This window comes from Stenotrophomonas sp. YJH_SMC_25 (assembly GCF_059369595.1).
On sequence record NZ_JCAFSV010000003.1, the window covers coordinates 111,275 to 165,738 of the forward strand.

Here is a 54,464-nt window from a genome sequence, read left to right on the forward strand (position 1 = left end):
GAAGGTGCCGACCATCGGCGAGCGCAGCACGTGGCCTTCCGGCAGTGCAGGGCCCGGCTTGGCGGTACCGCCGGTGGAGGCTTCGGTTGGCGACTGCATCGGCATTGCCTGCGGTGCCGGGGCGGCCGGAGCGGCGTACACCGGGGCGGCGACCGGGGCGGCATAGCCGGCCACCGGGGCACGCGACAGGCGCACCGACTCTTCGCCTTCCTTGATTTCGATTTCAGCCAGGTTCGACTCTTCCAGCAGGTCGATCAGCTTCTTGATTTTGCGCAGATCCATGAGGGCCTCTTTGGTTTCTATCTAGGTGAGGAGAGCGCCGTGGGCGCCCGGGTCGACAATCAGGTGGCGGATACCCGCAGCAGCGCCGCGTCCATCGCGTAGCGGTAGCTGTCGGCACCGAAGCCGCACACCACGCCCACCGCCTTGTCACTGAAGTAGCTGTGCTGGCGGAACGGTTCGCGGGTATGCGGGTTGGACAGGTGGATCTCGATGAACGGCACCGCCACCGCGGCCAGCGCATCGCGCAGGGCAACCGAGGTGTGGGTGAAGGCGGCGGGGTTGATCAGGATGAAAGCGGTTCCGTCGTCGCGCGCGGCCTGCACGCGGTCCACCAGCACATGCTCGGCGTTGGACTGCAGGCTCTCCACCGCGTGCCCGGCGGCCGATGCCTGGCTGGCCAGGGCCTGGTCGATGTCGGCCAGCGTGGTGTGGCCGTAGACCTCCGGCTCGCGTGTGCCGAGCAGGTTGAGGTTGGGGCCGTGCAGGACCAGCAGCTTCGCCATGGGATCCGGAAGACGGGAAAGGGCGGCAGTCTGGCGGAACCGGCGGATGCTGTCCAGTTCGGCGAAGTTTGCAGCGTTTCAATCGAACGTTTGAAATCTGCCGGAGCGCTTGTGGCCGTATGGCGGGCGCTGGATCAAGGCGCGCTGAATGGCTCGCAGGCCGGGGATGCATGCACGTAGGCCGACGATGGCGGCAGGCATGGGCAGGGCTGATGCTGTCATGGGTGGTGCTGCAGTAGATCCACGCCACGCGCGGATGAGGCCACCATTCAATAGATCCACGCGATGCGTGGATGGAGGACGTTCGGTACGCAGCACGCTAAGCACCCACCGAGGGGCAGCCCAAGGTGCGCCGCACGCCTACTGCCCCCCGCCACGCCCCCGCTCACGTCTCCAGCGGCACCGTCGGCACCACGTTCGGGAACACCTCTTCCAGCGGTTCCCGTTCTCCAGGCTTCGGTGCCGGCCAGTTGTAGGCATTCACCGGCTGCGCGCGGTTTACCCACAACGCGTAATACAGGTGGTCGGCGCGGCCATCACCGGTATTGGGGTGGATCAGGATGGTCAGGCCCAGGCTGTTGAGCTGCAGCCAGGGCACCAGCACCGGCAGCAGGTCGTTGGTGAAGCCGAAGTAGAACGACGGGGTGACGTGCGGCCCGCGTGGTTCCAGGTTCCAGTTGCCCAGCTCCACCGGGAAGCGCTCGGCCGCCCAGCGCCGCAGCAGCGCAGCCTTCTCGAAGCTGTCCTCGTCGAAGTAGATGTGCGCGTGATAGCTCTTGATGTCGGTGTAGGCGCGTGGGGTCACGGGCAGGGTGGCCTCGCCGGGACGCACGCTGGCCGGGCGCGGGGTCGGTTCGCTGGCCGTGGCCTGGCCCCAGGGGCTGCGCCCTTCCGGTGCTGGCGGCACGATGGCACGGAAGCCGGGGCGGCCAGGCTCGGTGGTGTTCACCGCGTCGTTGCCGCGCGGTGCTGCGGCGGTGGTCGAGGCACTGGCCAGGCCGCCAGCGGCCAGACCCGCCGAAGCGATCAGGCGGCGCCGTGCCGGCGAAAGCAGGTCGGCCCAGTGGGCGTCATCATCGCCGGCGTCGGTGAGGGTCTGCGGGTCCGGGTGCATGAAGGGCTCCGTGGCGGCATCGTGTGGGCAGGCAAGCACGCTCGGGCACCCGCATCCACAGCGTCCAATAAGCAGGGGGCATCACCTCATGCAGGTGCGCCCCGTTGTCGTTGAGCGTGGCCGCTGGGCGGGCTAGGGTGCAGGTCTGCCGCCCCGGAGCCCTTCCATGATCTCGCCCGATGCCGACACACAGCAAAAGCGCGCGTTCTTCCGCCAGCTGCACGCGCAGGGTTGCTTCGTGCTGCCCAACCCGTGGGATGTGGGCAGTGCCCGCTACCTGCAGCGGCAGGGCTTCCAGGCACTGGCCACCACCAGCGCCGGCTGCGCCTGGAGCGAAGGGCGGCCGGACGGAGCGGTTTCGCTGCAGGCCACGCTGGCGCATCTGCGCGTGATGGTGGCAGCGACTCCATTGCCGTTGAATGCCGACTTCGGTGATGGCTTCGGCGCCACGCCGCAGGCGGTGCAGGAGGCGGTGGCCGCGGCGATCGACACCGGCATTGCAGCATTGTCGATCGAGGATGCCAGCGGCGTGGCCGATGCACCGCTGCGTCCGATCGACCAGGCGGTCGAGCGCCTGCGCGCTGCCCGTGCAGCCATCGACCGCGCGGGTGGCGACGTGCTGCTGGTCGGCCGCGCCGAGAACTTCTTCGTTGGCGTGCCGGATCTGCAGGACACCCTGCAGCGCCTGCGTGCCTACGCAGAGGCCGGTGCCGACGTGCTGTATGCACCTGGCATCAGCACGCGCGAGCAGATCAGCGCGGTGGTCGCCGCTGCCGGGTCGAAGCCGGTGAACCTGCTGGTCGGTGGACCGACGTCGCTGAGCCTGCAGGACATCGCCGCGCTCGGCATTCGCCGGGTGAGTCTGGGCGGCGCACTCGCCCGTGCCGCGTGGGGCGGGCTGATGCAGGCGACCCAGCCGATCGTGCAGGACGGACGCTTCGATGGCCTGCAGCAGGCGGCCTCCGGGGCTGCCTTGAACGCGCTGTTCCGCTAGATCCACGCCGTGCAAGGCGGGAGGGGCCGGCGACTACAGCGCCTCGATCTCCCGCTTGGGTAAGGTCACGTCGGGTTCCAGCGCTGGCAGCAGTTGGCGAAGCAGGTTTGGATTGCCCTGCAGCCCGGTGCCATCCAGATACGTCCAGCCGGAACCACCAACGCGGCGCACGGCCACCATGAACGTGGTGCTGCGCATTGGGGTTTCACGCACCCGTATCAGGGATTGGCGTGGCACGAAGCAGACTTCTTCCTCTCCGGCAGCATAGGTCCGGGTCGGCACACCTACATCTTCGCTGATGATCACTACACCGGCGTTGTGCTGCTTCTTCAACGCATCACGGGTGATCGCCTGGAAGGCGTCATCGCCGCCGGCCAGTCGCTTGAGGCTGGGATGGGTACGTTCGATGAGGAAGTCCGCATCGCCGCGGGCGTATGCAGCCATCATGGCGCGCACATCTTCGCGCAGAGCCTTCGCATCACTGGGACTGAGTTCACCTGCGAAGGCGGATGGCAGCAACAGCAACAGCAACAGCGACAGCAGCATCAGCATCGTCAGGGGCAGGCGTCGATCCATGTTCGGGTGTCTCACAGGGCACCGCCGCACTATACGGTGGATGCGAAAACAGCGTCCCATCGATGGCGCTGGTATCCCGAAAATCACTACTTACTATTGGTAGGTATTGATTTCTGGAGACCCCCCATGCACAGCCTCATTGTCATCGCCCACCCTGAACCCGGTTCGCTGACCCATGCGATGGCGCATCGCATCGGCGATGCCATCAATGCTGCCGACGCCCGCAACACCGTGGCCTACGCCGATCTGATGGCCGAAGGCTTCGATCCGCGCTTCAACGCCCAGGACCAAGCCTTGTTCCGCAGCACCGGCGCGGTACCGGCCGACATCGCCGCCGAGCACGCACGGCTGGAGGCCACCGATACGCTGGTGCTGGTGTTCCCGTTGTACTGGTGGTCGTTCCCGGCACTGCTGAAGGGCTGGATCGACCGTGTCTTCACCAACGAATGGGCCTACGCACAGGACGCGCAGGGCAAGCTGGTGAAGAAGCTGCAGCGCCTGAACGTGCATCTGGTGGGGCTGGGCGGTGCCGACGCAGCGATGGTCGAACGACGCGGCTACGATGCGGCGATGAAGACGCAGATCGACATGGGCATCTTCGACTACTGTGGCGCACGCGTGCTGACGTCCGACCTGCTGCTGGATGCCGATACCGGTGCGGCTGGAGCGCATCTGCAGACCGCGCTGGCGATCGGCCGTAAAATAGGCACTCCGATGCGCTGATCGCCGTGTTCCGCCGATGCCCGCCAACGCCGCTCCCACGCGCCGCCGATTGACCCGCGAGCAACGCGCCCGCCAGTTGCTGGACGTGGCCTGGGCGCTGGTCGGTGAAGAAGGCACCGACGCGTTGACGCTGGGACGGCTGGCCGAGGCGGCGGGCGTGACCAAGCCGGTGGCCTACGATCACTTCGTGACCCGCAACGGCCTGCTGGCCGCGCTCTACGATGACTATGACGGGCGGCAGACGGTGGTCTTCCACGAGCGTATCGGCCGCGCCCGCGCGCAGCTGGCCGACCGTGCGGCGGCTATCGCCTCCGGCTACATCGACTGCATCCTCAGCCAGGGCAGTGAAGTGCAGGGCATCCTTGCCGCGCTGGTGGGCGCGCCGGAACTGCACGAGGTGCGACGGCGTTACCAGCAGGACTTCATCGACAACTGCGACGCATGGCTGGGTCCGTTTGCCGCCGATGGCACGGTGCCACTTGCTGGGCGCTGGGCGATTCTCGGTGCGGCTGAAGCCCTGTCCGAAGCCGTGGCGGCAGGTGCGCTGGACAAGACCAACGCCGAGGCCGAGCTGCAGCGGCTGATCGTGGCGACGGTCAAGCGGCGCTGAGCGGCTTCGGGCGTCAGGCCCCGGCGGTGCTGCTGGCCAGCGTGGCGAATCCTGCCGCCAGCTGATCGCGCACCCGTGCGTCGCGCGCGTCGCGGCTTTCAGAACCCAATACCACGGTGATCAGGCGTACCGGCTGATCCCGCCCGGGCACTGCCCGGCATGCGGTGGCGGCCAGGCAGAAGCCTGCTGCCTGGGTGTAGCCGGTCTTTAATCCATCCACGCCGTCATCGCCAAGCAGCGCATTCTGGTTGTTGCGGCTGAAGCTGCCATGCACGAACGCGCGCTGCGCGGTGATTGCCAGTATCTGCGGATGGTCATTCAGTAGGCAGGCGGCCAGCACCGCCATGTCGCGCGCGCTGGACGCATGGTGCGGCGTGGTGATGCCGGAGACGCTGGCGAACCAGCTGCTGCGCAGGCCGAGCTGGCGTGCGTGCCGGTTCATGCGCTCCAGGAACGCAGGCTGCGATCCGTCCAGGTGGCGCGCGATGGCCAGCGCCGCGTCATTGCCGGAGACGATCATCAACCCTTCCAGCAGGCGCGCGAGCGTGACCGTTTCGCCGGGCACCAGGCCCATGCGCGTTTCATCGTCGGCGACCGCATGCACGTCGCCGGCGGCGATGGTGACTTCGGCGCCCCACGAGCGACCGCGCTCCTCGACACATTCGTAAGCCGCGTAGGCGGTCATCAGCTTGGTCAGCGAGGCCGGCTGCCTGGCGATATCCGCGTTGTGCTGGTGAATCACCGCGAAAGTTGCCGCATCGAGGGTGATGGACGACAGCGGTGCACGCGCAGGAGCAGGAGACGGCATGGAAGCGACGATGGCAGTGGGGACCCAGGAGGATAGTGTGCGGCGACTGCACGAATCTGAAATATTGAAACGATATAACGTATCGTCATTGTGGGCCGCCGATGGCCCGACGGGACATCCGATGACTGCACGCATTCCACGCCGCTGGCTTCATTCTTCGTTGCTGCTCGCGCTGGCCGCACTTGGCGGCTGCCAGCCCAACCTGCGCGCCGAGGCTGTTTCCAGCGCCGAAGCCGGTCCGCTCAATGTGATCGTGATGATCAACGACGGTGCCGGCTGGGGTACCTGGGACGCCGCCGCCTACTGGCAGTACGGCAGCCGTGAAGGCGCACCCTATGCGGATTTCCCACTGCGCCTGGCGGTGACCACCTTTCCGTTGAACGCGAGCAGCCAGCCGACCGGTGACAACGCGCAGACGCTTGGCTACGACCCGGGCAAGGCCTGGGATGACGCGCCGGTTCCTGCGCAGGACCTGCCCTTTGCGGGCTACCAGTACCTGGCCGCGGTGGCTACCGACAGTGCGGCGGCGGGCACTGCGCTGTCCTCGGGGATCAAGACCTACAACAACGCCATCAACTTCAACAACGATGGCCAGCCGGTCGAGTTCAATACGCTGCGCGCCAAGCGCCTGGGCATGGCCACCGGCGTGGTCACCTCGGTGCCGTTCGCGCATGCCACGCCGGCCGCGTTCGCGGCGCAGAACGAATCGCGCAGCAACTATCACGCCATCGCACACCAGATGCTGGCGCAGGGCCACATGGACCTGGTGATGGGCACGGGTGGCCCGGGCTACAGCGTCGACGGCCGCGCCTGCCATGAAGGTACGGACGCCGCGAAGGCGGAGGGCTGTGCGAATCCATGGGAGTGGGTGTCGCAGCAGGATTGGCAGCAGCTGGAAGCGGGCAGCACCATCGGCGGCAATCCAGCGGGACCGTGGCGCCTGATCCGCAGCAAGGAAGCGTTCGCCGCACTGGCGCAGGGACGGTTGCCGGCCGACCGGCCGCTGATCGGTGTACCGCGCGTGGCCAACACACTGCAGCAGGCGCGCCAGCTGCAGGTGCTGGGCAAGGATGCAGGCACGCCTTCGGGAGTGAGGAAGATCGACAGCGTGCCCGATCTGGCGACCATGACGCGTGGCGCACTGCAGTTCCTGCAGCAGCGCTCGTCCAAGGGGCTGTACCTGATGGTGGAAGGCGGCGCCACCGACTGGGCCGCACATACCAGTGCGTGCGGCACCGAATGGCATTACGGCCAGTGCAGCGATCAGCCGCAGTATGGCCGGCTGATCGAAGAGACCGTGGAATTCAATGACGCGGTGGCGGCGGTGGTCGACTGGATCGAGCGCAACGGTGGCTGGGAGCGCAACCTGTTGATCGTCACCACCGACCACGACAACAGCATGCCGATGGGCCCGGATGCACAGGACGTGGCTTTCGCGCCGGTACGCAACAACGGTCGCGGCCGCATGCCCGGAATCAGCTTCCGCCCCACCGGCAACCACTCCAACGCGCTGGTGCCGCTGTGGGCCAGGGGCGCCGGCGCGGAGCTGCTGGGCAAGCGCGTGCGGGGCGTCGATGCCGGCTACCGTCAGCACGTGCGCTGGAACGACGGCAGCTACATCGACAATACCGACGTGGCTGCCGCAGTGCAGGAAGCGCTGCAGCGTCCACGGTAACGCCCGGTTGCACGCGGGCTGTTGTCGAGGCAGCCTGCGTACATGCAGTCGGATATCCGCATCGACGGTCGTGTCTTCGCCTACGTCTTCCCCTGTGCGTGGGAAGACTACGCGAAGATTGGTTTCTCACGTGATCCGCTTGGGCGCATCAGCGCATTGCACCGGCGTTGGTTCGAGTTCTTCGATCTCGACGCCGGTGCGCTGGTGGAAGCGGAAAGCGAGCGCGATGCGCGGGATCTGGAGCTGCAGCTGCGTTCGCCGTTCAAGGCGCACCGCGCTCCGGCGCCGATGACGGTCCAGGACAAGGCTGGAGGCCGCACCGAATGGGTACGTGGTGCCAACCACGCTTTGTCGCTTGCGGTTGCCGGCCTGGGCGAACAGGGCTATCGCTGTTATCCACTGAAGGGATGGCTGCGAGCCGCGCTTCGCCTGCGCATGGACCGGCTGCACGACTGGGCGGCGGTGCAGCTTCCCGAAGAGGAAGGCCTGCGGATCCCCGGTGGCCCCGGCGAGGGCGCGCTGCGTGACACCCTCGACGGTTGTCGGGCATTGGACATCGATCCGATCCCATGGCTGCCTGAACACGTCCAACGCTGGTATGCAGGTTGAGGAGCGTTCAACGGGCTCGCGGCGGCTGAACCGGCGCGGCCGGTTGCCGCGCGCACTGCGGGGCAGGTCTGGATGGGCTGGCCAGCTGGCGTGCCAGCTCGGCGCTGGCCACGTGGCCCTGCAGGAACAACAAGCCGCCGAAGATGTTCATGAGCGTGCCTCCACTTGAGTGGATTGCACGATACGGGCAGCATGGACGGGCAAAAAGCGACATTTCCGCAAGCATGACTTGAGAGAATTTCAAGCCTTATGTCCCGCCCTCCGCTCCATGCCCTCCAGGGCTTCGTGGCTGCCGCCCGGCTTGGCAACCTGTCGCGCGCGGCGGCGTCGATGAACCTGACCGTCAGCGCGCTCAGCCACCAGATGCGGCAGCTGGAAGAACGGCTCGGGCAGCCGCTGCTGATCCGCCAGCCGCGTGGTATCACCCTTACCCTTGAGGGGCAGCGCCTGCTCGAGCAGGTGGGGCCGCATCTGGATGCGATAAACGAAGCCTTCCAGCCCTATGCCGCGCGTGCCGAGCACGTGCTGACGATCAGTGCGGTGCCATCGATGGCATCGGCCTGGCTGGTGCCGCGCCTGGGTCACTTCGTGGCTGAGCATCCGCAGATCGAGATCAACCTGCAGTCGAGTGAGCGCCTGATTGATTTCGAGCGGCAGCGCCAGTTCGACGCCGCGCTGCGGCTGGGCAGCGGGCAATGGCCGGGCCTGGTGGTGGAACCGCTGTTCGACGAGTGGCTGGTGCCGATGGCGAGCCCCGCGCTGATCGAGCGCATGGGGGGCATCGACCGTGTACCGCTGACCCAGTGGCCGCTGCTCGGTGATCCCGACGGCGCGTGGGGCGCCTGGTTCGCGTTGAGCGGGCAGAGCCCGCCATCGCGCTTCGTGGCGGTGCTGGATGATTCGGAGGCGCACCATCGCGCCGCACTGGATGGCGTAGGCGTGGCCCTTGGCCGGGTGACCCGGGCACGCCTGCTGCTGGAATCCGGCCAGCTGGTCGCGCTGTCCAGCCAGCGCCTGAAGACGGCGTGGCCGCATTGGCTGGTGTACCCGCAGCGCTCGGCCAGCCATCGCGGCTTCCTCGCGTTCCGCGACTGGCTGCATGCGCAGGCCGCCGAGCATGTGCAGCACATGGCGGACGCGCATCTGTAACGCCGCGCGGTGCTCGATCTCGACTCTGCAGTCACTGCACCAGGGTGACCGCCTGCCCGGCACGCGCGAACGCTTCCTCCAGCAACGGGCCCGCCTTGATCGCTTCCACTTCCTCAAACAGCGCCCGCAGTGCATCGGCGGGGCGTGAGGCCGGTGCCGCCACTGCCTGCTGGATCGCGGTGAAGCGATCGGCCAGCACCCGATGGCCGGGATGTGCCTTCGCCCAGGCCGCCAGCGGCTGGCGTACACCGGCGGCGGCATCCAGGCCGTGCTGGTCGAACAGGGCGATGGCCGCTGCCGAGGTGTCCGCCCGCTCGATCGTGGCATGGCGCAGTTCCCGGCTCAGGAACAGGTCATAGGCCGCGCCACGCCCCACCGCGATGCGCAGTCCGTCGCGGTCGAGGTCGGCCACTTGCTGCGCCGGGCTGTCTTCGCGCACCAGGTAAGTGCCTTCGATCTCCACATACGGAGCGCTGAAGGCGATGCGGTCGGCACGCGCCGGATCGATCGCCAGGAAGGCCAGATCCCAGCCGTCTTCGCCCGCTGCGGCGACCACCGAGGCTGCGGCATCGTGGCAGGTGAAGCGTGCCTGCACCCCCATCCGTTGCGCCAACGCGGTAGCCAGTTCCAGCGAGGGGCCGCGCGGTGAGCGCGCATCGCCCTGTGCCAGCACCGGGTTGCCCAGGTTGATCGCCACGCGCAGGAAACCGTGCGGTGCCAGCGTACGTCGGTGGTCGGCCAGGGACATGCAGGACTCCACGGGGCAGGGGAGACCCAGCATGCCAACAACGGTGTCCGCGTGGCGTGGACTCAGCCGCGCGCGGCGAAGGTGCCGTGGAAGCCCAGTGGCACCGCATACGGCAGCCACGCCTGGGCCAGCGGACCGTCATCCACACGGCGCGCATCCAGCACGGCCAGACCGCTGCGCTGGTTCACCGGATCGAGCAGGGTGCCGATCAGCCAGCCGTCATCGGCGTTGCGGCTGCCCGGGCGCGGTACGAACACATGCTCTTCGGCCATGATGTCCGCCCCGTAGTTCCAGAGCTGGCGGCGCCCGTGCTCGATCTCGAACGCGGCCGCCGCGTTGAAGTACGGCGCAGTGGCCGTGCCGTCGATGGTCGGCGCATACAGCCGTGCGCCACGTGTGTTCGCCGAGCGCGGGTCGAACAACGGGAACTCCACCGCGCTGATGCCCAACGTCTGCCAGCGGGCCTGTCCACGACGCAGGTCCAGATGCAGCTCGACCAGGCTGGCGCCACTGTTGGCCGCGTGTGCGCCATCACCGGCCATCGCTTCCTTCATCGGCGAGCGCGCCTCATTGATGTCGTCGTGGCGCACTGCGCGCAGCACGATGCCGCCATCGCGGGTGAACGCGTCGCCGAAGTGGTAGATCGCCGCGAACGGGGCCTCGAACCATTGCGCCTTGTCCGGCGCATCCTTGGCGACCACCGCGATGCGCACCGGACGCTGCGGTGCGAACTGCATGCGCTCGAAGAAGCTGCCACCTGCGCCGGTGAAATCGAACGGCATCATCACGAACACCAGGTGCTGGTCGGTCATCGCGAAGGCATGCAGGTAGCCATGCTCGGGTGTTTCGATCACATTGGCGCTGCGCAGCTGGCCGTCCGCACCGATGTGCCAGACCAGCAGGCCATGGCCCCCCATCAGGCTGATCGAGCCGAAGTTCCAGAGGCTGCCGTCGTGGTCGGTCAGCGGGTGCGCCGAGAACGGCAGCGCCGCCAGGTCCGGACGCCAGGTGACAGGGCCAAGCGTCTGCAGCGAATCCGGGTCCACTTCGAACGCCGAACCGGATTCGCACAGGGCGAACAGGTGGCCATTGATCATCGTCACCGAGGTGTTGGCCACGTTGGCATCATCGTTGTTGCGTACCGCCAGCGCACCGGGAACGCTGGTGCCGGCGGCCGGATACTGGAAGCGGCCGGCCTTCTGTTCACGGGTGAATTTCGGCGTGGCGACCATGCGCCCGTGATGGGTCAGGCTGCCATCACCATTGAAGCGCCAGCCATGCACCATGCCGTCGCCGTCGAACCAGTGGTCGTAGCGGAAGCCATCGCGCTCGGTCCACGCCGGACCGTTGCGGTACAGCGTGCCAGCCAGGCCTGACGGCAGCTTTCCCTGCAACTGCACGGTGGCCGGGCCGAGGCTTTCGCTGCCGACGCTGCGCCAGCCGAGCAGCCACGGGTGTTCCTGCATGCCCTGCGCGAACCGCGCCGGGTCGCCGGCGAAGGCGGGAGCGCTGCGCAGCGCGGTGGTGCCCAGGGCCAGACAGGCACTGCTGCTGAGCAGGGTACGAAGGAAGCGGCGACGGTCCATGGTGGCCTCGGGTCTGGATGCAGGAATCAGCGCAGGGTGATGTCGATGGCGGTGCCGGCGGCCGGTACGTCGACGCGCGCCTCGTCGAAGGTCGGCTTGCGCATCACCTGCGGGTTGTTGCTGAAGCCGTAGCCCTCCACCGGCATGCCGACCAGGTTGGTGTCGAGCTTGCCGTTGTCGTTCTCGTCGTGGGTGAGCAGCACGGCATAGCTGCCGGCCGGAACACCCTTGAACGTGAAGTGGGCGCTGTCGCCGCTGGGCGCCGCCTGCTGGGCCTGCACGGGCCTGGCCTTGCCGTCCCAGGCGGCGGCGCTGTCGACCAGCGCAACGCGCAGGGTGCCGGTCTGCACACGGACGTCGTGCACGGTCACGGCCAGGTCGGCGGCGTGGGCACTGCCGGCCAGGGCCAGGGCAGTCAGGGCGGTGCTGAGCAGGGCGGTGCGGATCATGGCAGTGGCTCCGGAAGTGTGTGTGGCGGTGTGGCGCCAGTCTGCGTGCGGCGCTGCACCGGGTTCAGGGCCAGTGGTCATCGATTCGACGTGCCAGAAGTCACTTTCTGCGCCGGACCCATTGCCGCCGGCGTGCGCGGCGGTCAGCATCTGGCCATGCCCAGCCTGTTCCGCCATCTGTTGCGTCCCCTCAGCCTCGCCGGCCTGGCCACCGTGCTGGTGGTGGGCCTGTCATTCGCGGTGCAGCGCAACGGTGCCGGGCTGAGCCTGCTGCTGCTTGCCGTGTTCCTGCTGCTGTTCGTGGTGCACGGCTGGGCGTCGGTGCCATCCCGCGTGCGCGCTGTCGCGGCGGTGTTGCAGGCGTTGCTGGCGGTCGTGCTGGTTGCGCTGCAGCCGCGTACCGGCACCGCACCGGTACTGCTGGTGGTGCTGGTGGCGCAGCTGGCCGAGCATTGGCCACCGCGCTTCGTGCTGGCTGTTGCACTGCTGGCCAACCTCGCCATGTATCTCGTGCTGCGCTACAGCGGCTTCAGCCAGCCGCTGCTGGTGGTGCTGCTCTATGGCGGCTTCCAGGCCTTTGCCGCACTGACCGCACACTATGCCCGCAGCACGGCGCTGGCCCGCGATGACCTGGCCCGCGTCAATGCCGACCTGCTGGCTACCCGCGCGCTGCTGGCCGACAGTGCACGCGACGCCGAGCGCCTGCGACTGGCCCGCGAACTGCACGATGTGGCCGGGCACAAGCTCACGGCGATGCGCTTGAACCTGCGTGCCCTTGCGGCCGACCCTGTGCTGGCCAAGCGCGAAGGATTGGTGCTGGCCGAGCAGCTGTCCGGCGAGTTGCTGGCCGACATCCGCCAGGTGGTGCAATCGATGCGCGATGATCGCGGCCTCGATCTGGCCACCGCATTGCACGCGCTGGCCGCGCCGTTCCCGCGCCCGAAGCTGCAGCTGCAGATCGGCGAGTGCGTGCGCGTGGTTGACCCGCTGATGGCCGAGACCGTGCTGCGCCTGGTACAGGAAGCGCTGACCAATGCCGCCCGGCATGGCAACGCAGACACCGTATGGCTGACGATCAACGAGGAGGATTCCCGGTTGCGTATCGACATCCGTGACGACGGCCAGCGCGCCGAGCGTATCCGCGAGGGCAACGGCATCGCCGGCATGCGTGAGCGCCTGGCCACAGTGCGTGGCCAGTTGCAACTGGCCCGCACCGCACAGGGCGGCATGCACCTGACCGCCTGGGTGCCGGCATGAACGGCAGCGAGATCCGTGTTGCCCTGGCCGACGACCAGGCGCTGGTCCGCGCCGGGCTGCGTGCGTTGTTGCAGGGGTTGGGCGTGGACGTGGCGCTGGAGGCCGAGGAGGGCCAGGCGTTGCTGGACGCGCTGTCCACCCAGCGCGTGGATGTTGTGCTCAGTGACATCCGCATGCCCGGGATGGACGGCATCGAGGCAGTGCGCCAGCTGCGCGCGCGCGGCGATGCCACGCCGTGGCTGCTGCTGACGACCTTTGATGAAAGTGATCTGCTGCTGCGTGCCAGCGAGGCCGGCGCACAGGGCTTCCTGCTCAAGGACGCCGCACCCGCAGACCTGCGCGAGGCGATCGAGCGCGTCGCCGCTGGCGAAACCCTGCTGCTGCCGGTCAGCACCGAGCCGGTACGCGCCCGCTACCGCTTCCACGATGAAGCACCGCCCACCGATACCTTCGGGGAACGCGAGGTGGCGATCCTGCGCTTGCTGGCCGGTGGCTACAGCAACAAGGAGATCGCGCGCAGCCTGTTCCTGGCCGAGGGCACGGTGAAGAACTACGTGTCCGCCATACTCGACAAGCTGGGCACCCGCGATCGCACCCGTGCAGTGCTGAAGGCGATTACCCTGCGCATCATCTGAGTGGACCGAGCAAGGAGTGCCAGTGAACCCGATCCTGCATGTGGAAATCCCGGCCAGTGACCTGGACCGTGCCATCACGTTCTACCAGCGGTGGCTGCAGGTCGCGGTGGACGAACCTGTCGTGCTGCACGACTGCCGGATGGCCTACCTGCCGTTCTCTGATGAGGCCGCCGGTGCCAGCATTGCGCTGGTGCACGGCGCGGACTACCGGCCTTCCGAACAGGGGGCGCGCGTCTACATCGGCGTCGATGACCTGGATGCGAGCCTGGAGCGAGCACTGCAAGCGGGCGCCGAGCTGCGCTTCGGACCCGCCGATGCGGGCGACTGGCGCGTGGCCGAGATCCGCGACAGCGAAGGTAACCGCATTGCGCTGCAGGCGCGCGCAGCTCTGTAGAGCCGAGACCACGCTCGGCTGCTGTTGGCCCACCCGCTCCAGTTCAGCCGAGCATGGGCTCGGCCCTACAAGGTCGCGGCGCGCGAGCGCTGCAGCCAGTCATTGATGGCCGGGTCCAGTCGCGGGTCGTCCGGTAGCTGCATGCCGAAGCGCTGTTGCAGCACGGCACGCACATCCCCCACATCATGCAGCGGGCGCTTGTCCGGTGCCTGCCCGGCGCGATACTCGGTGTAGTTGCCGCTGCCGATGGTGCGGCGCCAGTCCGGCCCGGTCAGCGACGCGCGCAGCTGCCCGGGGAAACTGGAATCGGGATGGGTGCACACGTACCAGTTGCCCACCACGTTGTCGATCGGTGCCGGCGCCTGCAGGTCGAACCGATACATCGCCCGCCAACCATCGTTGGACTCGGCCGACAGCACGAAATCACCCTCGTCGGGCAGGCGCTGCAGCAGAAAGCGTTCGTGCGGCGTGGCCTGCGGCTGCGGATCATGCAGGCGCAGCGGCACGGTCGGGGTCAGGCTGCCGAAACCGGCATCCACCAGCCAATCGTCGCTGTCTACGTTCACGCGCAGCAGCAGGTGGGTACGCGCGGTCAGTTCGCCGTCCTGGGCGGCCAGCAGTACCCGCGCGCTCAATGGCTGCGCATCGAAGCCCAATGCCTGCAGCAGCGCCAGCAACCCGCCATTGAGTTCGAAGCAGTAACCACCGCGGCGCTCGTCGAGCAGCTTGCGCTGCACGCTGTCCAGGTCGATCGGCACCGCATCGCGCAGCAGGCAGCTGAGTGTCTCGAAGGGCAGCAGTGCGTTGTGGCGCTGCTGCAGCAGGGTCAGGCCGGCCAGGGTCCGCGGTGGCGGTGCATCCAGCTGCAGGCGCTGCAGGTAGCGGGGGACATCGAGCGTCGTCATGGAGGCAGCGGGCGGGGGAGGGGCGTCCACTGTGTTCCCCAAACCGGGGTTGAGGTCAAGCGCGGTGGCCGTGTCATGCCTCCGTCGCCTGCACCCGGTACAAAGACCGCGTCCACCAGCGATGGGGGGACGCAGACGAAGAAAGCGCTAAAGTTGTCCTGAGTCAGGCCGATACAGGTGCGTCTTTCCGCCTGGAGTCTGTCATGTCGGCCGTTGTCCCCCACCTCCGGTCCCTGCGCACGCGCCTTGCTGCGTTGCACTCGGCGTCCCCCGGGCTGCTGCGCTGGCTGCAGCCACATCGGCTCAGCGTGGCCAACAAGCTCAAGGCCACACTGTGGATCTGCGGCCTGGGCCTGGTGGCGATCGCTGCTGTCTACGCCTGGACTGGCCATGCCAACGCACTGGCTGCGCGCAGCCAGGCCAGCTACCAGCGCGGCAGCGATCTGGCTGCCAGCCTGTCCACGCGGGTGGCCGAAGCGCGTCGCCTGCAGACCCAGTATGCACGCAGTTTCGATGATGCCGACCGCGCGCAGCTGTTGGCCACGCAGAAGGCGTTGCAGACCGATCTGCAGGCGCTGCGCGCGATGCCGATGGATGCTGGCCGGCGCAAGGCCCTGCAGGCGCTGACCGAAGCCGCCGACGCGTTCTCGCAGGGTGTGGCCGCCCTGTTCGAACGGGTCGACGAGATGGGCCGTGGTGATGCCGGCCTCGCTGCGCAGCTGCAGCAGGCCGCCGACACCCTGCAGGCGCAGGTGGATGTGCAGCAGCGGCCAGCGCTGGCGCTGTCCCTGCAGAAGATGCGAAGGCAGGAGGCACTGCTGCTGCTCGACGGTGATTCCACCCACGCCGACCGCGCCAGCGAGGAGAAGCTGCCGTTCGACCTCGCGCTGGCGGGCCTGCCTGCGGATGTGCAGGACACCCTGCGCACCGGGATGGAGGCGTATCAGGCCGCACTGCTGGGGTATACCGCTGCCCGCGTCGGCCTGGATGTGGAAGCGCAGTCGCTGCTGGATACCGCCACGGGCGTAGCGCCGGCGTTGGCCGCATTCCAGCAGGCACAGGTGGCGGCGCTGGCCAGGGCGCAGGCACGCCAGCAGGCCGGCGCGCGCACCATGAGCGTGGTGTTCGCACTGACCCTGCTGCTGGTGGCCGGCGTGCTGATCACCAGCCTGGTGCTGGTGCTGCGTGCGGTGCGCCAGCCGATCCAGGACACCCTGCGTTTCGCCAGCGACATCGCCGACGACCGCCTCGACACCACCCTGCGCGTCTACAACGCCAACGATGAAATCGGCCAGCTGGCCCAGCGCCTGGTCGACATGCAGCAGCGCCTGCGCGCGCGCATCGAGACCGAGCGTGCGGTGGCCCGCGGCAACACCCGCGTGCGCCAGGCATTGGACAGCGCACAGGCCGGCTTGATGGTGATCGATGCCGAAGGCCTGGTGGCGTACGCCAATCCGGCGCTGCTGGAGCAGCTTGCACTCCGGCTTGAAGATCTGGTGGGGAGCGATGCGGTACGCCTGCATCCGGCACTGGCCAGCCTGGCTGGCGTGCGCCAGCGCGAGGAGCACGAGATCGGTCATGCCGGCGTCCGCTATCAGTTGATCGCCAATGCCATCACCGACGAAGGGCATTTCCTCGGCGTGGCAGTGGAGTGGCGCAGCCGCGCGCTGGAAACGCTGCTGGAAACCGAAGTGGCAGCACTGGTCGACGCCGCCGCACATGGCGACCTGCACGGCCGCATCGCGCTGGAGGGAAAACAGGGCTTCGTGCGCACGTTGTCGACCAGCATCAACCGCCTGCTGGCGACCTTCGAGACCAACCTCGGCGATCTGCAGGCGCTTCTGGCGGCGCTGGCCCGTGGTGACCTCAGCGTGCGCATGGAAGGTGAGCTGCAGGGCGTGTTCGCACGCATGCGCGACGATGCCAACGCCACGGTCGCGCAACTGGGCCGCATCGTCACCCGCATCCAGCAGGCGACGTCCAGCCTCGACACCGGTGTGGGTGAGATCGTTGCCGGTCACCATGATCTGTCGCAGCGTACCGAACAGCAGGCGGCCAACCTTGAAGAGACGGCAGCGTCGATGCACGAGTTGACCGACACCGTTGGCCGCAACGCCGATGCCGCGGGCCGCGCCGATGCCCTGGTGCAGGGGGCGGCCGCGGTGGCCCAGCGCGGCGGCGAGGCCGTCGGCCAGGTGGTCGCGACCATGCATGGCATCAGCGAGGCCTCGCGGCGGATCGGCGACATCACCCAGCTGATCGATGGCATCGCTTTCCAGACCAACATCCTCGCGCTGAATGCCGCGGTGGAAGCCGCGCGCGCAGGTGAGCAGGGCCGCAGCTTCGCCGTGGTGGCTGCGGAAGTGCGCCTGCTGGCCCAGCGCAGTGCCGAAGCGGCCAAGCAGATCAAAGGACTGATCGAGGATTCGGTGGCGCGTGTTGGCCAGGGCAACCAGCAGGCCGAGCAGGCGGGCATCACGATGGGCGAGATCGTTGGCAGCGTGCAGCAGCTGGCCGAGCTGCTGGCCGGTATCCGCAGTGCATCGCAGGACCAGCATGCCGGCATCGCGCAGGTGAAGCAGACCATCGTGCAGATGGAAGCCAGCACCCAGCGCAACGCCAGCCTGGTGGAAGAGGCTGGTGCCTCCACCGCGCAGATGCAGGCGCAGGTACACGCGCTGGCCGAAGCGGTGGGCGCGTTCCAGTTGCAGTCGATGCCACAGGCGCGCGCTGCGGCCTGATCGTGCTCCGGTAGTGCCGGCCGCTGGCCGGCACTACCCTTGTGGCTCAATACACGTCGCGACGGTAGCGCCCTGTCTCCAGCAGCGTTTCCACTTCTTCATCACCCAGCGCTTCGCGCAGCACCTGGTCCACGCCTTCGGCCATGCCCAGCAGCGAACCGCAGACGTGGATGACCGCACCACGCTGCATCCAGTCGCGCAGGGCATCGGCTGCTGCACGCAGGCGATCCTGCACATAGCCGCCCTCACCATCGCGCGAGAACGCCAGGTCCACCCGCGCGAGATGGCCATCGGCCTGCCACGCTTCGATCTCATCGGCGAACAGGAAGTCGTGCGCGCGCTGGCGTTCGCCGAACAGCAGCCAGTGCCCGTGCTCACCTGCATGCGCGGCTTCGCGCAGCAGGCTGCGCAGGCCCGCGATGCCGGTGCCATTGCCGATCAGCACCATCGGCGCACCGCCAACGCGATGGAAACCGGGGTTGCGGTGCACGCGGGCCACGATGCTGGCACCGACCGGCGCATGCAGCGACAGCCAGCCCGAACCCAGGCCGGTGCGTCCGGTTTCGTCATGGACCAGCCGCACCACCAGTTCGACCGCACCGTCATCCGTACAGGATGCGATGGAGTACTCGCGCCCCGGCAGCAGTGGCAGCCCTGCCAGCCAGAGGCACGCATCCTGCACCGCCAGCGCAGCATCGGCATCGGGCAGCTCGCGCTCGCTGGCCAGCGCCAACAGCGTGCGCGGCTGGCCGTCAATCAGCAACGGCTGCTGGGGATCCAACCCATGTGCCTTCAGCACCGCAGCGGCGTGCCGCGCGTTGTGGCGGGGCGCGATGTGCAGGATGTCGCCCGCCTGCCACTGCACATCGGCCGGTGGCGCAAGACGGATGCGCCAGATGGCGCCGCCCATGCTGCCTGGATTGAGGCGGTCACGGCCGAGCAGGCGCCACTCGTGCATCTGCGTCGCGGCCGGCAACACGCTGTCATCGGTGGCGATGCCGGTCAGCGCGCCGAGATGTTGCTGCCACTGGCGCAGCGCCGGTATCGCGGCGGCATCGACATCGATGCGCTCGAACAGCGCACGTGCGCCGTTGCCCAGCAGCCAGCCATCGAATTGGCGGCCAAAGCCGCAGTAATGCGGGTACTGGCGGTCACCCAGGGCGAGCAGGCCGAACTGCAGGCCCGACAGATCGGGCGCTTGTGCCAGCAGCCGCCGCGCAGCGCCCCGTGCCGCATCCGGCGGCTCGCCATCGCCGAAGGTGCTCAGCACGAACAATGCCTGCGCAGTGCGCGCGAGCTGCGTGGCATCGACCCGGGCCAATGGCAGTACCTGCACGCCATGGCCAGCGGCCTGCAGCTGCGCGGCGGCACGCCAGGCCAGCTGCTCGCCCAGCCCGCTCTGGCTGGCATGCACGACCAGCCAAGGTGCGCGGCCATCATCGGTGGCAACCGGCAGCGACCGGCGCAGCCCGCGCGCGGCACGCTGGCTGCGGCGGCGGTCCAGGTACAGCATCCAGCCGGTGATGAAGAACAGGCTCATGGCCAGACTGCTGAGCATCACCACGACACGCCCGGGCATGCCGAAGTAGCTGCCCGAGTGCAATGCGAACACGCTGGTGGCCAGCTGCGCGCCGGCGCCCTGGCGCGCGTAGGGGCGCGAATCGAGGATTGCCCCGCTGGCCGGATCCAGCTGCAGCAGATCATGTGCACGGTCATGGTGGCCACCGCGCTGTGACGGATCGCCAGCCATCACCCGCACGTTGAGCGCCTGGCCAGGCTTTTCCGGCAGGCGCAGGTCGATGTAGCCGGTGTGCACGCCGGGCAGGGCATACAGCGTGGCTTCGATGCGCTCCAGGTTCAGGGCGGCGCCGGTGGCGACCTTGTGCTTGGCGGCCGGTGCGACGCCCAGCAGCGTATTGGCGGCACTGCGATACCAGTCGAAGGACCACCACAGGCCGGTCAGCGCACTCATCAGATAGATCAGCAGCACCCAGGTGCCGACCACGGAGTGCAGGCTCCACAGGAAGCCACGGCCGCTGCGTTTCCATTCCACCGCCAGCCAGCTGCGCCAGTGCCACCAGCGGCGCGGCCAGCGCAGGTAAAGACCGGACAGGGTGAAGAACAGCAGCGCGATCGCACAGCTGCCGGTGATCCACTTGCCGCGCTCGCCCGCGGCGAGGTGGCGGTGCAGGTCCTCGACGAAGTCGAAGAACGCCTGCCCACGCAAGGCACTGAAGCGCTCGCCGCTGTACGGGTCGAAGTAGACCCAGTGTTCCTTGCCACCAGCGAAGCGTGCCACCGAGGGCCGCTGCCCGGTGGCGTCCACGCGCAGGCGCTGCAGGGGGCGATCACTGCCGGCCTGCAGCAGCGGCACCAGTTCGCTGAGTTGAAGCGGAAGCTGGCCGTCGGCATGGTGCTCGGCTATTTCGGCGAAGCCGGGGTTGGCCGCGCGCAGCAGTTCGTCCTCGAAGGACAGCACGGCGCCGCTGAGGCCCATCACGGCCAATACGGCACCGGCGGTGATGCCCAGCAGCCAGTGCAGTTGGAACAGGACGTTCTTGAACATGGAAGGAGGAGGGCCTGGAAGGCTGCCGCCCGCATCCTGCGCAACAGCAAATGAGAATTAGTCGCGGAATTCTCCGTGGCGGACGGGCTACGGTCAAGGAGGGTTTTGTTGCAGGGCTTTGCAGCCCTGCACCCGCTACAAGCCGGAGCAACGTCAACGTCAAAAGCTGGCTTTCCGTGGGTTGGCGGGGTGGGTCCGGTTGAGGGGGACGCTGCAAGTACGTCCATGTAAGCTCGGTCGCCGCATCCATGCGGCTCACGCCCCCTCAACCGGACCCACCCCGCCTTCGACAGTTTCCTGCGATCTGTCGGAAATACTCTTGGGGTCAGATCCGTTTTCCGTAGGAAAACGGATCTGACCCCGGAATTTCATTCGATATCTGACAGATGTGTCGACCAAGGTCGACACCTACCAACAGCCGCGAAGATCTGTCAGAGGCGGGGCGGTGTCGGAGTGCGGGGTGTCAGCCGCATGGATGCGGCTGCCAAGCTTACAGGGACGTACTTGCAGCGTCCCCGCACTCCGACACTGCCCCGCCATCCCACGGAATGCCCGCTTTGGCTTTGGCTGTTGCCGTTGCATCGAGCAGGGTGCAGGGCTGCAAGCCCTGCAAAAAACACCCTCACTTCACCCAGCTGTCGATCTCGCCGTGGGCGAACGGTCCCAGCTTGGCCTTCACCAGCCGCCCCTGCGCATCGAACAGCACGCTGTAGGGCAGCAGGCCCTGGGTATTGCCCAGCTGCACGCTGGCATCGCGCGGCCCCGGGGTCTCGATCACGATCGGATAATCCACCGGTACCCGCTGCAGGAAACCGCGCACGTCCTCCGGCGTATCCAGCGCCAGTCCCAGCACCTGTACACCGTGCTCGCCCTGGACATGTGCGAAACGCGCCAGTTCGGGCATTTCTTCCACGCAGGGCGCGCACCAGCTGGCCCAGACATTGATCAACAGCGGGCGACCGCCAGCGTGCTGGCGCAGGTCCAGCGGCCGGCCTTCAAGATCGGGCAGCGACAGCGCGGGCAGGCTGTCGCCGACCTGCAGGGCCGGTGCCGCAGCCGCCACAGCAGGCGCCGCTGGCATGGCCTCAGGCCCAACCGGCGCAGGAGCCAATCGATGCCCGGCCCACAGGCCAAGGCCGGCGGCCAGCACCGCTGTCCACAGCAGCGCTGGCCGTTGCCACTTCATCGTGCGGTGCGCAGCAGCGCTTCCTCCACCACCGCCTGGGTCAGCAGGGTCGGCAGCACGGTCGGCGGTGCGCCGGGGCCGTACACCACGTACAGCGGCACGCCGACGGCTTTGTGCTCTTCCAGGAACGTGGTGATCTGCGGATCGACGTTGGTGTAGTCACCGCGCATGTACACCGCGTTGGTGCGCTTGAGCAGGTCCTTGAACTCCGGCCGCGACAGCACGGCACGCTCGTTGGCCTTGCAGCTCACGCACCAGTCGGCGGTCATGTTGACGAACACCACGCGGTTGTCGGCGCGCAGGCGGTCCAGCAACTGCGGCGAATACTCCACCACGTTGTCGCTGGCGGCCTGTGCGGCGCGTGCCGGCGCTGCCAGCTGGGTCACGCCCCAGGCCGGTACCAATGCGCCGATCGCCAGCAGTACGCCGAGCAGCGTCACTGCACGCGAGCCGGTCCAGCGGTTGCGCTCGAACAGCCACAGGCCGAAGGCGAACAGCAACAGGCCACCCAGCACCAGCGCCATGCCGTCCACGCCGCGCTGCTTGCCCAGCACCCACAGCAGCCACAGCGCGGTGGCGTACATCGGGAAGGCCAGCACGTGCTTGAGCGTTTCCATCCACGGGCCGGGCTTGGGCAGGCGGCGCGCCAGCGCCGGCACGAAGCCGATCAGCAGGAACGGCAGCGCCAGGCCCAGGCCGAGGAACAGGAACACGGTCATCGCCTTCAGCGGCGGGGCAATGAACGCGTAGGCAATCGCGCCACCCATGAACGGGCCGACGCAGGCACTGCCGACCACGCAGGCCAGCGCACCGGTGAAGAAGTCACCGGCCGGGCCGCTGCGGCTGGCCAGCGACTGGCCCAGGTTGCCGATGCCGCCGCCCAGGGTGAACACGCCGGACAGGCTCAGGCCTACCGCGAACATGATGTAGGCCAGCGCCGCCACCACGCCCGGGTGCTGCAGCTGGAAGCCGATGCCGACGGCGTTGCCGATTGCGCGCAGGCCCACCATCAACGCACCGATCACCGCGAATGCGACCAGCACGCCCAAGGTGTACCAGAGCGCGTGGCTGCGTGCGCGCTGCGGGCTTTCGCCACTCTGCGCCAGGCTCAGGACCTTCAGCGACAGGATCGGCAGCACGCAGGGCATCAGGTTCAACACCAGGCCGCCGGCCAGCGCCAGCAGCAGCACCCAGACGAACGAACGGTCCGGGTTCGGTGTGGTCGCCGGCGGGCGCGTACGCAGCGCGTTGTCACCGCGCGCATCGGCGGCGAATTCATTGCCGTCCACGGTGCCTGCGACGGCCGGGGGGGCGGCATCCGTATTGGGCACCGTCGGCAGCAGGCGCAGGGGGGCGCCGTTGGCGCCTTCGCGTGGCGCCACAGCCAACGGGCTGATTACCTCGTTGCGCGGCGGTGCCTGGTCGGCGCTGGCGCTGACCTTGCCGGCCGGGATCGACAGCTTCACCCGGCGGGTCATTGGCGGGTAGCAGATGCCATCGGTCTGGCAGCCCTGGAAGGTCACCACGAGGGTGCCGTCAACCGCGTCGGCAACCGTGCGCCGCAACGGCAGCGGCACTTCCACCTGGTTGAAGTACACCGAGACATCGCCGAAGTGCTCGTCGCGATGCGACTGCGCGGCTGGCCAGCGCGGCGTGCCGGCCTGCACGCCGGTGCTGCCTTCCAGCTTCAGCGAGGTGCGGTCGCGATACAGGTAGTAGCCCGGTGCCGGGCTGAAGCGCAGCAGCAGGGTGTTGCCGTCGCTGGCGATGGCATCGAAGCCGAACGCCTGCTCCGACGGCAGCGGCAGCGCCTGGCTGTTGCTGGCCGCACCTGGCAGGCGCAGGCCGCCGCTGTTGCCGGCACCGGCCAGCGGGTTGTTGAACGGACTGGCCGCACCGGCGCGCGCGGCAGGGGCCGCGGCCTGTGCACCGCTGCCGGGCAGGGTGACCTGCACCACGCGCTTCTGCGGCGGGTAACAGACACCGGCATCTGCGCAGCCCTGGTAACGCACTTCCAGGCTGATGGTGCTGGCGGCCTCGGTCGGCGTGCCGGGCAGGGTGGCCTGCAGGCGCTCGCGATAGGTTTCGACCTCGCCGAAGAAATCGTCGTGGTGCTTGTCGCCCTTGGGCATCTGCAGCGCGCCGGCATTGAAGGCCGGGTCGGCCTTGACGCTGGTGCGGTGGCGATACAGGTAATAGCCGGGCGCGATCTTGAACTGCAGTTGCACCTGGCCACGTTCGGGGGCGGTGGCGGTCAGCGCGAATGCCTGGTCCACCGGCAGCAGGTCTTTCTCATCCAGGGCGAACGCCGGCAGCGAGAGCCACATCAGGGCGCACAGGGCGGCGCCACGCGCAAACAGAGTCTTCAATCAGTGTCCTCCCGGGTCTGTGCCCGGATCCAGTCCAGATACGCCGGCAGGCCGGCCCGGGTTTCGACCGCGATGCACTCCGGGAGTTCATACGGATGCAGTTCGACGATCCGGGCGATTGCGTCATTGACGCGACTCGCGGTGGTCTTCACCAGCAGCTGCAGCTCGGCGTCGGTGGTCACCTCGCCCTGCCAGCGGTAGGTCGACTGCGCGCCATCGAGGCGGGTCACGCACGCGGCCAGGCGCTCGCCAACCAGCGCGTGCGCGATGCGCTCGGCACTGGCCCGGTCCGGGCAGGTGGTCAACAGCAGCAGGACGGGATCGACGGTCGACATGACCGTCGAGTATAGGGCCGCCGCCGGGTCAGGACCCGGCGGCGGCCGTGGACCGCTGCGTTGCGCGGTCAGTTGGCCAGCTGGCAGGTGGTCGGCTTGGCCGAGGTGAACAGGCCAGGGGTCGCCCACTCGGGGTGGTCGATGAACGGGTTGCGGTTGCCCTGGAAGCTGTAGATCACGTCATTGCGCGCACGCTCGGCATCATCCGGCGGGTCGGACAGGTGCCAGTCGATCAGCGTCGACAGCAGGCCCATGTAGGCCGGCGAGCTGCTGGTCTTGACGATCCTGCTGCGGTCGTCGGTCAGCTCCAGGTCCGGCTCGGACTGGCCAGTGGCTGCATCCTTGCCGCCCTCGTAGCGGATCGCCATGTACATCACCGCACGCGCCATGTCGCCCTTGCGCTTGCCCCACACCTCGAACGTGCCGGTGTTGCCGTCCGGCGTGCGCACCCAGTTGGAGTTGCCCGGATAGCCACCACTGCCGCCACCCTGGCCGTTGTTGGCCTCGGTGGCGCGCTCGCCGCAGCTGGCGTCGCACTTGCCGAACGGCTTGTTGCCACGGTCGGCGTTCCACTGTGAATCGGTCAGGTACAGCATGTGGGTGTCGGTATACGGCGCGTACGGCAGGCCCTTGTCACCCGTGGTGGTGGCAAAACCCAGCGAGTTCGGCCAGGTGTGCTCGCGGTTGTACTTCAGGCCACTGCCGCTGCCGGCGCGATCGGTCACCTTGGCGTAGCTGCGGTTGCGATACGCGTCGAGGATGCGGTTCGGGTTGTTCGGGTCCTCGTCTGCGATCTCCAGGATGGTCCAGGTACTGGTGCCCGAGCCGCTGTACGGGTAGGCGGTGTGGCCCTTGATTGTCGCGTGCAGCGAGCAGCGCAGCTGGCTCGGGCTGCTGGTGTTGACCTTGGAGTAGTAGCCGGCCGGCACGCCAGGGTTGCCCGGGTCCGGATTGCCGCCGGTGCTGGCCACGGTGAAGGCGATGCGGCTGTCGGCCGCCGGGTGTGCGCCCTGCAGGTCGGTGATGCGCGCGGCGCGGATGTCGAAGCGGCAGGCTTCACCGGCCACCAGCGCGGTGTTGGTGGACAGCTTCACGCTGCGCCCGCTGGCCGGGAAGGTCAGCGGCACGCTGCCGGAGGTACCGCAGCTCAGCGCGAAGGCGCCGCTGGCGAGGTTCACGGTTTCGCTGAACACCACTTCCAGATCGGCGGCGGCCGGGAAGGTGCTGCTGCCCTGCGCCGGGGTGGTAGTGGACACCGACGGCGGCGTGTTCGGGCCGGGGGTGGTGCCGCCGCTGAAGGTCTGGCCGTTGTTGCAGCTGCCGAAGGTCTGCCTGGCCGACTCGGCCCAGGTGAAGTGGGCGTACTGGCTGCCGCTGCCGGTCAGCTGCAGCGAGGTGCCGGGGGCCGTGCTGTTGGTCTCGGCCACCGGAATGTTCTGGCTGGTCAGGCCGGCGGCAGGGCCACCGGAGGCGGTGATGGCGCCCTCGTAGCTGAGGAACTGGACCACCTTGCCGCTGGCGTCGACCAAGGCGATGCCGTCGTTCGGGCCGTTCTGGATGCCGTTGGTCGGGTAGTTGACCACGGCGATGCTGGCGCTGCCGCAACCGGCGGCGGTGCCGGCCGGGACCGGGTTGTTGGCGTAGACCGTGGCGGCCGAAGGATTGCTGCCGTTGTAGAGGTAGAGGCGGTAGCCGGACAGGTCTTCACCAGCGGTAGCGACCACTTCGATGGCTTCGCCGACGTCACCGGCGGCGGTGCTGTCGTCGTAGTGCAGTTCATTGATGAAGACCTCGGCCTGGGCCGGCGCCGCGGCCAGTGCCAGCAGGCAGGCGGCGGCAAGCGGGGACAGCAATCGCATCGACTACTCCTTGTGATTGGGAATGCGTGACCGAGCCTAAGGCCGATCCAGTGACACTTTGTCGTAAATGAACGTCAGATATCTGACAGTGCGACGCTTGTCACCGAAATTGTCCAGGACCGACGCCTTGGCCGAGGCGCGCGGGTGGAAAAATTTTTTTCATTCCGCCCTTGAAAGGGGGCGGCGGGGCTCCATCTCTGCCCTGCTCCCGACGTTGTCGGGTTTCTTCACGTGCGGTTCTGGCACTCGCCTGGGGTGAGTGCTAACATCGCCGGACTTTTTTAGACCAATCAATCACTTAAGAGGTCTCCTATGAGCATCAAGCCGCTGCACGACCGCGTTGTGGTCAAGCCGATCGAAGCCGACGAAATCTCCGCCGGTGGCATCGTCATCCCCGACTCGGCCAAGGAAAAGTCCACCAAGGGTGAGGTCGTGGCCGTCGGCCCGGGCAAGCCGCTGGACAACGGCAACGTGCGCGCGCCGTCGCTGAAGGTCGGCGACAAGGTCATCTATGGCCAGTACGCCGGCAGCTCGTACAAGAGCGAAGGCGTCGAATACAAGGTCCTGCGCGAAGACGACGTGCTCGCCGTCATCGGCTGAGCCTCGGCGCGACCTGTTTCAACCTGATCCCAAACTCCCAGCCGCCGGGCATCGTCCGGCGCTACCAATGAGGTAAATGCAATGGCTGCCAAGGATATTCGTTTCGGTGAAGACGCCCGTTCGCGCATGGTGCGCGGCGTCAACGTTCTCGCCAATGCCGTCAAGGCCACCCTGGGCCCGAAGGGCCGCAACGTCGTGCTGGAAAAGAGCTTCGGCGCCCCGACCATCACCAAGGACGGCGTCTCCGTCGCCAAGGAAATCGAACTGGCTGACAAGTTCGAGAACATGGGCGCGCAGATGGTGAAGGAAGTTGCTTCGCGCACCAACGACGATGCCGGCGACGGCACCACCACCGCCACCGTGCTGGCCCAGGCCCTGATCCGCGAAGGCGCCAAGGCCGTTGCCGCCGGCATGAACCCGATGGACCTCAAGCGCGGTATCGACAAGGCCGTTTCGGCCGCCGTCGCCGAGCTGAAGAACATCTCCAAGCCGACCGCCGACGACAAGGCGATCGCCCAGGTCGGTACCATCTCGGCCAACTCGGACGAGTCGATCGGCCAGATCATCGCTGACGCGATGAAGGAAGTCGGCAAGGAAGGCGTCATCACCGTTGAAGAAGGCTCGGGCCTGGACAACGAGCTGGACGTGGTCAAGGGCATGCAGTTCGACCGCGGCTACCTGTCGCCGTACTTCATCAACAACCAGCAGTCGCAGACCGCTGACCTGGATGACCCGTTCATCCTGCTGCACGACAAGAAGATCTCCAACGTCCGTGACCTGCTGCCGGTGCTGGAAGGCGTCGCCAAGGCCGGCAAGCCGCTGCTGATCGTGGCCGAGGAAGTTGAAGGCGAAGCGCTGGCCACCCTGGTCGTCAACACCATCCGTGGCATCGTCAAGGTCGTGGCCGTCAAGGCTCCGGGCTTCGGCGACCGTCGCAAGGCGATGCTGGAAGACATGGCCGTGCTGACCGGCGGCACCGTGATCTCCGAAGAAGTCGGCCTGTCGCTGGAGAAGGCCACCATCAAGGACCTGGGCCGCGCCAAGAAGGTGCAGGTCTCCAAGGAGAACACCACCATCATCGACGGCGTCGGCGACAAGGCCAACGTTGATGCACGCGTGGCGCAGATCAAGACCCAGATCCAGGACACCTCCTCGGATTACGACCGCGAGAAGCTGCAGGAACGCGTGGCCAAGCTGGCCGGCGGTGTTGCCGTGATCAAGGTCGGCGCCTCGACCGAAATCGAAATGAAGGAAAAGAAGGATCGCGTCGACGACGCCCTGCACGCCACCCGTGCGGCCGTTGAAGAAGGCGTGGTTCCGGGCGGCGGCGTTGCCCTGGTCCGCGCGATCACCGCGCTGGCCGGCCTGAAGGGCGCCAACGAAGACCAGAACCACGGCATCCAGATCGCCCTGCGTGCGATGGAAGCCCCGCTGCGCGAGATCGTCGCCAACGCCGGTGACGAGCCGTCGGTCATCATCAACAAGGTCAAGGAAGGCACCGGCAGCTTCGGCTACAACGCCGCTACCGGCGAGTTCGGCGACATGCTGCAGTTCGGCATCCTGGACCCGACCAAGGTGACCCGTTCGGCGCTGCAGAACGCGGCCTCGATCGCTGGCCTGATGATCACCACCGAAGCCATGGTTGCCGAAGCTCCGAAGAAGGACGAGCCGGCCATGGGCGGCGCCGGTGGCATGGGCGGCATGGGTGGCATGGGCGGCATGGACTTCTAAGGCCCACGCCCGCGTCGGACGTTGCCGGCCCTGGTCGGCGCGTCTCCCCGATGCAAGGAAAAACCCCGCCGCGAGGCGGGGTTTTTTTGTTGTCCGGTTGCCGCCATGGCGCCGCGTCGCTACGCTCGCAGACCATGCCTACCTCGTTCATCGTCGTCGACGACTTCCTCTCTCCAGCCGATGCACACGGCCTGCGCCAGGCCGGCCTGGGCCTGACCTATCCGGCGCAGGAGGGGGCATTCCCCGGGCGTAATTCGCTCGAACGGCTGGAGCTGGACGGCCTGTCCGAGGCCGCGTCGCGGTTGGTCAACGAGCCGCTGCGGCCGGTCAATCCGTTGCAGTCGCACGGCAAGTTCCGGCTGACCCTGGCCAGCGATGTGGGTCGCGCCAAGGTGCACACCGACCATTCGCACTGGTCCGGCATCCTCTACCTCAGCGCCCCGGAGCACTGCGAAGGGGGTACCGAGTTCTTCCGCCATCGCCGCACCAACACCGAGCGCATGGCGCTGAACGCCCACGAGCTGGCTGCGCTGGGCTACGCCAACGGCGGCGACATGCATCGGGACATCATCGAGCGCGACAGCGTCGACGACAGCCAGTGGGAAATGACCATGCGCATCCCGATGCGCTTCAACCGCCTGGTGCTGCTGCGCCCGTGGTTCTGGCATACCGCCGGCCCGGCCTTCGGCGACCGGCCGGAGAATGGGCGGCTGGTCTACCTGATGTTCTTCGAGCAGGCGCGTTGAAGGGAGGTCATCCACGCATCGCGTGGATCTACTTCACGAATGCCTACTTCACGAATGCCTTCGCTGCGCCGTACTCCCACTGCCACGGTACGCCGATGTCGCCGAGCACGAAGGCCACCAGCGCCGGGAAGGTCGCCTCGGCGCGCACATCGTTGCCCAGGATCACCACGCAGCGCTGCTGCTGCTCGACGCACACCAGCGTATTACCGACCGCATCATCGTGGCCGCCCTTGTAGAAGCCCGCGCCTTGCGGGCCACGGAACGTCACCACTCCCAGGCCGGCCGCCAGGTCCTTGCGCTGCAGCGCCTTCGGCAGCTCCGGCTGCAGGGTGGGGAACTGGCTGGCGGTGGTGATCGGCAGCTGCGGCCGCACCAGCTCCTTGCGCATCGTCGCTGACAGCCCATCGCCGCGCACGTAGCCGGCGGCGAAACGGGCCATGTCGGCGATGGTGGTATCCATCGAACCGGCCGCGCGCACGCGGCTGCGCTCATCGTGCGGCTCGGCGGTGCCCTCCATGGTCCAGCCGTCGGCCAGGTTGGCGGCGAAGTCCCCGCGCCACATCATGCTGGTGCGGGTCATGCCGAAGCGGTCGAATACCCGCTGCTGCATCAACGCACCCACATCCTCGCCCAGCCGTCCGCGTTCGATCACGAACTGCAGCAGGATCAGCCCTTCGCCGGAATAGCCGTAGCGGCTGCCTGGATCGAAGTGGAACTTCAGCCGGCCGTCCGGTTCAAGAAACCCGAAGTTGGCAAAGCCACTGGCGTGGTTGAGCAGCAGGCGTGGGGTGAGCTGGCGCCAGCGCGCATCATCGGCCAGCACGCGGTAGTCGGCGTACTTCTTCGTTTCGGGCGGATAGTCCGGCAACGGCTTGTCCAGCGCTGTGGCGATGCTGGCATCCAGATCGATCCTGCGGTCCTGCGCCAGCTGCGCGACCAGATGGCCGAATGCCATCTTGGTCAGCGAGGCGGCGTACATCACCGTATCGGTGCGCAGTGGCTCGCCTGCGGTATTGCGCTCGCCGTAGGCGGCGACGTGCACCACCTTGCCGCCGTCGATCACCGCCAGTGCCATGCCGCGCGCCTGTGCGGCCTGCATCAACCGCTGCGCTTCGGCATCGATGCGGGCCGGCGAGGGTACCGGGGGAGGTGCAGCCAGCACGGCCAGCGGGAACAGCGTCAGCAACATCAGGGCAGCACGGCACATGCGTGGAATTCCTGGTGGGGCGCACGGTGATGCTACGCCAGGCTGCCGCTGGCGTCATTGCCGGATGTCAGCTGGCCTGCGGCTGGCGCAGGCAGATCCGGGACGCGCCGGCACCGATGTCCACCTGGCCGCCGCGCATTGCATCCGCACCAAGGATCAGCGCCGGCCGGCCCTCCAGGCCGATCGCCTTGAACACTGGCAGTTCGCTGATGCGGACCTCCATCGATGGGTGCTGCCAGCCGTTGCCGGTCATGCCGGGCAGGGTGTAGAGCCAGGTTGCCTGCTTTCCGCCGCCCAGGCCTTCGGTGCCCTTTTCACGCACCCGCACCCGTGCGTCGCTGCCGTCGGTGCGCAGCCCCAGTGCGCGGGCTGCTTCGGCGTTGAGGACGGTCTGCGCGGCACCGGTGTCGACCACGGCGATGGCGTCCACCGCGGGCGCGCCCAGTGCAAGCATGATGAAGCCGAACTGGCGCAGGCCGTCAGTGCGTCCGGGCAGCGCATTGGGCTGGCAACCCGGTCCTTCCAGGTTCAATCCGCCGGGTGTCCACAGCGCCAGTTGATTGCGGCCGAAGTCCCAACGGGTGTCCCAGCGTCCGGTCAGATCGTTGCCGATCAAGCCGTCAATGGCCGGATCATCGTCCTTCGGCAACGACGACAGATCGACCTTCATGGCTTGGGCCTGCAGCTGCCAACTGCCCAGCTGCCAGGACGTTCTGCGTATGCGCTGCAGCCGCGCGGAGGCTGCACTTGCCCCTTGGGCCTGTGATACCTCCGCATCCGCATCTCCCAGACCGTAGCGCCGCACGACGCGGTCATCGACCAGCGTGGCGCCTGCCGCGCTGTCGACCACGAAGCGCAGCGGTTCGGCACGCCCGTCCAGCGACACGGCCACGGCCGGATGACCGCCCTGCATCCACATCGGCAGGATGTGTTCGGGGGAATCGGACGCCAGCGCAGCCAGCGGGGCAGCAAGCAGGACGAATGGGATGAGGCGCAAGGCAGGTCTCCGCAGTGATCATGGGTGACCATTGGCGCGCAGCGGCGTATCGCGGGAACATCGGCGTTGATACCGTCCTGATACAGACCTGCCTGATACTGCCTGCATGACGACTCCCGCCCGTGTCATCGTTGTCGATGACGACGCCAGCATCCGTGATGCCATCGCCGATTGCCTGTTGCTGCATGGCTACCAGGTACGGGTGGCAGCGGACGCGACGGCGCTGGACGTGCTGCTGCAGGTCGATCGCCCGGACGTGATCATCCTCGACTGGATGATGCCCGGTGAGGATGGCCTGTCGGTCTGCCGCCGGCTGCAGGCACGGGCCATTCCGATCCTGATGCTGTCGGCGATGGGCAGCGCACCGGACAGGGTGATCGGCCTGGAGATGGGCGCGGACGACTATCTGGCCAAGCCGTTCGATCCGCGCGAGCTGCTGGCGCGGGTACGCGCGCTGCTGCGCCGGCAGGACAAGCTGCGCGCGCAGGTAGCCAGTGAACTGCGCTTTTCTGGTTGGCGGTTGCTGCCGGAACAACGTCGCCTGCTGGCGCCGGATGGGAACGAGCTGGTGCTCAGCCGTGGTGAATTCAGCCTGTTGCTGGCGCTGGCCGAACGCCCCGGGCGGGTGCTGGGGCGCGAGCAGCTGCTGCAGCTGAGCCGTGGCGAACCGAGTGACAGCGTCGACCGCGCGATCGACCTGGCGATCAGCCGCCTGCGCCGCAAGCTCGGGCAGGCCTCACCCGGTGCGGAAGCCCTGGTGCAGACATCGCGTGGCGAAGGCTATCGCTTCCACGCCGAGGTACAGGTGCTGTGAACAGCCGGTGGCCGACCGCGCGTTGGATCACGATGCTGGCCCTGGCCAGCCTGCTGCTGGCGACACTGGTCAGCGTGGCCGTGGTTGGCTGGATGCCTCGGCCCGCGCCGCCACCGATGCGGTTGGACCAGGCCGTGCAGGTGCTGCGGGGGGAGCAGGCCGCGGCACCACTGGGCCTGCATCTGGCGACGCAGGATGCGCCACCACAGGGCAGTGCCAGTGACTGGCTCACCCAGTTGGCGGCGCTGCAGCTGGGTTTGCCGGCGAAGGAGGTGCGCCTGGTCTGGAGCGGACAGGGCAAGGCGCCTGATGTGCAGGTCATCGAAGGCGGCGCTGTGCTCGACGGCACGGCGCGGGTCGGTGTACTGAAGGCGCAGGCCGCGCTGCTGACCGCGATGCAATGGCCGCCGTTTGAACTGGGCGTGCGCCAGGCCGATGGCCGATGGCAGGTGGTCGGCAGCGATCACAGTGATCTGGCAGCTTGGCGGCGACAGGTGATACTGGCGCTGCTGGGCGGTGCCGTGTTGCTGGCGCCGCTGGCGGCGTGGGCATCGATCCGGCTGGGGCGTCCACTACGACGCTTGGCCGATGCCAGTGCACGTGTGGACCTGCAAGCCGACACGCCCCTGCCGGATGATGGCCCGCGCGAGGTACAGATGCTGGCCGCCGCGATCGGCACCGGTCGAGAGCGCCTGCGTGCGCAGGCCCAGGACATGACCCATATGCTGGCTGCAGTGGCGCACGACCTGCGCACACCATTGACCGGCCTGCGACTGCGCGCCGAGTTCGCGCCCACACCACAGGCGGCCCGGATGGTGGCGGACATCGAGCGCATGGACACGATGATCGAGCAGGTGCTCGATTACGCACGCGGCGAATTGCAGCCGTTGCAGATGCGCCCGCTGGATCTGGCCGCGCTGCTGGAGGAGTGCGTGCAGGCAGCGTTGCTGCGCGGTGTCGAGATCTCCATCCAGGGGCCGGACAGTCTGCCCTGGCACGGCGACGCGCTGCTGCTTCGGCGCGCGTTCGACAACCTTATCGACAATGCCGATCGCTATGCCGGGGCGATGGAACTGCGGCTTGCCGTGGTTGAGCGAGGGGTCCAGCTGGAGGTGATGGATCGGGGCCCAGGTATCGCCGAGGGCGACCGAGTACGCCTGCTGCAACCGTTCCAGCGCAGCGAGCGTTCTCGTAGTCGCACCACCGGTGGAGCGGGACTTGGGCTGGCAGTGGCCGCCAATGTGGCGAGGCGGCACGCGGGCGAACTGCAGCTGCTGCACCGGGAGGGCGGCGGGCTGATTGCGTGCCTGCTGCTGGGAAAGTTCACCTGATATCGGCTGTGGTTTACAGGCAGCGGCTGTTTTGCTGTATGATTAGGCGCCTAACCATATCACGTGCGTGAGATGATCGAAGCCAAGCACCATGCCCTGATCGAGGAAGCGCAGCGACGCGGTCACGCCAACATCGCGCCGCTGCGCCTGTGTTTCCAGCTGCTCTCGCTGTCCTCGTCGATCGATCGCGACTGCGCCGCGCGGCTGGCACCGCATGGGCTCAGCGAGGGTCGCTTCATCGTGCTGTTCCTGTTGCACGGGGCCGGTGGCGCACTGCCGCCGCATGTGCTGGCCGAGCGCGCCGGCGTGACCCGCGCCACCATCAGCGGCCTGCTCGATGGCCTGCAGCGCGAAGGCCTGCTGCAGCGTCGCAACGATGACGGGGATGGCCGCCGCCTGCAGATCGTGCTGACCGCACCGGGAAAGCGTTTGGCCGAATCGCTGTTCGAGCAGCACACGCAATGGATCGGTGGGCTGTTCAACGGCCTGGATGCTGATGAACAGCAGCAGCTGTCACAGCTGCTGCACAAGGTCTGGCAGCACACGGACGCCGGGCGGGAATCCGCAGCATGAGCACGGCCATTCCTGCGGAACGCCGGCAAGCACTCAACACCGGCCGCGTCCCCGCCACCCATCTGGCAGAATGCCTGGCAGTGGATTTTGCCGCGCTGCTGCAGGTGGTGGCGCCTGCGCTTGCACCGGAGGCGCAGCAACGCATGCGGGACGCCTCAGGCAAGGGCATCACGCTGCGCATGGCCCTGGCTGCGCAACTGCTGCGTGAGGCGGGGCAGGGGGCGCCTGCGCTTTGGCAGCATCACAGCTCCGATACCGTGCGTGGCTGGGCCTGCTACCTGATCGGCAGCGATGCCCGCGCAACGCTGGCAGGGAAACTGCAGCAGATGCGCACACTGGCCGATGACCCCCATTTCGGTGTGCGCGAATGGGCGTGGCTGGCACTACGCACGGACATCGTTGCCGCACCACTGCAGGCGCTGGAGCACCTGCAACCGTGGTCACAGGAAACATCGCCGTACCTGCGCCGCTTCGCCTGCGAAGCACTGCGTCCGCGCGGTGTCTGGGCCACGCATATCGCACTGTTCAAGCAGCGCCCGGAACATGCATCCGCGCTGCTGGAAGCACTGGCCGACGATCCGGAACGCTATGTGCAGGATTCGGTCGGAAACTGGCTCAACGATGCCGGCAAGACTCAGCCGCAGTGGCTGCGCCAGCTGTGTACGCGTTGGCAGCATGAGCGCCACAGCGACGCCAACGCCTACATCCGCAAACGCGCGCTGCGCTCGCTCCGGTAGTGCCGGCCGCTGGCCGGCAACCCCCGAACCCTCAAGGAAGAACCACCATGTCGCACACCCTCATCGAGCTCTACACCGCCACCCCTGCCTGGACCACACTTCCGCCCGAGCAGCGGAACGCCTTCTTCGCCCGTATCGGCGCCGGCATGCAGCAGTTCGATCCGGTCCGCATCACGCCGCTGGCGATGGGCCGCATTGCCTCGGGCGTACCGCACGGCAGCGATGAGCAGTTCTATGCGGTCTGGCGCTGCGCAAGTCGCGAGGAGGTCGATGCGTTGATGGCCGGCATTGCCGCTACCGGCTGGCATGAGTACTTCACCACCACCCAGGCGGTAGGCGCGATGGACAGCATGGCCCAGCACCTTGCCGACCTGGCCGCCTTGTAGCGGCGCGGCAGACGCCGGCAGATTCCGTGCTGGGCATGGGTGGCACATGCGCCTGTCACCCAGACGCGGTAAACAGGACATTGCCCATGCCCATCCGCAGGAAAGTCGATCATGCAGAGCACGCTCCAGGTCACGCTGTTCGGCCCTCTTGGCGACAGCCCGGCGTTGCAGTTGCCGGGGCTGGAGGGGCCGTCGGTGGCCATCCAGGAATCGGCCCTGCGGCGCTTGGTTTCCGATCTTTACACCGCGCGTTCCCTGCTCAACCCCGAGCAGCTGGACGAGGCCCGGCAGGAACTGGATCGCGTGCTGGAACGCTGGGCCGACATCCATGAGGGCCTGCTGCTGGACGTGGAAGTGCATGGCAAATGAGCGACGTTGCGTGGTTGCCGCCGCGTGGGCAGGGCCGGCGCGCATCTCGCTGAACCGCGTCCCCAGTTGCGGATGAAACATTTTGCACTGCGCAAAAGCTGTGCTATCAATACAACCCATGAATGCAGCCGCCACCCGCTTTTACTGGTATTACTTTCCGAAGCCACTGGCGGAGGAAGGACTGCGCTCACCCTGAAGAAAGCTTCAGACGCATTCCCGAAAGCCGCCAGCGAACCTGGCGGCTTTTTTCATGCTGCCACGCTGGGGACCCCCAACGTTCCGGAGACCTCCCCCAATGCCCCCGCACACCGACGACCTGCGTATCCGCACCATCGAACCGCTGACACCGCCTGCCCAGCTGCTGGCGATGCTGCCGTGTGACGATGAAGCCTCCGACACCGTCAGCGCCTCGCGCGCGGCCCTGCACCAGATCCTGCATGGCCGTGACGACCGCCTGGCAGTGGTGGTTGGCCCATGCTCGATCCACGACCCGAAGGCCGCCATCGAGTACGCCCAGCGCCTGAAGCCGCTGCGTGACGCGCTGGCCGGGGAACTTGAAATCGTGATGCGCGTGTACTTCGAGAAGCCGCGCACCACGGTGGGCTGGAAGGGCCTGATCAACGATCCGGACCTGGACGGCAGCTTCAGGATCGACAAGGGCCTGCGCATCGCCCGTGGCTTGCTGCGCGACATCAACAAGCTCGGCCTGCCGGCCGGCGTCGAGTTCCTCGACGTGATCTCGCCGCAATACATCGCCGATCTGGTGGCCTGGGGCGCCATTGGTGCGCGCACCACCGAAAGCCAGGTGCACCGCGAACTGGCCTCGGGGCTGTCGTGCCCGGTCGGCTTCAAGAACGGCACCGATGGCAACGTGAAGATCGCCGCTGACGCGGTGGGTGCGGCGTCCAATCCGCATCACTTCCTGTCGGTCACCAAGCAGGGTGGCACCGCCATCGTGTCGACCACCGGCAACCCGGACTGCCATGTGATCCTGCGCGGCGGCAAGCAGCCGAACTACGATGCAGGCAGTGTCGCCGAGGCCTGCCAGGCGCTGGCCAAGGCCAAGCTGCCGACGCGCCTGATGATCGACGCCAGCCATGCCAACAGCCTGAAGAACCCGGACAACCAGCCGAAGGTGATCGAGGACATCGCCGTTCAGTTGGAAGACGGTGAACAGCGCATCGTCGGTGTGATGATCGAGAGCCATCTGGTCGGTGGTCGCCAGGAACTGGTGGAAGGCCAACCGCTGGTCTACGGGCAGAGCATCACCGATGGCTGCATCGACTGGGACACCACCGTGACGGTGCTGGAGCGACTGGCCGCGGCCGTGCGCGCCCGTCGCGAAGTGAAGGTGTCCGAAGCCGCTTGAGTGCGGCACGTGTGTGGATGGCGGCCAGCGCCTGCGGGGGTGCGGCCGCGATCAGGGCCGGTCGGAGTTGGAGACCGGCCCATCTGCACCGGCGATGCGCCTGGCGCTGCGCATGAGCGACAGCGCCAGGTACATCGCCGGGGTGGTGCGGATTCCGCCGCGCGAACCTCAATGCACTTCGTCGTGGTACACGAACTTCGGCATTTCCCAGCGGTAGTGGATCGCCAGCAGGCGCAGCGCGAAGCCGCCGCCGAGGCAGCACAGGATCGCGGTGGCGTCGGCCACGCCCCAGTGCAGCAGCAACAGGTAGGCCGCGCCGGTCAGCAGCGCGATGATCGCGTACAGCTCCTTCTGGAAGATCAGCGGCACCTCGTTGCAGAGGATGTCGCGCAGCACGCCGCCGAACGCGCCGGTCAGCATGCCGGCGATCAGCACGATCGGCATCGCATGGCCGGCTTCGCGCGCGATCGAGCAGCCGATCAGGGTGAAGGCGATCAGGCCCAGGCCATCGAGCACCAGGAAGGTGCGGCGGAAGTGGTGCATCCAGCGCGCCACCCAGGTGGCGATCAGCGCCGCGCACACGGTGAAGCCCAGGTACTCGGGATGCTTCACCCAGCCCAGCGGGTAGTGACCGAGCAGGATGTCGCGCAGTGAACCACCACCGAGGGCGGTGACGCAGGCGATCATGACCACGCCGAACAGGTCCATGCGGCGGCGGCCGGCGGACAGCGCGCCGGTCATGGCTTCGGCGGAAATGGCGATCAGGTAGATGATGGACAGCAGCATTGGGCAGGCTCCGGGCGCGGTGGGGCCGGCCATGCGCGACTACCGCCACTGCCTGCGCAATGACGGGATGACGATGACCGGTGCCGCTCCCGCTGTCCTTTTGCCTGAGAGTTCAGCGGCATGGGCCGCGTGCCCCTTCGGCGGATCGTCCCGGGCATGCCCGGTGACCTCTCTCCAGCTCGGCGAGTCGAATGCATGGTTGGTGGGATTCCAGCCCACCGGCCTGAGCGATCATGGGAGCCTGCGCCTTCGGCGGGCGCCAGCGCGGCGCCTCTCTCCTGCATTCGGGCGCCAGTATATCCGCTGCAGTGCAGCACGGCATAATCCGGGCATGGCCCCGTCCCTCCGCCCGTGGTTCCTGTACCTGCTCGAATGTCGCGATGGCAGCTATTACGCCGGCATCAGCACCGACGTGGACGCGCGTTTCGCCACCCATCAGGCTGGCAAGGGCGCGCGCTACACCCGGGCCCGGCCGCCGCTGCGGGTGCTGGCCGTGCGCGAGTACCCGGACCGGGCCGCCGCCTCGCGGGCCGAATGGCAGCTCAAGCAGCAGCCGCGCGAACGCAAGCTGGCCTGGCTGCAGGCGCCGGATCCTGCGCTTCTGTAAAGCCGAGCCCACGCTCGGCTGTTGTTGCTGCTGCCTGATGGTGAAGCCGAGCATGGACCCGGCTCTACAGTAGATCCACGCCATGCGTGGATGGGCGCTTCCAGTCATGCCATGATCGCCACACCCATCGACACATGGATCCGTCCGATGAAGAACTGCGGGATACTGCTGTTGACTGCCTGCGCGGCCCTTCTGGCCTGCACCCAAGCACCGTCGCCACCGCCACTGCAGCATGGGCAGATCGGCACCGCTGCTGAGCTGGCTGCGTATGGCCCGAGGACACCCGAACTGATCCACCTGCGTCGTGACCGGGTCCCTCCCGATCTGGTCGATCTGATCCCGTTCGCGGAAAAGTGGGGGATCGGCGATGACGTGCTTCGCAATGAAATGCGGGAGCGCGCCACTGACGCGGAAAAGCAGGCATTGATGGATGCGCTGGCGGGGCGCCATGCGCGCATCACCGCCTGGTTGGACAGCTTCCCGCAGGGGCAGCCCATGTCTGAAGAAGCCGCTGCGTTCATGTACATGCAGCTGGGCACCGACGAAATGGGCCTGATGCCGTAGATCCACGCCATGCGTGGATGCGGCTTGCATATGCCATGATCGCCCAGCCCTCAGCGCTGGAGACCCGGATGTCCACCGTCGCCCTGTTGTTCGCTCTCTCCGCGTCAACCAGTCCCGCTGCCGACCCGGCCACCCTCGCGGCCATCGAAGCCACCTGCCATGACTACGTCGACGGCCAGCTGGAGGCCGACCCGCAGCGCGTCGCCCGCTCCCTGCACCCGGACCTGGCCAAGCGCGCGGTCCTCGGCGATACGCCCGACGAGCGGCTGGGCCTGCGCCGCATGTCGAAGGAAGAACTGGTCGCGCTGACGAAGCAGGGCGCGCTGAAAACCCCGAAGGATCAATGGGACCGCCGCTGCACGGTGCTGGACGTGACCGGCAATGCCGCCTCGGTGCGATTGGAAACGCCGTGGTTCGTCGATTACTTCCACATGGGGCGCTTTGACCAGCGCTGGGTCATCGTCAACGCGTTGTGGTACCCGAAACCGAAGGCGAAGTGAGCACGATGCGTGCCGCCGGTAAGGCATGGGTCTCCGTCGTCGTACTGGCCGCCGGCATCGCACTGCTGCCTGGCCTGCTGTACCTGCTCGGGCTTGCCCTGGTGGGCGGTTGGCCGAAGCCAGCAGACCGTGTGCCCAGTGGTGTGGCTGCGTGCAGCAGTGAACCGCGAACAGGATTTCAGCCGATGAATCCCTGGAGTTTCGCCGCGCAGTTCTTCGACGACGACGCGATGAAGAAGAAGGTGCCAGAGGTGGAACGGGAGGCGTTCTGGATTGCCCGCCGCCATCTTTGGCGACAGCCACGGCACGACATGCTGCGCTGGCATCTGAGCAGCACGGCACTGACGATCTGGATTACCCGCAACTGGAGTGCCGCGCAGATTGCCGACACCGCAAGGAAGGAGGACTTCTGCCGCGCATGGTCGAAACGGCGGGCGCCCGGCGGCCCGATGAAGCGGTAGATCCACGCCATGCATGGATGATGTTGACGGAGTCAGAGCCCTTTCCTGCGGAAAGGGATCGGACCGCGTGGCAGCCGGCCAGCGGCGGGCACTACCGCCTCGGTCGCCGGTCTTCCTGGTCATCGCCGAAGATGATGCGTGCGCTGCGCTGGTAGCTCCAGTACGCCACGGCCCAGTTCAGCAGCACCACGATGCGGTTGCGGAAGCCGATCAGGAAGAACACGTGCGCGGCCAGCCAGAACCACCAGGCCAGCACGCCCGACAGCTGCAGCCGCCCCAGGTGCACGATCGCGGCCATGCGACCGATGGTGGCCAGGTTGCCGTAGTCGGCGTACTTGAACGGGCCGGGCTCGGGCTTGCCGTGCAGGCGTGCGCGGATCACCTCGGCCACGTATTTGCCCATCTGCTTGGCAGCGGGTGCCACGCCGGGTACCGGCTTGCCGTCGGCCTGGCTCAGTGCGGCCAGGTCACCGGCCACGAACAGCTCCGGGTGATCGGGCAGGGTCAGGTCCGGTTGCACCGGCACGCGGCCGGCGCGGTCCAGCGGCACGTCCAGCGTGCGCGCCAGCGGTGAAGCGGCCACGCCGGCGGCCCAGACCACGGTGCGGGCCGGTACGAACTGGTCACCGAGCGTGAAGCCCTGGCTGTCGATGTCGCTCACCGGGGTACCGGTCAGCACTTCCACGCCCAGCTTTTCCAGCTGGCGGCGTGCTTTCAGCGAAAGTACTTCCGGGAACGAGGACAGCACGCGCGGGCCGGCCTCGACCAGCCGCACCTTGGCGCTGGCCGGGTCGATGTGGCGGAATTCGTTGCGCAACGTATGCCGCGCGATCTCGGCCAGGGTGCCGGCCAGTTCAACACCGGTGGGACCGCCACCGACCACCGCGAAGCTCAGCCATGCGGCCTTCTTCGCCGGGTCCGGTTCCGCCTCGGCGCGCTCGAACGCCAGCAGCAGCTTGCGGCGCAGCGCGATCGCATCGTCCAGCGTCTTCAGGCCGGGCGCATCATCGGCCCACTGGTCGTTGCCGAAGTAGGCGTGGGTGGCGCCGGTGGCCAGCAGCAGGCTGTCGTAGTCCAGCGTGCTGCCATCGGCCATGCGGATCTGCCGGGCCTGCTTGTCGATGGCGACCACTTCGCCGAGGCGGACTTCCACGTTGCGCTGGTGGCCGAGGATATGGCGCAGTGGTGCAGCGATATCCGGCGCGGACAGGCCGGCGGTGGCCACCTGGTACAGCAGCGGCTGGAACAGATGATGGTTGCGGCGGTCGACCAGGGTGATGCGTATGCGCTCGCGGGCCAGGGCACGGGTGGCCCAGAGACCGGCAAAACCGCCGCCGACAACAACCAGGTGGGGAACGCGCTCGCGACTCATCGACTCACTCCAGTGGGGGCATTGGGGGAAGCGCCTGGCATCTTCGCACGGCGACTGCCTGTCACGTCAGCGCCCGCGTGGATCGGCGATACTCGGGTTCAGGCAACCGCACGCGAGGAGTCCATGAGCGAACCGGAAAAGCGCATCGCCCTGTTGATCGACGCCGACAATGCGCCGGCCTCGAAGATCGACGAGGTGTTGGCCGAAGTGGCCCGCTATGGGGTGGCCAACGTGCGCCGCGCCTATGGCAACTGGAAGAGCCCGCGACTGAAGGGGTGGGAAGCGGTGCTGCATGAGTATGCGATCCGTCCCATCCAGCAGTTCGCCTACAGCAAGGGCAAGAATGCCTCGGACATGGCGATGGTGATCGATGCCATGGACCTGCTGTACGCGCGCAACCTGGATGGCTTTGCCATCGTCTCCAGCGATGCGGACTTCACCCCGATGGTGATGCGCCTGTTGACCGATGGCGTGAAGGTGTACGGTTTCGGCGAGAAGAAAACACCCGAGCCGTTCGTCAATGCGTGCTCGAAATTCACCTACCTGGAAGCACTGGGCCAGACCCACGCCAGCGTGCCGGATACCGAACAGGCATCCAGCGAACAGGCCTCGAACGAGCCGGTGGCCAACGACGATGCGCGCCCGCGCAAGAGCGGTGCGGAAATGCGCAGCGACACGCGGCTGGTGAAGATGCTGCGTCGCGCGGTGTCCGCGGCCGAGGGCGAGGATGGCTGGTCGCACCTCGGCCCGGTCGGCAGCCAGATCGGCAACCAGGCGTCGTTCGACCCGCGCAACTATGGCTACGGCAAGCTCAGCGATCTGCTGGCAGCGATCGGCCTGTTCGAACTGAAGAAGGATGGCAAGTCGTCCTACGTGCGCGCGCTGCCGAAAAAGAACCGGTAATGCCGGCCGCTGGCCAGCGAGGAACCGGTAGTGCCGGCCGCTGGCCGGCAATCCCCGGATGCCAGATTCCGCATCCCGCATGCACACACCCCGCCCGATCAGGGGTATCGTTGCCGCTCGCATTGCCAGCAAGGATTACCCGCATGTTGAAGATCTGGGGCCGTCGCAATTCCAGCAACGTCCGCAAGGTGCTGTGGTGTGCCGAGGAAATCGGCCTGCCGTACGAGTCCATCGAGGTCGGTGGCAGCCACGGCGGCACGCAGACGCCGGAATACCAGGCGATGAATCCCAATGGCCTGGTACCGGTGATCGAAGACCACGGCCTGCCGCTGTGGGAATCGAACGCCATCGTGCGCTACCTGAGTGCGCGCTACGCGCTGGGCACGCTGTACGCCGAAGAGCCGATGGAACGCGCCCAGGCCGAGAAGTGGATGGACTGGAGCACCTCGCGCATGGCGCCGCTGTACACCGACCTGATCTGGGGCATCATGCGCACCGCCCCGGCCGACCGCGACGAAGCGCGGATCAATGCCGCCATCGTACGCGCCGGCGACTACCTGGCGATGGCCGATGCCACCCTGGCCAAGCAGCCGTGGCTGTCCGGCGAGACATTCGCGATGGGTGACATCCCGCTGGGCTCGCTGATCTATGCCTGGTTCGAACTGCCGATCCAGCGTCCGGAACTGCCGCACCTGGCCGACTGGTACGCCCGTCTTCGCGAGCGCCCCGCCTACCAGCGCGGCGTGATGTCGCCGCTGACGTAAGCGAAAGCGTCCGGGGTCAGAGCCCTTTTCTGCGAAAAGGGATCCGACCCCAGGGCATCGGGGTCGGATCCCACCCGACGGGTAGGCTCTGACCCCTCAATAAAGATCCGTCGGATCCACATCCAGCGACCAGCGCACCTTGCGTGCTTCCGGCAGCGCATACAGCTGCGGTACCAGTTGCGAAAGCACCCCGTGCAGCGGTGGCCGCTGCGCGGCAGACAGCAGCAGCTGGGCGCGCTGGTAACCGGCGCGCCGTGGCATCGGCGCCGGCATGGGTCCATAGGCTTCCACCACGTCCTGCTCGCCCAGCAGCTGTCGCGCTGCCAGCAGGAATGCATTGGCATGCTCCACCTGCTGCGCTTCGGCGCGCATCAGCGCCAGATGCGCGAACGGCGGGAATCCTGCGGCCTGGCGCTGGTTCAACTCGGCCTGCGCGAACGGGTGGTAGCCACCGCTGACCAGGGTCTCCAGCAGTGGGTGCCCCGGGTGATGCGTCTGCAGCCAGACTTCGCCCGGGTCGCGCGCGCGTCCGGCGCGACCGGCGACCTGGATCAGCTGCTGCGCCAGTTTCTCGCTGGCGCGGAAGTCGGCCGAGAACAGGCCCTCGTCGATGCCGACCACCACCACCAGGGTCAGCTTGGGCAGGTCGTGGCCCTTGGCCAGGATCTGCGTGCCGACCAGGATGCCGGGCTGGTCGCCCAGTTTCGCCAGCTGTTGTTCCAGTGCATCGCGTCGCGAGGTGGTGCTGCGGTCGATGCGCACCACCGGGAAGTCGGCGAAGGCGGCGGTGAGATGTTCTTCCAGGCGCTCGGTGCCGATGCCCTGCGGTTGCAGCGCCAGACTCCCGCACGCGGGGCATGCCAGCGGCGCCGGTTGCCGCGCGCCGCAGTGATGGCACTGCAGGCGACGACCGCCGCCATGCACGGTCATCGGTGCATCGCAGCGGTTGCATGGCGCGGTCCAGCCGCAGTCGTGGCACAGCAGTACCGGCGCATAGCCACGGCGGTTCTTGAACACCAGCACCTGCTGGCCGCGCTGCAGGTGCTCGCCGATGCCGGCCAGCACGTCGGCCGAGAGGCCGTCATGCAATGGTCGCTTGCGCACATCAAGGATGCGCACGCGCGGTGGCCGCGCATCACCGGCACGCTGCTTCAGGCGCAGGTGGGTGTAGCGCCCGGCATAGGCGTTGTGCAGCGTCTCCAGTGAAGGCGTAGCGCTGCCCAGCAGCACCGGAACGCCCAGCGCCTTGCCCCGGACCAGAGCGAAATCGCGTGCGTGGTAGCGGATGCCGTCCTGCTGCTTGTAGCTGCCGTCATGCTCCTCGTCGACGATCAGCAGGCCGGCCTGCGGCAGCGGCGTGAACACCGCCGAGCGGGTGCCGACGATCACCCGTGCCTCGCCGCGCGAAGCCGCCGCCCAGACCCGGGCGCGCTCGTTGTCGTTCAATCCCGAATGCAGTGCATGCACGGCGATGCCGAGGCGGCCGCGGAAGCGTGCCAGGGTCTGCGGGGTGAGGCCGATTTCCGGCACCAGCACCAGCGCCTGCTTGCCTTGGGCCAGGCAGTGGATGATGGCCTGCAGGTAGACCTCGGTCTTGCCGCTGCCGGTTACGCCATCCAGCAGGAACGGTTGGAAGCCCTCGACTGCGTTGATCGCCGCCACGGCCTCTGCCTGCTCCGTGTTGAGGGTGGGGCCAGGCAGTGGCTGCGCGTGCTGCGGAGCGACGCGCAGCGCCACGCGTTCGGCCAGCTCGCGCTTGGCCAGGCTGCGCGCGGCGGTGCGCCAGTCGTCCATGCGTTCGCCCAGCACGTCCTCATCGACGATGGCGTCGGCCAGCAGCTCGGCCAGCTGCCGGGGGCGGCTGCCGGCGCGCAGTTTTTCGCGCTGGGCGCGGCCTTCGGCGGTCAGCTGCCAGCCCCAGTGATGGGTGTCGGGCAGGGCGTCGCCATGGCGCAGCGGGCCCGGCAGGGCGGTGCTCAGCACCTCGCCCAGTGGCGCATGGGTGTAGCGCGCCAGCCACTGCAGGCTGTGCCACAGCGCGCCCTGGAGCAGCGGTTGCGGGTCGCACCAGGCCAAGGCCTGGCGCAGTCCCTGGCCGTCATCGGTCTGGCCGTGCCCCACCACCACGCCGACCAGCTCGCGGTTGCCGAACGGCACCTTCAGGCGGCAGCCGACCGCGACCGTGGGGCCATCGCCCTCTGGTGACAGGTAGTCGAACAGGCGCGGCAGCGGGACGGGCAGGGCGACCTGCAGGGTCGGAATGGGTGAAAGCATCGGGCCAGTGTAACGGGCCATGCGCGCGCGGATGGCAGGGGCCAGAGACTGCCGGGGGGCCCTCGTCGAATCATAAATGTCACCTAAATATCGGTGTCCATTGGAGATTCAGTCTTATCCACATGTTCTGTGGATAACGTTGTGCGTTACCGGTCGACGGGAACGCAGGAGGCCGATGGCGACGAGCTCACGCTTGGGTTGGTCAAAAAATCGCCACACTTCAAAGTCATTCAAAATCAACAACTTGAGTGTGAAACATTGCTGAAACAGAGTGAATTCAGCTGGATGCCGCAGTTTTCCCCGAGGCGGGCGTGGTGCTGTGCACAACCTGCAGCACGAAGTGCCTGCGCGCGCAAGTCCTACGGGTGCCGATGGGCTGCCGCTATCATGCCGGCAGACCTTTGGAGTGACCGATGACGGCTGTGCCCGCCCCTGTTTCCTCGACCGCGGCCGGCGCGCTGTCGGCGTTCCTGCGCGGCGTCGAGCGCCGTGCCCTGGTGGTGGCTGAGCTGCAGTGCGGCGATGCCGCGCGAGCCGAGCAGACCCTGGTGGCGGTGATGCGCGCCTTCGCCGCGGTCGCCAGCGACCTGCCGATGGCGCAGTGGCCGATCCGCTTCTGGACCCTGCTGGGCCAGCGCCAGGCGCTGCGCGAGCCGGTGGGCGGCCAGTGGCTGCCGCCGTTGGCCGCGCTGGGCGAAATGGGGCCGCTGCCGCGCTTGGCACTCCTGCTGCGGGTGGGCGGCAGTCTGGACGAGGGTATCGCCATGCGCGTGCTCGACCAGGACGAAGCGGGCTACCAGCACCTGCTGGCCGATGCCTGCCCCCGTGATGCGCACGGCCAGCCCGATGCGTCGGCATGGCGCCAGCTGGCCGAACAGGTGCAGCTGCGCATCCGCGACCTGCCGGCCAAGCGCCTGCAGCAGCTTCAGCAGCCGGCTGCGCCGGCCGCCAGCAATGAAGCTCCCGCGACCGGCTGGCGCGCACCGCAGCGCGATGATCGTGCGGCCGCCCAGGGCAAGCGGCGGCGTCCCAATGCCAGGCCGCGCTGGCGCGGCCCGGTGATCCTGCTGGTGACGGTCGCGGTGCTGTTGGCCGCGGCACTGGGCTGGCGCTACTGGCAAGGACATTCATCCGGTAGCGACGCTCCACTGCCGGAAGGGGTAGTGGGCGAAGCTGGCCCGGTCACGGTGGAAGCTCTTCCGCCGAGCAAGGTCAATGCCACGCCGGATGCGACCCCGGCCCAAGCCTCCGACGACGCCATGATGCTGGCCGACCGCGACTATCCGCTGGTGGCCGATGCCGATCTGTATGCCTGGACCGCCGCCGGCGGCCCGTTGCCGGTGGACGAATCGCAATCCAGGCCGAGCCGGCCCGAGCCCGCCAGCGCCACGCTGGAAACCGCTGCCGCCGATGAATAAGACCCTGCTCGCCAGCCTGCTGCTGGCCCTGCCGTTGTCGCTGTCCGCCGCGCCGCAGACCTTGAGCGTGCCGCTGCCGCCGCCAGTGCCGGGCAGTTCACCGGCGGCTCCCGCTCCGGCCACCACAAACACGACGCCCGCTGCGTTCACCCAGCTCGACGCCCAGCAGCAGCGTCAGCGCCGTGCCGACTACGCGGCCTGGCGCGCCCTGCCGGAGAGCGAGCGGGAGCGCATCCGGCAGGCTGCGGCGCGGTTCAATGCGCTGCCGGCGGACCAGCAGCAGCGCCTGCGCGAGCAGTTCCAGGCGCAGGACCAGGCCTTCCGCGAGGGCTGGCGGCTGGGCCCGCAGCTGGGACTGGAGTTCCCCAAGCTGCACGGCCTGTTCGGCTTCGTGCCACCGGAACAGCGCGGGGCCGCGCTGGCCGTGCTGCGCCAGCTCAGCCCGGCGCAGCTGGCCCAGCTGACCCTGGTCGCGCAGCGCACGCCACCGCAGGAGCGTGACACGGTGCGAGGCGCGTTCCTCGCCGTGCCCGCCGCCGAGCGCGACGCCTGGCTCAAGCGCCAGGCCGGCCAGTAAACAAAGGGGACGGAGGGGATTAAGTCGTGTTCGGCACAGTCGGGCTTGAAACGACTTAATCCCCTCCGTCCCCTTTTTCTGTTCGTAACGCGATCGCAACGCGTGATGCCGGGGCCTGCCGGAACCCAGCATTCACGCCATGTCATGGGAATGCGCGCGCTGCGCGCGTAAGATGACCGGCCGCAACCCGGTGCCTGTGCCCTTCGCGCGCAACCGTAGTTCGCGTCAAGCACCTTATGTCTACTGCAACCTCCACGCCGCGCTTCAGCAAGGAAGTCGGCGCCACCGGTCTGCTCGCCCTGCCGCTTGTGCTCGGGCATGTGTCCACCGGCCTGATCTCCTTCGTCGACAACGTGATTGCCGGCCACCATGCCACCGCGACCCTGGCCGCAGTGACCATCGGCACGGCGCTGCTGTGGCTGCCGATGCTGATCCCGATCGGCACCCTGATCTCGCTCACCGCCTCGGTATCGCAGCTGCACGGCGCCGGCCGCGAGCGCGAAATCGGCCCGCTGTTCCGCCAGGCACTGTGGCTGGCGCTGGGGCTGGGGCTGATCATGTTCACCTTCCTCACGGTGGTGCCGCCGCTGCTGCCATCGTTCGGGATCGCGCCGGACATCGTGCCGGGGGCGACCGCGTTCCTGCACGCGGTGCGCTGGGGCGGGCCCGCACTGACCCTGTACTTCTGCATGCGTTACCTGAGCGAAGGCATGCACTGGACGTTGCCGACCATGCTGCTCGGCTTCGGCGGCCTGCTGGTGCTGGCGCCGATGGGCTACGTGCTGGCCAACGGCAAGCTCGGTTTCCCGGAACTAGGTGCGGAAGGCCTGGGCATCGCTTCGGCGGTGATGATGTGGCTGCAGGCCACGGCGTTTGCCCTCTACCTGTGGCGCACCAAGCGCTTCGCCCACCTGCAGCTGTTCTCGCACTTCGAAGGACCGCGCTGGAAGGCGATCTGGGACCTGCTGCGCACCGGCCTGCCGATCGGCATTACCGTGCTGATGGAAGGCGGCCTGTTCATCGTCACCGCGCTGCTGATCGGCCGCCTGGGTGCGAATGAAGCGGCCGCGCACCAGATCGCGATCAACGTGGCGCAGCTGTGCTTCATGATCCCGATGGGCGTGGCCGAGGCCACCACCGTGCGCGTCGGCCATGCGGTTGGCCGTGGCGATGGCTTCGGCGTACGGCGTGCGGCCTGGGCCGGCTACGCGATCATCATGGGCACGCAGACGCTGTCGGCGGCGGTGCTGCTGTTCGGCCACGATGCCATCGTCGGTGTCTACACCAACGACCTGGCGGTGGCCGGCCTGGCCTCGACCCTGCTGCTGTACGCGGCCACCTTCCAGTTCCCGGATGGCATCCAGGTGCTGTCGGCCGGCGCGCTGCGCGGCCTGAAAGACACCCGCGTGCCGATGTTCATCGCCATGTTCGCTTACTGGGGCCTGGGCATGCCGCTCGGCGCCGGGCTCGGCCTGGGTCTGGGCATGGGCCCGCAGGGCATGTGGATCGGCCTGATCGTTGGCCTGACCGCCGCTGCCATCCTGATGGGCTGGCGCCTGCGCCGCAGCAGCCTGCGCATCGGCCAGTCGATGTTGTCCTGACCTTTGCGCCCGTCATGCCGACCCATGGCGGGCGATCCCCTGACTTGTGTCCGATGCCGCATCACACGGCACCGGCTATGCTGGTACCACGGCAAGAAGCCATCCGGAGCGTTCCATGAATCAACCCGTGCCCCCGCTGCCCCCGGCGCGTCGCAACCCCGTCGCCAGTTTCTTCATCGGGCTGTGGGACGTCATGAACTTCACCCGCCGGTTGATCCTCAACCTGCTGTTCTTCGGCCTGCTGTTCCTGCTGCTGGTGATGTTCGTCATCGCGGCGGGCATGGGCGCCGGTGCCAGCAAGTCGCTGCAGGACCGCACTACCCTGGTGATCGCCCCGGAAGGCCGCCTGGTCGAGCAGTTCAGCGCCGACCCGGTCAGCCGCGCACTGGCCAAGGCGGTGGGCGACAACGGCGCCGAAGAGATCCAGCTGCGCGACCTGCTGCGGGTGATCGAGTCGGCCAAGGAAGACAAGAAGATCGAGCGCGTGGTGCTGGAGCTGGACAAGCTGCAGCCGTCCGGCTTCGCTTCGCTGCGTGAAGTGGCCACCGCGCTGCAGGACCTGCGTGCCTCCGGCAAGCAGCTGGTGGCCTACAGCGAGAGCATGGGCCAGTCGCAGTACCTGCTGGCCGCACAGGCCGACGAGGTCTACCTGGATCCGATGGGGTCGGTGGTGCTCGAGGGCCTGGGCCGCTACCGCCAGTACTTCCGCACCGGCCTGCAGGACAAGCTGGGCGTGGACGTGCACCTGTTCAAGGTGGGCGAGTACAAGTCCGCGGCCGAGCCGTACGTGCTCGATGCGGCCTCGCCGGCCTCCAAGGAAGCCGACCTGTTCTGGATGAACGACGTGTGGCAGCGCTATCTGGCGGACATCGCCAAGGCGCGTCGCCTGGACCCGGCACAGCTGGCCGCCGGCATCGACACGCTGCCGGAAGGCATCGCCGCCGCCGGTGGCGACCTGGCCAAGTTCGCCCTGCAGCAGAAGCTGGTGACCGCGCTGAAGACCCGCGAGGAATTCGAGGATCTGATGATCGAGCGCGGCGTGGCCGACGACGATGCCGACGGTGGTTTCCGCAACGTCGACTTCGGCACCTATCTGGGCCAGCTCGATGCGCGCCGCAACCCGGTCGACAACCGTCCGCAGGTAGCGGTGGTTGTGGCCGCCGGCGAAATCAGCGGCGGCGATCTCCCGGCCGGCCGCATCGGTGGCGAATCGACCTCGGCGCTGCTGCGTGCCGCGCGTGACGACGAGAACGTGAAGGCGGTTGTGCTGCGCGTGGATTCGCCGGGCGGTGAAGTGTTCGCCTCCGAGCAGATCCGCCGCGAAGTGGTGGCCCTGCAGGCCGCCGGCAAGCCGGTGGTGGTGTCGATGGGCGACCTGGCCGCCTCCGGTGGCTACTGGATCAGCATGAATGCCGATCGCATCTATGCCGATCCGTCGACCATCACCGGTTCGATCGGCATCTTCGGCATGGTGCCGAACTTCAGCCGCGCGCTGGACAAGATCGGCGTGCACACCGATGGTGTCGGCACCACCCGTTTCGCGGGTGCGTTCGATGTCACCCGCCCGATGGATCCGGCCGTGGGCCAGGTCATCCAGTCGGTGATCAACAAGGGTTACGCCGACTTCACCGGTCGCGTCGCCGACGCCCGCAAGAAGCCTGTCGAGGCCGTCGACGAAGTGGCGCGTGGCCGCGTGTGGAGCGGTGCGCAGGCCAAGGAACGTGGCCTGGTCGATGCCTTCGGTGGCCTGAAGGATGCCGTGGCCGATGCCGCCAGCCGTGCCAAGCTGGGCAAGGCTGATGCCTACCGCGTGCGCTACATCGAGAAGGCGGCAACGCCGTTCGCGCAGTTCGTCAGCGGTTTCGCCGGCAGCCGTGCCGGCGCCTGGATGCTGTCCGACTCGGGCATGGCGCGGATGGTGCTGGCGCGCACGATGCCGGAAGTGGATACGCAGCTGCGCTTTGTCGAGAACGCGGCGCGCGAGAAGGGCAACGGCACGCCGGTGAAGGCGCTGGCCTACTGCTTCTGCGGGTTCTGATCGGCAACGGTGACGAATGAAAACGCCCGGCCCTGGCCGGGCGTTTTCGTTGGTGGGGGTCGGATCCCTTTGCCCCGCAAAGGGCTCTGACCCCACAGGTCACTGCGTCGCGTCGGCCTCGGCCTTGCGTTCGCGTGCGGCGGCTTCTTCCACCGCTTTCTGTGCGCCCTTGGCGCGGTCCAGCGGTTCCTGCATCGCACGCGACATCGCTTTGGGCACCGGTGGCTTCTCCGGGTTCGGCGTCGGCGGCCGCTGGCAGGCCACCAGCAGCACGCCGGCCAGCAGGGACGAGAACAGGGTCAGGATGCGCATGGCGGCTCTCCGCAGTGGGCGTACGTGCAGTGTCGCATTCTCGGCAGAGGGCCGCCGTGAGCGCGTATCCTTGCCGCATCGAAATGCAGCGGGCGCGGCCCCGGAGGACACATGACCCAGCAACGGTGGCGCCTGGACGGGCAGACCGCCCTGATCACCGGTGCCAGCGCCGGTATCGGCCTGGCCATCGCGCACGAACTGGCCGGCTTCGGCGCGGACCTGATGATCGTCGGGCGCGATATCGACATGCTGGAGACCGCGCGCGACGAGCTGCTGGATGTGTATCCGCAGATGCAGGTGCACGCGCTGGCCGCCGATGTCTCCGACGACGAGGACCGCCGGCAGATCCTGGACTGGGTGGAAGACCACAGTGATGGCCTGCACATCCTGGTCAACAATGCTGGCGGCAACGTCACCAAGGCGGCCACGGAGTATTCAGAGGACGAATGGCGGAAGATCTTCGAGACCAACCTGTTCTCGGCGTTCGAGCTGTCGCGCTACGCGCATCCGCTGCTGGCTCGCCACGCATCGTCGTCGATCGTCAACGTCGGCAGCGTGTCCGGCCTGACCCATGTGCGCAGCGGCGTGGTCTACGGCATGAGCAAGGCCGCGATGCACCAGATGACCCGCAACCTGGCCGTCGAGTGGGCCGAGGATGGCATCCGGGTCAATGCAGTGGCGCCGTGGTACATCCGCACGCGGCGCACCTCCGGTCCGTTGTCGGACCCGGATTACTACGAGGAAGTGATCAACCGCACGCCGATGCGTCGTATCGGCGAGCCGGAGGAAGTGGCCGCCGCGGTGGGCTTCCTGTGCCTGCCGGCAGCCAGCTATGTCACCGGGGAGTGCATCGCGGTGGATGGCGGCTTCCTGCGCTACGGGTTCTGATCTTTCAGCGGGTAGTGCCGGCCGCTGCCGGCAACTGCAATCATCTGAAGATCCTGTGGTTGCCGGCCAGCGGCCGGCACTACCGGGTGGCGGTCACCCCGGTACCGGGCAGTTGCTGGCCTCCAACACCGCCTGCAGCCGCTCGCGTTCACCGCGCGCGGTATCGCGGTTTTCCGGTGCGGCGAAGCGTTCACGGCCGCGGGCATCGCGGAAGCGCTGCTGCCAGCTGCCGCATCGCTGTGCTTCGGGAAGTTCCTCGCAGCGGTCGCGCACGACTTCGCAGCCGGCCGCGTTCATCGGCGTGACCCCGCCCAGGCCCTGCACCGTCATCGGTTCGCAGCGACCAGGTGATGCCTCGTACTCGTGCAGATAACCACCGCCCTGTCCGTCGGTGCACTGGAAGATCGGGGGAAGCGGCGGCTTCGGTGGACCGTTGCCTGCTTCGGCACGGGCATCGGCATCACGGCGCAGGGTCGCACTGTCGAGAATCTGGTTGGCACCTTCGCGTTCAACCATTCCCGCTTCCATGATGGTGCGTCCTTCGTCCGCACGTCGTGGTTTCGCTGGGGCCGCAGGGGCAACGGCCGGTCCGGCCGGCACCGGCGCGGGTGTTTCGACGGGGGCGGGTGCAGGTTCCGCAGCCACAGGTGCAGCGGCAGCCGGCTGCGGGTTGGCCGGGCCGGGCACGCGCAGCACCTGCTGCTTGCTGCCGGTGGGGCACGGCGTGCGCTGCAGGGTAGGGACGTCACTACTGCTGGAGGTACAGCGGTAGATCACGCCCTCTTCGGCCAACGCGCTTCCGGGCAGCAGCGCCAGAAGCAACCAGATCAGTCTGTTCATGCTCACAGCGTACAGGCTGCGCTCAACGCTGGCAGTCGCGTGACAGGCGCGCGTCGATGCCACGCTGTTCGTTGTTGATGGCGGTGCGCTCGCTCTGCAATGCGCTGTTGTAGCGACGGTCCAGTTCCCAGCGGCGGTCGCGCAGGCGCGCACAGACCTGCTGTGGCGGCAGCGCGTGGCAGCTGTCGCGCACCAGCACGCTGCCGGCCGGGACCTGCACGCCTACGCCGACGGCGGGCGGCCGGTAACCGGGACCCTCGCCGACGGGCGGACCGATCGGTGTGCCGATGGCCGGGCGCGGACCCGGGTACGATGGGCCCCGATGCCCGTGTGGCAGCCAGACGCTGGTCCACAACGGCACCCAACGCGGATTGCCCTCGTTGCTGTCGCTGGTATAGCGCTGGCCATCGTCGCGCACGCATTCGTAAAGCGGCTGGGGCGGCTGGATGTAGACGTGGCGGACCTCGCGGTCACGCATCACCGGAGATTCGTCCGGCGGTGCGGGCGGCGCATCGCTGCGCACCACCCGCGGCGCTGGATCGCGCGGGCGCTGCAGGTCGCGGACTTCCTGGCGGCCGCTGCTGCAGGGCCTGTCCTGCAGGGCCACGGCGCCGTTGCTGGCGACGCAGCGGTAGACCCGCACATCCTCGGCCGCCGGTGCCGTCGATGGCAGCAGCAGGCACAGGCCCAAAGCGGTGCGCAGCAGGTTCATGACGGCAGGGTGCGCGATTGTCCGGGGCAGCGCAATCGGCCGCTCAGGAGCGCAGCACGTTGCCGCTGAGCGCGTCGCGGATCGGGGTGGGCTGGGCCAGGCCGCCGGTTTCGCCATCCAGGATGCCATCAAGCAGGCGCAGCAGGCGTGGATCCAGTTCTTCGCGGCGGCGCGCCGGTGGTTCGCCGGCCAGGTTGGCGCTGGTGGAGACCAGCGGGCCTCCCCAGGCACGGCAGAGTTCGGCCACCAGCGGGTGGGCGCTGATGCGCACGGCGATGCCGCTGTGCTCCCCGGTGACCCACGGCTGGGCACGGGGTCCGGCCGGCAGGATCCAGGTGTTGGCGCCGGGCCAGCTGGCCAGCACCGCGCGCTGGCGTGCGTCCGGCAGGGCCTGCAGGCGCACCCAGCCTTCCAGCTGCGCCAGATCGGCCGCGACCAGAATCATGCCTTTTTCGATCGGGCGTTGTTTCAGTCGCAGCACCATGTGCACCGCCGCCTCGTGCGAAGGGTCACAGCCCAGGCCCCAGACCGCTTCGGTCGGGTAGGCGATCACGCCGCCCGCACGGAGCGTGGCGACAGCAGAGTCCAGGGTGAGTTCTTTCATGGCGGCGACCGGCCCGGCGTGGGCCTTCATTATCCCCCTGCTGCGTGCAGAAGGGGTGGACCCTGGCACCCGGTAGTGCCGGCCGCTGGCCGGCATCTGATGCTTCTGGGGCTGCCGGCCAGCGGCCGGCACTACCCCTCATCCACGTATGGCGTGGAGTTACTTCGCGGCCTTCTTGACGGCCTTCTTCGCCGGGGCCTTCTTCGCGGCGGCCTTCTTTACTGCTTTCTTGGCCGCGGCCTTCTTGGCAGGCGCTTTCTTTGCAGCGGCCTTCTTCGGCGCCGCTTCCTTCTTCACTGCCGCCTTCTTG

At 67.8% G+C, this 54,464-nt stretch carries 56 protein-coding genes and 2 riboswitches (2 of these 58 running past the window's edge); of the genes, 31 read left to right on the forward strand and 25 right to left on the reverse strand.

Going from position 1 to position 54,464, the window contains the following annotated elements; translation table 11 throughout:
* From accB to AC5P7E_RS05270, 3 genes are all read right to left on the reverse strand, one after another.
* On the reverse strand, positions 1-282 hold the 5' portion of the coding sequence (gene accB / locus AC5P7E_RS05260; protein ID WP_005411252.1) for an acetyl-CoA carboxylase biotin carboxyl carrier protein. It extends 198 nt beyond the left edge of the window; only the first 282 of its 480 coding nucleotides appear in the window; its start codon is at positions 280-282; its stop codon lies off the left edge, out of view.
* Between the two features lie 59 nt (positions 283-341).
* Complete coding sequence (gene aroQ, locus AC5P7E_RS05265; RefSeq protein ID WP_005411251.1) at positions 342-785, reverse strand: type II 3-dehydroquinate dehydratase; 444 nt, start codon at positions 783-785, stop codon at positions 342-344.
* A 385-nt stretch (positions 786-1,170) separates the two neighbouring features.
* The gene (locus AC5P7E_RS05270) at positions 1,171-1,899 is read right to left on the reverse strand and encodes a DOPA 4,5-dioxygenase family protein (RefSeq protein WP_049418041.1); all 729 of its coding nucleotides are present in this window, start codon (positions 1,897-1,899) and stop codon (positions 1,171-1,173) included.
* A gap of 166 nt (positions 1,900-2,065) precedes the next feature.
* Here AC5P7E_RS05270 and AC5P7E_RS05275 point away from each other — a divergent pair, with 166 nt between their 5' ends.
* Positions 2,066-2,893, forward strand: coding sequence for an isocitrate lyase/PEP mutase family protein (locus AC5P7E_RS05275; protein ID WP_065183227.1), 828 nt, complete (start codon positions 2,066-2,068; stop codon positions 2,891-2,893).
* A 33-nt stretch (positions 2,894-2,926) separates the two neighbouring features.
* On the opposite strand, the gene AC5P7E_RS05280 is transcribed toward AC5P7E_RS05275, so the two are convergent.
* Positions 2,927-3,469, reverse strand: a complete 543-nt coding sequence (locus AC5P7E_RS05280; RefSeq protein WP_099561444.1) for a hypothetical protein — start codon at positions 3,467-3,469, stop codon at positions 2,927-2,929.
* A gap of 126 nt (positions 3,470-3,595) precedes the next feature.
* Here AC5P7E_RS05280 and AC5P7E_RS05285 point away from each other — a divergent pair, with 126 nt between their 5' ends.
* Positions 3,596-4,192, forward strand: a complete 597-nt coding sequence (locus AC5P7E_RS05285; protein WP_049418037.1) for an NAD(P)H-dependent oxidoreductase — start codon at positions 3,596-3,598, stop codon at positions 4,190-4,192.
* 16 nt (positions 4,193-4,208) lie between these two features.
* Positions 4,209-4,802: a TetR/AcrR family transcriptional regulator gene (locus AC5P7E_RS05290; RefSeq protein WP_005411246.1), complete on the forward strand. Its 594-nt coding sequence runs from the start codon at positions 4,209-4,211 to the stop codon at positions 4,800-4,802.
* Between the two features lie 13 nt (positions 4,803-4,815).
* On the opposite strand, the gene AC5P7E_RS05295 is transcribed toward AC5P7E_RS05290, so the two are convergent.
* Positions 4,816-5,610 carry a D-alanyl-D-alanine carboxypeptidase family protein gene (locus AC5P7E_RS05295; RefSeq protein ID WP_197590553.1) on the reverse strand — a complete coding sequence of 265 codons (795 nt, stop codon included), beginning with the start codon at positions 5,608-5,610 and terminating at the stop codon, positions 4,816-4,818.
* A 121-nt stretch (positions 5,611-5,731) separates the two neighbouring features.
* Between AC5P7E_RS05295 and AC5P7E_RS05300 the strand changes: the two genes are divergently transcribed.
* Entirely contained in the window at positions 5,732-7,285 is a 1,554-nt protein-coding gene (locus AC5P7E_RS05300) for an alkaline phosphatase (protein WP_049452103.1), read from the forward strand.
* 42 nt (positions 7,286-7,327) lie between these two features.
* Positions 7,328-7,894: a GIY-YIG nuclease family protein gene (locus AC5P7E_RS05305; protein WP_033834050.1), complete on the forward strand. Its 567-nt coding sequence runs from the start codon at positions 7,328-7,330 to the stop codon at positions 7,892-7,894.
* A 7-nt stretch (positions 7,895-7,901) separates the two neighbouring features.
* On the opposite strand, the gene AC5P7E_RS05310 is transcribed toward AC5P7E_RS05305, so the two are convergent.
* Positions 7,902-8,045, reverse strand: coding sequence for a hypothetical protein (locus AC5P7E_RS05310; RefSeq protein WP_165931257.1), 144 nt, complete (start codon positions 8,043-8,045; stop codon positions 7,902-7,904).
* Positions 8,046-8,143: 98 nt separating this feature from the next.
* Between AC5P7E_RS05310 and AC5P7E_RS05315 the strand changes: the two genes are divergently transcribed.
* The gene (locus AC5P7E_RS05315) at positions 8,144-9,043 is read left to right on the forward strand and encodes a LysR substrate-binding domain-containing protein (protein WP_005411241.1); all 900 of its coding nucleotides are present in this window, start codon (positions 8,144-8,146) and stop codon (positions 9,041-9,043) included.
* Between the two features lie 31 nt (positions 9,044-9,074).
* Here AC5P7E_RS05315 and AC5P7E_RS05320 read toward each other — a convergent pair whose 3' ends face one another.
* From AC5P7E_RS05320 to AC5P7E_RS05330, 3 genes are all read right to left on the reverse strand, one after another.
* Positions 9,075-9,791, reverse strand: a complete 717-nt coding sequence (locus AC5P7E_RS05320) for an ABC transporter substrate-binding protein (protein WP_049407119.1) — start codon at positions 9,789-9,791, stop codon at positions 9,075-9,077.
* A gap of 62 nt (positions 9,792-9,853) precedes the next feature.
* Positions 9,854-11,377, reverse strand: coding sequence for a carotenoid oxygenase family protein (locus tag AC5P7E_RS05325; protein WP_114618282.1), 1,524 nt, complete (start codon positions 11,375-11,377; stop codon positions 9,854-9,856).
* Positions 11,378-11,403: 26 nt separating this feature from the next.
* Positions 11,404-11,826, reverse strand: a complete 423-nt coding sequence (locus tag AC5P7E_RS05330) for a DUF2141 domain-containing protein (protein ID WP_012481398.1) — start codon at positions 11,824-11,826, stop codon at positions 11,404-11,406.
* Positions 11,827-11,982: 156 nt separating this feature from the next.
* Between AC5P7E_RS05330 and AC5P7E_RS05335 the strand changes: the two genes are divergently transcribed.
* Genes AC5P7E_RS05335 through AC5P7E_RS05345 form a run of 3 tightly spaced genes read left to right on the forward strand, consistent with a single transcriptional unit; the run spans position 11,983 to position 14,112 of the window.
* A complete protein-coding gene (locus AC5P7E_RS05335; protein WP_114618281.1) occupies positions 11,983-13,083 on the forward strand; it encodes a sensor histidine kinase in 1,101 nt (366 codons plus the stop codon).
* Positions 13,080-13,718, forward strand: a complete 639-nt coding sequence (locus AC5P7E_RS05340; RefSeq protein WP_114618280.1) for a response regulator transcription factor — start codon at positions 13,080-13,082, stop codon at positions 13,716-13,718. The genes AC5P7E_RS05335 and AC5P7E_RS05340 overlap by 4 nt, the downstream gene beginning before the upstream one ends.
* Positions 13,719-13,740: 22 nt before the next feature.
* The gene (locus AC5P7E_RS05345) at positions 13,741-14,112 is read left to right on the forward strand and encodes a VOC family protein (protein WP_049452088.1); all 372 of its coding nucleotides are present in this window, start codon (positions 13,741-13,743) and stop codon (positions 14,110-14,112) included.
* A gap of 65 nt (positions 14,113-14,177) precedes the next feature.
* Here AC5P7E_RS05345 and AC5P7E_RS05350 read toward each other — a convergent pair whose 3' ends face one another.
* The gene (locus AC5P7E_RS05350; RefSeq protein ID WP_049452087.1) at positions 14,178-15,017 is read right to left on the reverse strand and encodes an arylamine N-acetyltransferase family protein; all 840 of its coding nucleotides are present in this window, start codon (positions 15,015-15,017) and stop codon (positions 14,178-14,180) included.
* 203 nt (positions 15,018-15,220) lie between these two features.
* On the opposite strand from AC5P7E_RS05350, the gene AC5P7E_RS05355 reads away from it, so the two are divergent.
* A complete protein-coding gene (locus AC5P7E_RS05355; RefSeq protein WP_114618279.1) occupies positions 15,221-17,758 on the forward strand; it encodes a methyl-accepting chemotaxis protein in 2,538 nt (845 codons plus the stop codon).
* Positions 17,759-17,804: 46 nt separating this feature from the next.
* On the opposite strand, the gene AC5P7E_RS05360 is transcribed toward AC5P7E_RS05355, so the two are convergent.
* The 5 genes from AC5P7E_RS05360 to AC5P7E_RS05380 form a co-directional block, all read right to left on the reverse strand.
* Entirely contained in the window at positions 17,805-20,324 is a 2,520-nt protein-coding gene (locus AC5P7E_RS05360) for a PepSY domain-containing protein (RefSeq protein WP_197633387.1), read from the reverse strand.
* A gap of 622 nt (positions 20,325-20,946) precedes the next feature.
* Positions 20,947-21,510, reverse strand: coding sequence for a TlpA family protein disulfide reductase (locus AC5P7E_RS05365; protein ID WP_114618277.1), 564 nt, complete (start codon positions 21,508-21,510; stop codon positions 20,947-20,949).
* Complete coding sequence (locus tag AC5P7E_RS05370) at positions 21,507-23,879, reverse strand: protein-disulfide reductase DsbD family protein (protein ID WP_114618276.1); 2,373 nt, start codon at positions 23,877-23,879, stop codon at positions 21,507-21,509. The genes AC5P7E_RS05365 and AC5P7E_RS05370 overlap by 4 nt, the downstream gene beginning before the upstream one ends.
* On the reverse strand, positions 23,876-24,214 hold the full coding sequence (gene cutA, locus AC5P7E_RS05375; protein WP_049396392.1) for a divalent-cation tolerance protein CutA: 339 nt from the start codon (positions 24,212-24,214) through the stop codon (positions 23,876-23,878). Before cutA ends, AC5P7E_RS05370 begins: the two co-directional genes overlap by 4 nt.
* Positions 24,215-24,282: 68 nt before the next feature.
* Positions 24,283-26,073 carry an endonuclease gene (locus AC5P7E_RS05380; protein WP_495222825.1) on the reverse strand — a complete coding sequence of 597 codons (1,791 nt, stop codon included), beginning with the start codon at positions 26,071-26,073 and terminating at the stop codon, positions 24,283-24,285.
* Positions 26,074-26,385: 312 nt separating this feature from the next.
* On the opposite strand from AC5P7E_RS05380, the gene AC5P7E_RS05385 reads away from it, so the two are divergent.
* From AC5P7E_RS05385 to AC5P7E_RS05395, 3 genes are all read left to right on the forward strand, one after another.
* Positions 26,386-26,673 (forward strand): co-chaperone GroES, encoded by a 288-nt coding sequence (locus AC5P7E_RS05385; RefSeq protein WP_005411227.1) that lies wholly within the window; start codon positions 26,386-26,388, stop codon positions 26,671-26,673.
* Positions 26,674-26,754: 81 nt separating this feature from the next.
* On the forward strand, positions 26,755-28,404 hold the full coding sequence (groL, locus tag AC5P7E_RS05390; protein ID WP_005411226.1) for a chaperonin GroEL: 1,650 nt from the start codon (positions 26,755-26,757) through the stop codon (positions 28,402-28,404).
* A 134-nt stretch (positions 28,405-28,538) separates the two neighbouring features.
* The gene (locus tag AC5P7E_RS05395; protein WP_005411225.1) at positions 28,539-29,150 is read left to right on the forward strand and encodes a DUF6445 family protein; all 612 of its coding nucleotides are present in this window, start codon (positions 28,539-28,541) and stop codon (positions 29,148-29,150) included.
* A gap of 43 nt (positions 29,151-29,193) precedes the next feature.
* Here AC5P7E_RS05395 and AC5P7E_RS05400 read toward each other — a convergent pair whose 3' ends face one another.
* Both AC5P7E_RS05400 and AC5P7E_RS05405 read right to left on the reverse strand, forming a co-directional pair.
* Entirely contained in the window at positions 29,194-30,357 is a 1,164-nt protein-coding gene (locus AC5P7E_RS05400; protein ID WP_065183218.1) for a serine hydrolase domain-containing protein, read from the reverse strand.
* Between the two features lie 67 nt (positions 30,358-30,424).
* Positions 30,425-31,354, reverse strand: coding sequence for a pepsin/retropepsin-like aspartic protease family protein (locus AC5P7E_RS05405; protein ID WP_049396396.1), 930 nt, complete (start codon positions 31,352-31,354; stop codon positions 30,425-30,427).
* 106 nt (positions 31,355-31,460) lie between these two features.
* Here AC5P7E_RS05405 and AC5P7E_RS05410 point away from each other — a divergent pair, with 106 nt between their 5' ends.
* The 7 genes from AC5P7E_RS05410 (at position 31,461) to AC5P7E_RS05440 (ending at position 36,933) form a co-directional block, all read left to right on the forward strand.
* The gene (locus AC5P7E_RS05410) at positions 31,461-32,168 is read left to right on the forward strand and encodes a response regulator (RefSeq protein ID WP_049396398.1); all 708 of its coding nucleotides are present in this window, start codon (positions 31,461-31,463) and stop codon (positions 32,166-32,168) included.
* 32 nt (positions 32,169-32,200) lie between these two features.
* Positions 32,201-33,499 carry a sensor histidine kinase gene (locus AC5P7E_RS05415; protein WP_114618307.1) on the forward strand — a complete coding sequence of 433 codons (1,299 nt, stop codon included), beginning with the start codon at positions 32,201-32,203 and terminating at the stop codon, positions 33,497-33,499.
* A gap of 72 nt (positions 33,500-33,571) precedes the next feature.
* The gene (locus tag AC5P7E_RS05420) at positions 33,572-34,072 is read left to right on the forward strand and encodes a MarR family winged helix-turn-helix transcriptional regulator (RefSeq protein ID WP_005414623.1); all 501 of its coding nucleotides are present in this window, start codon (positions 33,572-33,574) and stop codon (positions 34,070-34,072) included.
* The gene (locus AC5P7E_RS05425) at positions 34,069-34,809 is read left to right on the forward strand and encodes a DNA alkylation repair protein (protein WP_099530458.1); all 741 of its coding nucleotides are present in this window, start codon (positions 34,069-34,071) and stop codon (positions 34,807-34,809) included. Before AC5P7E_RS05420 ends, AC5P7E_RS05425 begins: the two co-directional genes overlap by 4 nt.
* 47 nt (positions 34,810-34,856) lie before the next feature.
* Complete coding sequence (locus tag AC5P7E_RS05430) at positions 34,857-35,195, forward strand: DUF6616 family protein (protein WP_111174075.1); 339 nt, start codon at positions 34,857-34,859, stop codon at positions 35,193-35,195.
* Between the two features lie 111 nt (positions 35,196-35,306).
* Positions 35,307-35,564, forward strand: a complete 258-nt coding sequence (locus AC5P7E_RS05435) for a hypothetical protein (protein WP_005411217.1) — start codon at positions 35,307-35,309, stop codon at positions 35,562-35,564.
* A gap of 295 nt (positions 35,565-35,859) precedes the next feature.
* The gene (locus AC5P7E_RS05440; RefSeq protein ID WP_049460250.1) at positions 35,860-36,933 is read left to right on the forward strand and encodes a 3-deoxy-7-phosphoheptulonate synthase; all 1,074 of its coding nucleotides are present in this window, start codon (positions 35,860-35,862) and stop codon (positions 36,931-36,933) included.
* A 168-nt stretch (positions 36,934-37,101) separates the two neighbouring features.
* Here AC5P7E_RS05440 and AC5P7E_RS05445 read toward each other — a convergent pair whose 3' ends face one another.
* On the reverse strand, positions 37,102-37,719 hold the full coding sequence (locus AC5P7E_RS05445) for a trimeric intracellular cation channel family protein (RefSeq protein WP_005411215.1): 618 nt from the start codon (positions 37,717-37,719) through the stop codon (positions 37,102-37,104).
* 82 nt (positions 37,720-37,801) lie between these two features.
* Positions 37,802-37,907: riboswitch (glycine riboswitch) on the reverse strand.
* Positions 37,908-37,920: 13 nt separating this feature from the next.
* A riboswitch (glycine riboswitch) is annotated at positions 37,921-38,010 on the reverse strand.
* Positions 38,011-38,050: 40 nt separating this feature from the next.
* On the opposite strand from AC5P7E_RS05445, the gene AC5P7E_RS05450 reads away from it, so the two are divergent.
* The 4 genes from AC5P7E_RS05450 to AC5P7E_RS05465 all read left to right on the forward strand — a co-directional run bounded on the left by AC5P7E_RS05450 (position 38,051) and on the right by AC5P7E_RS05465 (position 39,851).
* Positions 38,051-38,326 carry a GIY-YIG nuclease family protein gene (locus AC5P7E_RS05450; protein ID WP_114618274.1) on the forward strand — a complete coding sequence of 92 codons (276 nt, stop codon included), beginning with the start codon at positions 38,051-38,053 and terminating at the stop codon, positions 38,324-38,326.
* A 147-nt stretch (positions 38,327-38,473) separates the two neighbouring features.
* Positions 38,474-38,890, forward strand: a complete 417-nt coding sequence (locus AC5P7E_RS05455; RefSeq protein WP_114618273.1) for a hypothetical protein — start codon at positions 38,474-38,476, stop codon at positions 38,888-38,890.
* 68 nt (positions 38,891-38,958) lie between these two features.
* Positions 38,959-39,390, forward strand: coding sequence for a nuclear transport factor 2 family protein (locus tag AC5P7E_RS05460; protein WP_005411213.1), 432 nt, complete (start codon positions 38,959-38,961; stop codon positions 39,388-39,390).
* Positions 39,391-39,395: 5 nt separating this feature from the next.
* Positions 39,396-39,851 (forward strand): hypothetical protein, encoded by a 456-nt coding sequence (locus AC5P7E_RS05465; protein ID WP_114618272.1) that lies wholly within the window; start codon positions 39,396-39,398, stop codon positions 39,849-39,851.
* A gap of 91 nt (positions 39,852-39,942) precedes the next feature.
* Here the strand turns inward: AC5P7E_RS05465 and AC5P7E_RS05470 are convergent, their stop codons facing one another.
* On the reverse strand, positions 39,943-41,223 hold the full coding sequence (locus tag AC5P7E_RS05470; RefSeq protein ID WP_012481378.1) for an NAD(P)/FAD-dependent oxidoreductase: 1,281 nt from the start codon (positions 41,221-41,223) through the stop codon (positions 39,943-39,945).
* A gap of 123 nt (positions 41,224-41,346) precedes the next feature.
* Here AC5P7E_RS05470 and AC5P7E_RS05475 point away from each other — a divergent pair, with 123 nt between their 5' ends.
* Both AC5P7E_RS05475 and AC5P7E_RS05480 read left to right on the forward strand, forming a co-directional pair.
* Positions 41,347-42,126 carry an NYN domain-containing protein gene (locus AC5P7E_RS05475; protein ID WP_005411210.1) on the forward strand — a complete coding sequence of 260 codons (780 nt, stop codon included), beginning with the start codon at positions 41,347-41,349 and terminating at the stop codon, positions 42,124-42,126.
* A 143-nt stretch (positions 42,127-42,269) separates the two neighbouring features.
* Complete coding sequence (locus AC5P7E_RS05480) at positions 42,270-42,890, forward strand: glutathione S-transferase family protein (protein ID WP_024957891.1); 621 nt, start codon at positions 42,270-42,272, stop codon at positions 42,888-42,890.
* 96 nt (positions 42,891-42,986) lie between these two features.
* Here AC5P7E_RS05480 and AC5P7E_RS05485 read toward each other — a convergent pair whose 3' ends face one another.
* Positions 42,987-45,164: a primosomal protein N' gene (locus AC5P7E_RS05485; protein ID WP_114618306.1), complete on the reverse strand. Its 2,178-nt coding sequence runs from the start codon at positions 45,162-45,164 to the stop codon at positions 42,987-42,989.
* Positions 45,165-45,577: 413 nt separating this feature from the next.
* On the opposite strand from AC5P7E_RS05485, the gene AC5P7E_RS05490 reads away from it, so the two are divergent.
* The 4 genes from AC5P7E_RS05490 to sppA all read left to right on the forward strand — a co-directional run bounded on the left by AC5P7E_RS05490 (position 45,578) and on the right by sppA (position 50,798).
* Positions 45,578-46,582, forward strand: a complete 1,005-nt coding sequence (locus tag AC5P7E_RS05490; RefSeq protein WP_049460254.1) for a hypothetical protein — start codon at positions 45,578-45,580, stop codon at positions 46,580-46,582.
* Positions 46,575-47,159: a DUF3106 domain-containing protein gene (locus tag AC5P7E_RS05495; protein ID WP_049460255.1), complete on the forward strand. Its 585-nt coding sequence runs from the start codon at positions 46,575-46,577 to the stop codon at positions 47,157-47,159. Before AC5P7E_RS05490 ends, AC5P7E_RS05495 begins: the two co-directional genes overlap by 8 nt.
* A 236-nt stretch (positions 47,160-47,395) precedes the next feature.
* A complete protein-coding gene (locus AC5P7E_RS05500; protein ID WP_005414611.1) occupies positions 47,396-48,760 on the forward strand; it encodes an MATE family efflux transporter in 1,365 nt (454 codons plus the stop codon).
* Positions 48,761-48,875: 115 nt separating this feature from the next.
* Positions 48,876-50,798 carry a signal peptide peptidase SppA gene (sppA, locus tag AC5P7E_RS05505; RefSeq protein WP_005411204.1) on the forward strand — a complete coding sequence of 641 codons (1,923 nt, stop codon included), beginning with the start codon at positions 48,876-48,878 and terminating at the stop codon, positions 50,796-50,798.
* 99 nt (positions 50,799-50,897) lie between these two features.
* Here the strand turns inward: sppA and AC5P7E_RS05510 are convergent, their stop codons facing one another.
* Positions 50,898-51,110, reverse strand: coding sequence for a hypothetical protein (locus AC5P7E_RS05510; RefSeq protein WP_005414610.1), 213 nt, complete (start codon positions 51,108-51,110; stop codon positions 50,898-50,900).
* A gap of 111 nt (positions 51,111-51,221) precedes the next feature.
* On the opposite strand from AC5P7E_RS05510, the gene AC5P7E_RS05515 reads away from it, so the two are divergent.
* Positions 51,222-51,998, forward strand: a complete 777-nt coding sequence (locus AC5P7E_RS05515; protein ID WP_005411202.1) for an SDR family oxidoreductase — start codon at positions 51,222-51,224, stop codon at positions 51,996-51,998.
* A gap of 93 nt (positions 51,999-52,091) precedes the next feature.
* Here AC5P7E_RS05515 and AC5P7E_RS05520 read toward each other — a convergent pair whose 3' ends face one another.
* From AC5P7E_RS05520 to AC5P7E_RS05535, 4 genes are all read right to left on the reverse strand, one after another.
* Positions 52,092-52,838, reverse strand: coding sequence for a hypothetical protein (locus tag AC5P7E_RS05520; protein ID WP_005411201.1), 747 nt, complete (start codon positions 52,836-52,838; stop codon positions 52,092-52,094).
* Positions 52,839-52,860: 22 nt separating this feature from the next.
* On the reverse strand, positions 52,861-53,550 hold the full coding sequence (locus AC5P7E_RS05525; protein WP_049396406.1) for a DUF4124 domain-containing protein: 690 nt from the start codon (positions 53,548-53,550) through the stop codon (positions 52,861-52,863).
* Positions 53,551-53,593: 43 nt separating this feature from the next.
* The gene (tsaC, locus tag AC5P7E_RS05530) at positions 53,594-54,184 is read right to left on the reverse strand and encodes an L-threonylcarbamoyladenylate synthase type 1 TsaC (protein WP_005411199.1); all 591 of its coding nucleotides are present in this window, start codon (positions 54,182-54,184) and stop codon (positions 53,594-53,596) included.
* 129 nt (positions 54,185-54,313) lie between these two features.
* Positions 54,314-54,464, reverse strand: the 3' end of a protein-coding gene (locus AC5P7E_RS05535; RefSeq protein WP_005411198.1) for a DNA topoisomerase I. Its footprint extends 2,342 nt past the window's final position; the window shows 151 of its 2,493 coding nt (coding positions 2,343-2,493); its start codon lies off the right edge, out of view; it ends in the stop codon at positions 54,314-54,316.

Coding starts and splice junctions, on each gene's coding strand:
- aroQ (WP_005411251.1), bottom strand. CDS start 785: ATGGCGAAGCTGCTGGTCCTGCACGGCCCCAACCTCAACCTGCTCGGC.
- AC5P7E_RS05270 (WP_049418041.1), bottom strand. CDS start 1,899: ATGCACCCGGACCCGCAGACCCTCACCGACGCCGGCGATGATGACGCC.
- AC5P7E_RS05275 (WP_065183227.1), top strand. CDS start 2,066: ATGATCTCGCCCGATGCCGACACACAGCAAAAGCGCGCGTTCTTCCGC.
- AC5P7E_RS05280 (WP_099561444.1), bottom strand. CDS start 3,469: ATGGATCGACGCCTGCCCCTGACGATGCTGATGCTGCTGTCGCTGTTG.
- AC5P7E_RS05285 (WP_049418037.1), top strand. CDS start 3,596: ATGCACAGCCTCATTGTCATCGCCCACCCTGAACCCGGTTCGCTGACC.
- AC5P7E_RS05290 (WP_005411246.1), top strand. CDS start 4,209: ATGCCCGCCAACGCCGCTCCCACGCGCCGCCGATTGACCCGCGAGCAA.
- AC5P7E_RS05295 (WP_197590553.1), bottom strand. CDS start 5,610: ATGCCGTCTCCTGCTCCTGCGCGTGCACCGCTGTCGTCCATCACCCTC.
- AC5P7E_RS05300 (WP_049452103.1), top strand. CDS start 5,732: ATGACTGCACGCATTCCACGCCGCTGGCTTCATTCTTCGTTGCTGCTC.
- AC5P7E_RS05305 (WP_033834050.1), top strand. CDS start 7,328: ATGCAGTCGGATATCCGCATCGACGGTCGTGTCTTCGCCTACGTCTTC.
- AC5P7E_RS05310 (WP_165931257.1), bottom strand. CDS start 8,045: ATGAACATCTTCGGCGGCTTGTTGTTCCTGCAGGGCCACGTGGCCAGC.
- AC5P7E_RS05315 (WP_005411241.1), top strand. CDS start 8,144: ATGTCCCGCCCTCCGCTCCATGCCCTCCAGGGCTTCGTGGCTGCCGCC.
- AC5P7E_RS05320 (WP_049407119.1), bottom strand. CDS start 9,791: ATGTCCCTGGCCGACCACCGACGTACGCTGGCACCGCACGGTTTCCTG.
- AC5P7E_RS05325 (WP_114618282.1), bottom strand. CDS start 11,377: ATGGACCGTCGCCGCTTCCTTCGTACCCTGCTCAGCAGCAGTGCCTGT.
- AC5P7E_RS05330 (WP_012481398.1), bottom strand. CDS start 11,826: ATGATCCGCACCGCCCTGCTCAGCACCGCCCTGACTGCCCTGGCCCTG.
- AC5P7E_RS05335 (WP_114618281.1), top strand. CDS start 11,983: ATGCCCAGCCTGTTCCGCCATCTGTTGCGTCCCCTCAGCCTCGCCGGC.
- AC5P7E_RS05340 (WP_114618280.1), top strand. CDS start 13,080: ATGAACGGCAGCGAGATCCGTGTTGCCCTGGCCGACGACCAGGCGCTG.
- AC5P7E_RS05350 (WP_049452087.1), bottom strand. CDS start 15,017: ATGACGACGCTCGATGTCCCCCGCTACCTGCAGCGCCTGCAGCTGGAT.
- AC5P7E_RS05355 (WP_114618279.1), top strand. CDS start 15,221: ATGTCGGCCGTTGTCCCCCACCTCCGGTCCCTGCGCACGCGCCTTGCT.
- AC5P7E_RS05360 (WP_197633387.1), bottom strand. CDS start 20,324: ATGTTCAAGAACGTCCTGTTCCAACTGCACTGGCTGCTGGGCATCACC.
- AC5P7E_RS05365 (WP_114618277.1), bottom strand. CDS start 21,510: ATGAAGTGGCAACGGCCAGCGCTGCTGTGGACAGCGGTGCTGGCCGCC.
- cutA (WP_049396392.1), bottom strand. CDS start 24,214: ATGTCGACCGTCGATCCCGTCCTGCTGCTGTTGACCACCTGCCCGGAC.
- AC5P7E_RS05380 (WP_495222825.1), bottom strand. CDS start 26,073: ATGCGATTGCTGTCCCCGCTTGCCGCCGCCTGCCTGCTGGCACTGGCC.
- AC5P7E_RS05385 (WP_005411227.1), top strand. CDS start 26,386: ATGAGCATCAAGCCGCTGCACGACCGCGTTGTGGTCAAGCCGATCGAA.
- groL (WP_005411226.1), top strand. CDS start 26,755: ATGGCTGCCAAGGATATTCGTTTCGGTGAAGACGCCCGTTCGCGCATG.
- AC5P7E_RS05395 (WP_005411225.1), top strand. CDS start 28,539: ATGCCTACCTCGTTCATCGTCGTCGACGACTTCCTCTCTCCAGCCGAT.
- AC5P7E_RS05400 (WP_065183218.1), bottom strand. CDS start 30,357: ATGTGCCGTGCTGCCCTGATGTTGCTGACGCTGTTCCCGCTGGCCGTG.
- AC5P7E_RS05410 (WP_049396398.1), top strand. CDS start 31,461: ATGACGACTCCCGCCCGTGTCATCGTTGTCGATGACGACGCCAGCATC.
- AC5P7E_RS05415 (WP_114618307.1), top strand. CDS start 32,201: ATGCTGGCCCTGGCCAGCCTGCTGCTGGCGACACTGGTCAGCGTGGCC.
- AC5P7E_RS05420 (WP_005414623.1), top strand. CDS start 33,572: ATGATCGAAGCCAAGCACCATGCCCTGATCGAGGAAGCGCAGCGACGC.
- AC5P7E_RS05425 (WP_099530458.1), top strand. CDS start 34,069: ATGAGCACGGCCATTCCTGCGGAACGCCGGCAAGCACTCAACACCGGC.
- AC5P7E_RS05430 (WP_111174075.1), top strand. CDS start 34,857: ATGTCGCACACCCTCATCGAGCTCTACACCGCCACCCCTGCCTGGACC.
- AC5P7E_RS05435 (WP_005411217.1), top strand. CDS start 35,307: ATGCAGAGCACGCTCCAGGTCACGCTGTTCGGCCCTCTTGGCGACAGC.
- AC5P7E_RS05440 (WP_049460250.1), top strand. CDS start 35,860: ATGCCCCCGCACACCGACGACCTGCGTATCCGCACCATCGAACCGCTG.
- AC5P7E_RS05445 (WP_005411215.1), bottom strand. CDS start 37,719: ATGCTGCTGTCCATCATCTACCTGATCGCCATTTCCGCCGAAGCCATG.
- AC5P7E_RS05450 (WP_114618274.1), top strand. CDS start 38,051: ATGGCCCCGTCCCTCCGCCCGTGGTTCCTGTACCTGCTCGAATGTCGC.
- AC5P7E_RS05455 (WP_114618273.1), top strand. CDS start 38,474: ATGAAGAACTGCGGGATACTGCTGTTGACTGCCTGCGCGGCCCTTCTG.
- AC5P7E_RS05460 (WP_005411213.1), top strand. CDS start 38,959: ATGTCCACCGTCGCCCTGTTGTTCGCTCTCTCCGCGTCAACCAGTCCC.
- AC5P7E_RS05465 (WP_114618272.1), top strand. CDS start 39,396: ATGCGTGCCGCCGGTAAGGCATGGGTCTCCGTCGTCGTACTGGCCGCC.
- AC5P7E_RS05470 (WP_012481378.1), bottom strand. CDS start 41,223: ATGAGTCGCGAGCGCGTTCCCCACCTGGTTGTTGTCGGCGGCGGTTTT.
- AC5P7E_RS05475 (WP_005411210.1), top strand. CDS start 41,347: ATGAGCGAACCGGAAAAGCGCATCGCCCTGTTGATCGACGCCGACAAT.
- AC5P7E_RS05480 (WP_024957891.1), top strand. CDS start 42,270: ATGTTGAAGATCTGGGGCCGTCGCAATTCCAGCAACGTCCGCAAGGTG.
- AC5P7E_RS05485 (WP_114618306.1), bottom strand. CDS start 45,164: ATGCTTTCACCCATTCCGACCCTGCAGGTCGCCCTGCCCGTCCCGCTG.
- AC5P7E_RS05490 (WP_049460254.1), top strand. CDS start 45,578: ATGACGGCTGTGCCCGCCCCTGTTTCCTCGACCGCGGCCGGCGCGCTG.
- AC5P7E_RS05495 (WP_049460255.1), top strand. CDS start 46,575: ATGAATAAGACCCTGCTCGCCAGCCTGCTGCTGGCCCTGCCGTTGTCG.
- AC5P7E_RS05500 (WP_005414611.1), top strand. CDS start 47,396: ATGTCTACTGCAACCTCCACGCCGCGCTTCAGCAAGGAAGTCGGCGCC.
- sppA (WP_005411204.1), top strand. CDS start 48,876: ATGAATCAACCCGTGCCCCCGCTGCCCCCGGCGCGTCGCAACCCCGTC.
- AC5P7E_RS05510 (WP_005414610.1), bottom strand. CDS start 51,110: ATGCGCATCCTGACCCTGTTCTCGTCCCTGCTGGCCGGCGTGCTGCTG.
- AC5P7E_RS05515 (WP_005411202.1), top strand. CDS start 51,222: ATGACCCAGCAACGGTGGCGCCTGGACGGGCAGACCGCCCTGATCACC.
- AC5P7E_RS05520 (WP_005411201.1), bottom strand. CDS start 52,838: ATGAACAGACTGATCTGGTTGCTTCTGGCGCTGCTGCCCGGAAGCGCG.
- AC5P7E_RS05525 (WP_049396406.1), bottom strand. CDS start 53,550: ATGAACCTGCTGCGCACCGCTTTGGGCCTGTGCCTGCTGCTGCCATCG.
- tsaC (WP_005411199.1), bottom strand. CDS start 54,184: ATGAAGGCCCACGCCGGGCCGGTCGCCGCCATGAAAGAACTCACCCTG.